General features: G+C 72.3%; 46 protein-coding genes and 1 pseudogene (2 of these 47 cut by a window edge). 29 read left to right on the forward strand and 18 right to left on the reverse strand.

All coding sequences use genetic code 11. The annotated features are described in order from the left end of the window. Positions 1–277 carry the 5' end (the start) of an MBL fold metallo-hydrolase gene (locus ABTZ58_RS27160; RefSeq protein WP_351361834.1) on the reverse strand. Its footprint begins 497 nt before the window's first position, so 277 of the gene's 774 nt are visible here — the first part of the coding sequence; its start codon is at positions 275–277; its stop codon lies off the left edge, out of view. A gap of 83 nt (positions 278–360) precedes the next feature. Here ABTZ58_RS27160 and ABTZ58_RS27165 point away from each other — a divergent pair, with 83 nt between their 5' ends. From ABTZ58_RS27165 to dnaK, 8 genes are all read left to right on the forward strand, one after another. Continuing rightward, the gene (locus ABTZ58_RS27165; protein WP_351361837.1) at positions 361–762 is read left to right on the forward strand and encodes a hypothetical protein; all 402 of its coding nucleotides are present in this window, start codon (positions 361–363) and stop codon (positions 760–762) included. Between the two features lie 109 nt (positions 763–871). Then, positions 872–2950, forward strand: a complete 2079-nt coding sequence (locus ABTZ58_RS27170; RefSeq protein ID WP_351362019.1) for a phage holin family protein — start codon at positions 872–874, stop codon at positions 2948–2950. Positions 2951–3047: 97 nt separating this feature from the next. After that, positions 3048–4109 (forward strand): ATP-binding protein, encoded by a 1062-nt coding sequence (locus ABTZ58_RS27175; protein ID WP_351361840.1) that lies wholly within the window; start codon positions 3048–3050, stop codon positions 4107–4109. A 68-nt stretch (positions 4110–4177) separates the two neighbouring features. Next, the gene (locus tag ABTZ58_RS27180) at positions 4178–5908 is read left to right on the forward strand and encodes a vWA domain-containing protein (protein ID WP_502996129.1); all 1731 of its coding nucleotides are present in this window, start codon (positions 4178–4180) and stop codon (positions 5906–5908) included. A 72-nt stretch (positions 5909–5980) separates the two neighbouring features. Next, positions 5981–6409, forward strand: a complete 429-nt coding sequence (locus tag ABTZ58_RS27185) for an OsmC family peroxiredoxin (RefSeq protein WP_309094191.1) — start codon at positions 5981–5983, stop codon at positions 6407–6409. 334 nt (positions 6410–6743) lie between these two features. Beyond that, positions 6744–7478, forward strand: coding sequence for a hypothetical protein (locus tag ABTZ58_RS27190; protein ID WP_351361846.1), 735 nt, complete (start codon positions 6744–6746; stop codon positions 7476–7478). After that, complete coding sequence (locus ABTZ58_RS27195; protein ID WP_351361849.1) at positions 7475–8215, forward strand: glycerophosphodiester phosphodiesterase family protein; 741 nt, start codon at positions 7475–7477, stop codon at positions 8213–8215. The genes ABTZ58_RS27190 and ABTZ58_RS27195 overlap by 4 nt, the downstream gene beginning before the upstream one ends. 63 nt (positions 8216–8278) lie before the next feature. Then, entirely contained in the window at positions 8279–10150 is a 1872-nt protein-coding gene (gene dnaK, locus ABTZ58_RS27200; RefSeq protein ID WP_351361852.1) for a molecular chaperone DnaK, read from the forward strand. A 37-nt stretch (positions 10151–10187) separates the two neighbouring features. Here dnaK and ABTZ58_RS27205 read toward each other — a convergent pair whose 3' ends face one another. Beyond that, positions 10188–10655, reverse strand: a complete 468-nt coding sequence (locus ABTZ58_RS27205) for a nitrate reductase molybdenum cofactor assembly chaperone (protein WP_351361855.1) — start codon at positions 10653–10655, stop codon at positions 10188–10190. 153 nt (positions 10656–10808) lie between these two features. Further along, a complete protein-coding gene (locus tag ABTZ58_RS27210) occupies positions 10809–11672 on the reverse strand; it encodes a Sco1979 family transcriptional regulator (protein ID WP_351361858.1) in 864 nt (287 codons plus the stop codon). A gap of 295 nt (positions 11673–11967) precedes the next feature. Here ABTZ58_RS27210 and ABTZ58_RS27215 point away from each other — a divergent pair, with 295 nt between their 5' ends. Continuing rightward, entirely contained in the window at positions 11968–12393 is a 426-nt protein-coding gene (locus tag ABTZ58_RS27215) for a hypothetical protein (protein WP_351361861.1), read from the forward strand. Here the strand turns inward: ABTZ58_RS27215 and ABTZ58_RS27220 are convergent. Then, positions 12375–13181 carry a helix-turn-helix domain-containing protein gene (locus ABTZ58_RS27220; protein WP_351361864.1) on the reverse strand — a complete coding sequence of 269 codons (807 nt, stop codon included), beginning with the start codon at positions 13179–13181 and terminating at the stop codon, positions 12375–12377. The two genes, ABTZ58_RS27215 and ABTZ58_RS27220, sit on opposite strands and share 19 nt — an antisense overlap. Before the next feature lie 128 nt (positions 13182–13309). Between ABTZ58_RS27220 and ABTZ58_RS27225 the strand changes: the two genes are divergently transcribed. Further along, positions 13310–13615 carry a 4a-hydroxytetrahydrobiopterin dehydratase gene (locus tag ABTZ58_RS27225; protein ID WP_351361867.1) on the forward strand — a complete coding sequence of 102 codons (306 nt, stop codon included), beginning with the start codon at positions 13310–13312 and terminating at the stop codon, positions 13613–13615. Between the two features lie 4 nt (positions 13616–13619). Then, positions 13620–14363, forward strand: coding sequence for a class I SAM-dependent methyltransferase (locus ABTZ58_RS27230; RefSeq protein WP_351361869.1), 744 nt, complete (start codon positions 13620–13622; stop codon positions 14361–14363). A gap of 18 nt (positions 14364–14381) precedes the next feature. On the opposite strand, the gene ABTZ58_RS27235 is transcribed toward ABTZ58_RS27230, so the two are convergent. Next, positions 14382–14876, reverse strand: coding sequence for a hypothetical protein (locus ABTZ58_RS27235; RefSeq protein WP_351361872.1), 495 nt, complete (start codon positions 14874–14876; stop codon positions 14382–14384). A gap of 39 nt (positions 14877–14915) precedes the next feature. On the opposite strand from ABTZ58_RS27235, the gene ABTZ58_RS27240 reads away from it, so the two are divergent. After that, positions 14916–15875, forward strand: a complete 960-nt coding sequence (locus ABTZ58_RS27240; protein WP_351361874.1) for a helix-turn-helix transcriptional regulator — start codon at positions 14916–14918, stop codon at positions 15873–15875. A 61-nt stretch (positions 15876–15936) separates the two neighbouring features. Here ABTZ58_RS27240 and ABTZ58_RS27245 read toward each other — a convergent pair whose 3' ends face one another. Together ABTZ58_RS27245 and ABTZ58_RS27250 are read right to left on the reverse strand one after the other, a co-directional pair. Beyond that, complete coding sequence (locus ABTZ58_RS27245) at positions 15937–18588, reverse strand: cellulose binding domain-containing protein (protein WP_351361877.1); 2652 nt, start codon at positions 18586–18588, stop codon at positions 15937–15939. 234 nt (positions 18589–18822) lie between these two features. Then, positions 18823–21741: a glycoside hydrolase family 48 protein gene (locus ABTZ58_RS27250; protein WP_351361880.1), complete on the reverse strand. Its 2919-nt coding sequence runs from the start codon at positions 21739–21741 to the stop codon at positions 18823–18825. 396 nt (positions 21742–22137) lie between these two features. Between ABTZ58_RS27250 and ABTZ58_RS27255 the strand changes: the two genes are divergently transcribed. The 3 genes from ABTZ58_RS27255 (at position 22138) to ABTZ58_RS27265 (ending at position 25376) form a co-directional block, all read left to right on the forward strand. Beyond that, on the forward strand, positions 22138–23859 hold the full coding sequence (locus ABTZ58_RS27255; RefSeq protein WP_351361883.1) for a glycoside hydrolase family 6 protein: 1722 nt from the start codon (positions 22138–22140) through the stop codon (positions 23857–23859). Between the two features lie 147 nt (positions 23860–24006). After that, positions 24007–24927: a class I SAM-dependent methyltransferase gene (locus ABTZ58_RS27260; protein ID WP_351361886.1), complete on the forward strand. Its 921-nt coding sequence runs from the start codon at positions 24007–24009 to the stop codon at positions 24925–24927. A gap of 77 nt (positions 24928–25004) precedes the next feature. After that, positions 25005–25376, forward strand: coding sequence for a hypothetical protein (locus ABTZ58_RS27265; RefSeq protein ID WP_351361889.1), 372 nt, complete (start codon positions 25005–25007; stop codon positions 25374–25376). Here ABTZ58_RS27265 and ABTZ58_RS27270 read toward each other — a convergent pair. From ABTZ58_RS27270 to ABTZ58_RS27280, 3 genes are all read right to left on the reverse strand, one after another. After that, positions 25363–26154 (reverse strand): aldo/keto reductase, encoded by a 792-nt coding sequence (locus ABTZ58_RS27270; RefSeq protein ID WP_351362022.1) that lies wholly within the window; start codon positions 26152–26154, stop codon positions 25363–25365. The two genes, ABTZ58_RS27265 and ABTZ58_RS27270, sit on opposite strands and share 14 nt — an antisense overlap. Positions 26155–26312: 158 nt before the next feature. After that, entirely contained in the window at positions 26313–28139 is a 1827-nt protein-coding gene (locus ABTZ58_RS27275) for an AMP-dependent synthetase/ligase (RefSeq protein WP_351361892.1), read from the reverse strand. 300 nt (positions 28140–28439) lie between these two features. Beyond that, positions 28440–29318 carry a LysR substrate-binding domain-containing protein gene (locus ABTZ58_RS27280; RefSeq protein WP_351361895.1) on the reverse strand — a complete coding sequence of 293 codons (879 nt, stop codon included), beginning with the start codon at positions 29316–29318 and terminating at the stop codon, positions 28440–28442. 172 nt (positions 29319–29490) lie between these two features. Here ABTZ58_RS27280 and ABTZ58_RS27285 point away from each other — a divergent pair, with 172 nt between their 5' ends. Next, a complete protein-coding gene (locus ABTZ58_RS27285) occupies positions 29491–30507 on the forward strand; it encodes a bile acid:sodium symporter family protein (protein ID WP_351362025.1) in 1017 nt (338 codons plus the stop codon). On the opposite strand, the gene ABTZ58_RS27290 is transcribed toward ABTZ58_RS27285, so the two are convergent. From ABTZ58_RS27290 to ABTZ58_RS27300, 3 genes are all read right to left on the reverse strand, one after another. After that, on the reverse strand, positions 30443–31684 hold the full coding sequence (locus ABTZ58_RS27290; RefSeq protein ID WP_351361898.1) for a DUF5005 domain-containing protein: 1242 nt from the start codon (positions 31682–31684) through the stop codon (positions 30443–30445). The genes ABTZ58_RS27285 and ABTZ58_RS27290 overlap by 65 nt on opposite strands. Positions 31685–31695: 11 nt before the next feature. Further along, on the reverse strand, positions 31696–33567 hold the full coding sequence (locus ABTZ58_RS27295; protein ID WP_351361901.1) for an exo-alpha-sialidase: 1872 nt from the start codon (positions 33565–33567) through the stop codon (positions 31696–31698). 140 nt (positions 33568–33707) lie between these two features. Next, the gene (locus tag ABTZ58_RS27300; protein WP_351361904.1) at positions 33708–34625 is read right to left on the reverse strand and encodes a quinone oxidoreductase family protein; all 918 of its coding nucleotides are present in this window, start codon (positions 34623–34625) and stop codon (positions 33708–33710) included. A 123-nt stretch (positions 34626–34748) separates the two neighbouring features. Between ABTZ58_RS27300 and ABTZ58_RS27305 the strand changes: the two genes are divergently transcribed. Then, on the forward strand, positions 34749–35186 hold the full coding sequence (locus ABTZ58_RS27305; RefSeq protein WP_351361907.1) for a MarR family winged helix-turn-helix transcriptional regulator: 438 nt from the start codon (positions 34749–34751) through the stop codon (positions 35184–35186). Positions 35187–35281: 95 nt separating this feature from the next. Here ABTZ58_RS27305 and fdhD read toward each other — a convergent pair whose 3' ends face one another. The 5 genes from fdhD to ABTZ58_RS27330 are packed head-to-tail and all read right to left on the reverse strand — an operon-like array spanning position 35282 to position 41780. Beyond that, positions 35282–36166 (reverse strand): formate dehydrogenase accessory sulfurtransferase FdhD, encoded by an 885-nt coding sequence (gene fdhD / locus ABTZ58_RS27310; protein ID WP_351361910.1) that lies wholly within the window; start codon positions 36164–36166, stop codon positions 35282–35284. Between the two features lie 7 nt (positions 36167–36173). Continuing rightward, positions 36174–37034, reverse strand: coding sequence for a 2Fe-2S iron-sulfur cluster-binding protein (locus ABTZ58_RS27315; protein WP_351361913.1), 861 nt, complete (start codon positions 37032–37034; stop codon positions 36174–36176). Then, a complete protein-coding gene (locus ABTZ58_RS27320; protein WP_351361916.1) occupies positions 37031–38863 on the reverse strand; it encodes an NADH-ubiquinone oxidoreductase-F iron-sulfur binding region domain-containing protein in 1833 nt (610 codons plus the stop codon). Before ABTZ58_RS27320 ends, ABTZ58_RS27315 begins: the two co-directional genes overlap by 4 nt. A gap of 6 nt (positions 38864–38869) precedes the next feature. Continuing rightward, positions 38870–40789 (reverse strand): molybdopterin oxidoreductase family protein, encoded by a 1920-nt coding sequence (locus ABTZ58_RS27325; RefSeq protein WP_351361919.1) that lies wholly within the window; start codon positions 40787–40789, stop codon positions 38870–38872. A 19-nt stretch (positions 40790–40808) separates the two neighbouring features. Then, positions 40809–41780: a 2-dehydropantoate 2-reductase gene (locus tag ABTZ58_RS27330; protein WP_351361921.1), complete on the reverse strand. Its 972-nt coding sequence runs from the start codon at positions 41778–41780 to the stop codon at positions 40809–40811. Positions 41781–41976: 196 nt separating this feature from the next. On the opposite strand from ABTZ58_RS27330, the gene ABTZ58_RS27335 reads away from it, so the two are divergent. From ABTZ58_RS27335 to ABTZ58_RS27390, 12 genes and pseudogenes are all read left to right on the forward strand, one after another. After that, the gene (locus tag ABTZ58_RS27335; protein WP_351361924.1) at positions 41977–43311 is read left to right on the forward strand and encodes an OFA family MFS transporter; all 1335 of its coding nucleotides are present in this window, start codon (positions 41977–41979) and stop codon (positions 43309–43311) included. Next, on the forward strand, positions 43280–43420 hold the full coding sequence (locus ABTZ58_RS27340) for an MFS transporter small subunit (protein ID WP_351361927.1): 141 nt from the start codon (positions 43280–43282) through the stop codon (positions 43418–43420). Before ABTZ58_RS27335 ends, ABTZ58_RS27340 begins: the two co-directional genes overlap by 32 nt. 149 nt (positions 43421–43569) lie before the next feature. Further along, entirely contained in the window at positions 43570–44508 is a 939-nt protein-coding gene (locus ABTZ58_RS27345) for a beta-ketoacyl-ACP synthase III (protein WP_351361930.1), read from the forward strand. Between the two features lie 183 nt (positions 44509–44691). Then, on the forward strand, positions 44692–45369 hold the full coding sequence (locus ABTZ58_RS27350) for a GntR family transcriptional regulator (protein WP_351361933.1): 678 nt from the start codon (positions 44692–44694) through the stop codon (positions 45367–45369). Between the two features lie 276 nt (positions 45370–45645). Further along, positions 45646–46827 (forward strand): ROK family transcriptional regulator, encoded by a 1182-nt coding sequence (locus tag ABTZ58_RS27355; protein WP_351361936.1) that lies wholly within the window; start codon positions 45646–45648, stop codon positions 46825–46827. An 86-nt stretch (positions 46828–46913) separates the two neighbouring features. Continuing rightward, on the forward strand, positions 46914–48431 hold the full coding sequence (locus ABTZ58_RS27360; protein WP_351361939.1) for a sugar ABC transporter ATP-binding protein: 1518 nt from the start codon (positions 46914–46916) through the stop codon (positions 48429–48431). Further along, positions 48428–49447 (forward strand): ABC transporter permease, encoded by a 1020-nt coding sequence (locus ABTZ58_RS27365; RefSeq protein WP_351361942.1) that lies wholly within the window; start codon positions 48428–48430, stop codon positions 49445–49447. The genes ABTZ58_RS27360 and ABTZ58_RS27365 overlap by 4 nt, the downstream gene beginning before the upstream one ends. A gap of 17 nt (positions 49448–49464) precedes the next feature. Further along, positions 49465–50511 carry a substrate-binding domain-containing protein gene (locus tag ABTZ58_RS27370; RefSeq protein ID WP_351361944.1) on the forward strand — a complete coding sequence of 349 codons (1047 nt, stop codon included), beginning with the start codon at positions 49465–49467 and terminating at the stop codon, positions 50509–50511. Between the two features lie 55 nt (positions 50512–50566). Next, positions 50567–51778: a Gfo/Idh/MocA family protein gene (locus tag ABTZ58_RS27375; protein ID WP_351361947.1), complete on the forward strand. Its 1212-nt coding sequence runs from the start codon at positions 50567–50569 to the stop codon at positions 51776–51778. 14 nt (positions 51779–51792) lie between these two features. Next, positions 51793–52791, forward strand: a complete 999-nt coding sequence (locus ABTZ58_RS27380; RefSeq protein ID WP_351361950.1) for a sugar phosphate isomerase/epimerase family protein — start codon at positions 51793–51795, stop codon at positions 52789–52791. Positions 52792–53052: 261 nt separating this feature from the next. Then, a complete protein-coding gene (locus ABTZ58_RS27385; RefSeq protein ID WP_351361953.1) occupies positions 53053–56769 on the forward strand; it encodes a ThuA domain-containing protein in 3717 nt (1238 codons plus the stop codon). 82 nt (positions 56770–56851) lie between these two features. Beyond that, a pseudogene (locus tag ABTZ58_RS27390) lies at positions 56852–57671 on the forward strand (inositol-3-phosphate synthase); its annotated part runs 296 nt beyond the window's last position; the annotation flags it as partial.

Below are 57671 nucleotides of genomic sequence, written 5' to 3' on the forward strand. Positions count from 1 at the left end.
GCCGGCGCAGCGCGGGCACCGCCCGGCGCGCGCCCCGGGGCGCGAGCAGGCGCGTGCCCGGCGCGAGCCGCATCAGCGACGGCACGTGCAGGTGGTCGGCGTGCAGATGCGACACCAGAGCGATGTCGGCGCGGTGGGCGTCGGAGGGCGGCAGGGCCCCGCGCCGGCGGCGCAGGTGCGCGAGCCGGCGCGCGAACAACGGGTCGGTGAGCACGCGCACGTTCGAGTCCTCGACGGTGCAAGTGGCGTGACCCCACCAGGTGATCTCCACCGGCACTTCTTTGCCTCCTTCGCGCGACTCCCCGAAGCCTACGTGCAGGAGTAGGGTCGGCGGCGAAACCGGAGGTGAGGGGGGACGCCATGGGGCCGGTGCGGGTCACGGCGATCGCGAGTCTGACGCCGCTGGAGGAGCTGGACCAGGACCCGTTCCTGGTCGACTCCCGCAGCCAGCACGCGATGTGCGCCCGCTGGGCCGCCGAGCGGGGCTACACCGTCAGCCGCGAGTTGCTGGTGCGCGGGCTGCGGCCCGACCACGACGCCCTGTGGGACGGCGTCCGGCCCGGCCTCGACCTGTTCGTGGCACCCAGCCGGCGGGTCCTGGAGAGCGCGCTCGCCTCCGTCGAGGAGTTCACCGCGGAGTGCGCGCGGCGCGGCGTGCGGGTCGAGACGGTGGGCCACGCGGAACCGGCGTACGACGCGGCGATGAAGGCGTGTGTGCACCGCCGGCTGTCGATGCCGACGGCCGGGTACGACGGCCGCTGAAGTCCCCGGCGAGGGGTGGGAACCGGGGACGAACGAGCCCTCCCGGGCGTTGTGACAGGGTGGGGGAAAGCCCGTGGACGCGGCGGGCCGGGACGTGAGGTGGCTGGGCGTGCGGGGCGTGTGGTGGCGGCGGGCCGCCAGTCAGGTGGGGCGCAGCGTCGCCGTGTGGGCGGTTTCCACCGTCACGATGCTGGTGCTCGCCGGCATCCTGCCCGACTTCCGGCTCCGCTCGGCGGACGGCGACAGCGCGACCGACATCGCCGTCACGGCCGCGTCCGGCGCCGGTGCCTTCGGCGTGCTGTCGGCCGTGGTGTGGCCGCTGCTGGTGCGGCTGCTGCTCCTCGTACCCGCGCTCGTGCTGGGCCTGCTGGTCTTCTTCCTGAACGGGGCGCTGCTGCTGCTCGCCCTGAACCTCAACCCCGCCGAGCGCGGCGCCGCCGCCCCGGAGACCGCCGTCGTGGTCGCCGCGGTGATGTCGGCCGTGGCGTCCGCGACCGGCGCCGCCCTGGCCGTCCGCGACGACGACGCCTACCGCCGCCGGCTCTACCGCCTCTCCGACCGCCGTCGCCGCCGGTCCGGGCCGCCCTGCCCGTCCAGTCCCGGTACGGTCTTCCTGCAACTGGACGGCGTCGGCCACGACACGCTGCTCGACGCGGTCGGCGAGGGCCTGATGCCCACCGTCGCCCGCTGGCTCAGCCCGGGCCCCGGCGGCCGCCCCAGCCACCGGCTCACCCCCTGGCGCACCGACTGGTCCAGCCAGACCGGCGCCAGCCAGCTCGGCATCCTGCACGGCAGCAATCACGACGTCCCGGCCTTCCGCTGGTACGAGAAGGACACCCGCGAGATCGTCGTCTGCAACCGCCCGACCAGCGCCGCCGAACTCCAGCGCCGCGCCGTCGGATACGCCGGGCACGGCGGCCTGCTCACCGTGGACGGCGCCAGCCGCGGCAACCTCTTCGGCGGCGGCGCCGACCAGCAGGCCCTGGTGCTGTCCATCGCCACCCGCCGCCGCAGCCGCGAGAACCGTTCCCGCGACGGCTACTTCGCCTACTTCTCCGACCCGGCCAACGCCGTGCGCACGGCACTGTCCTTCCTCGCCGAGGTCGGCCGGGAGATCGGCGAGTCCACCCGGGCCCGCCTCCGCAAGCAGCGGCCGCGCGTCTCCCGCGGCGGCCTCTACCCGCTCGTCCGCGCCTTCGCGACCGTCGTCGAGCGGGACGTCGTCGTCGCCGCCGTCACCGGCGACATGCTCGCCGGACGCACCGCCGTCTACGCCGACCTGGTCGCCTACGACGAGGTCGCCCACCACTCAGGACCGGCGAGCCGCGACGCGCGGAAGGTCCTGCAGCGCCTGGACCGCTGCCTCGCCCTGATCGAGAACGTCGCCGAGCACGCCCCGCGCCCGTACCGGATCGTCGTGCTGTCCGACCACGGCCAGAGCCCCGGCGAGACCTTCCGCTCCCGCTACGGCCTCACCCTCGGCGACCTGGTGCGGGCCGGCTGCGGACTGCCCGTGCCGCGCCGGGCCGAGCGCACCCGCAGCGGGGCGGAGGCCCGCGCCGCCGTCCGCGCCGCGCTGCGCATACCGGTCGAGGAGGGCCGCGAGCGGCACCGGCCCGTGCGCCGCGAGGAACCGATCGTGCTGGCCTCGGGCAACCTCGGTCTGGTCTCCTTCCCGGACATCACCCACCGGATGAGCAAGGAGGAGATCGACGCCCGCCACCCCGCGCTGCTGCCGACCCTCGCCAACCACCCCGGCATCGGCTTCCTGCTGGTGCGCAGCGAGCAGCACGGCGGGGTCGTGCTCGGCGCGTACGGGGCCGAGATCCCGCTGGCCGACCTCGACGACGACCCGGGCCCGCTCGCCGCGTTCGGCCGGGGCGCCGCCGACGCGGTCCGCCGCACGCACTCCTTCCCGCACGCCGCCGACATCATGGTCAACTCCTTCCACGACCCGGCCGACGGCGAAGTCCTCGCCTTCGAGGAGCAGATCGGCTCCCACGGCGGGCTCGGCGGCGCCCAGGGCAAGCCCTTCCTGCTGTCGCCGCTCACGCTGTCCGCGCCCGTCGGGGACGGGGCGGAACTCGTCGGCGCCGAGCGGGTGCACCGGGTGCTGCGGCGCTGGCTGCGCGAGTCGAACGGACCGCAGGTGCCGCTGGAGGCCGGCGAGCAGGAGCGCGCCGCCTGAAAATCGGCTGCGCCTTGCGGGCCGTACGCCCACACTGTTCGTACCGGACGCCGCACACCCGAGCGTCCTTCTCGAACACCCGCAAGGAGTAGCTGCTTTGCAGGCAGCCGTCACGGTCACGCCCGCCCGCATCCCGGACCTGCTGCTGGGCCTGGCCACGGTCCGGCCGGTCTTCATCTGGGGCGCCCCCGGCATCGGGAAGTCCTCCCTCGTGCGGAACTTCGCCGAGTCGCTGGGCCTTCAGTGCGTGAGCCTGCTGGGCACCCAGCTCGCCCCCGAGGACCTCATCGGCGTCCCGCAGATCCGCGACGGCCGCTCGGTGTTCTGCCCGCCGGAGGCCATCGCCCGGGACGAGCCGTACTGCCTGTTCCTGGACGAGCTCAACGCGGCCACGCCGGACGTGCAGAAGGCGTTCTACTCGCTGATCCTGGACCGCCGCATCGGCACCTACGAGCTGCCCGAGGGCTCGATCGTCATCGGCGCCGGCAACCGCGCCACCGACAACGCGCTCGCCCGGCCCATCGCCTCCGCGCTGGTCAACCGGCTCACCCACGTCCATCTGGAGGCCTCAGCCAAGGACTGGCTGGCCTGGGCCGGGGGCAACGGCATCCACCCGTGGATCGTGGACCACCTCACCGACCGGCCCGACCACCTGTGGTCCAAGCCGCCGAAGACGGAGGAGCCGTTCTCCACGCCCCGCTCCTGGCACATGCTCTCCGACGCCCTGCACTCCTTCGGCCGGGACCTCGACGAGGAGACGCTGCGGGTCCTCGCGCACGGCACGCTCACGCCCGCGCACGCGCAGGCCTTCTGCGGCTACGTCAAGATCGTGCGCAGCCGCTACGGCATCGAGGCGATCATCAAGGGCGACGCCCGCTGGCCCAACCGCCCGGAGGACCGTGACCTGCTCTACTACCTCGCCGACTCCTTCCGCGGCCGCCTCGTCAAGGAACTGCCCGCCAGCAAGGAGCACATGTCGGCGAACGGCCGGCAGACCGCCTACCGCGCCAAGTCGCTGCTGGTGCAGCTCGCCGAGATCTCCGTCGAGGTCGCCCAGACCGTCATCGCCTCCGACGCCGACGGCAACCCCGTGCTGCCCTCCTGGTTCCTCGTCGAGGCGGCCCGGGACATGCCCCGGCTGGTGGAGGCGCGGCGGTGAGCCGCGGCCACGGCAAGGACCAGCGCAAGAAGAAGCGGGACCTCGCGGGGGAGGCGTTCGCCGAGGGTATGCGGCTGATGCGGGCCAACCCCGCTCTCGCGGCCGTGGAGTTCGACGTCTGCCGCCAGGAGGAGTGCCGCTTCGCGCCCCGCGACGGGCTCGTCGCCGTCGACTCCGACGGCGACCTGCACGTCCACCCGGACCGGCTCGCCGAGCCCGCCGCCTGGGCCTGGGCGCTCGCCCACGCCGTGCTGCACCTGGGCTTCGGCCACGTCCCCGCGGTCAAGGGCGAGCGCGTCCAGCCCGACCGCTTCGACCTCGCCGCACGCTGCGTCGTGGTCAACCGCTTCCTGCTCGGCTTCACCGTCGGCGAGACCCCCGAGCACCTGCCCGCCGCCTACCCGGACGGCGACGAGGAGCGGCTCGCCGCCCGCTGGCGGCGCGACGGACTGCCGCCGGTCTACGAGCGCTGCGGCACGGCCGGCGGCGAGCCCGACCAGGTGCTGGTGCCGTGGACGGGCTGGTCCCGGCCGCCCGACTGGCAGCTGGCCTTCGCCACCGCCCTGACCCGGACCGTGTCCGCCGCGATGGACATGGCCGGCGGGCGCCGCGACAGCCTGGACGGCGAGACGCCAGCTCAGCGCCCCTGGCAGCGGGCGCTGAGCTGGTTCATCTCCTCCTACCCGCTGCTCGGCGGCATCGCGGCCGGCATCAAGCTGGTCGCCGACGCCGAAGTCGCCCGCGCCCACGGCATCGCGGTCGCCGCGGTCGACGCCGAGGCGGGCGAGATCTACATCAACCCCCTGCGCGGTTTCGAGGACGAGGAGTGGCGGTTCGTCCTCGCCCACGAGATGCTGCACGCCGCCCTGCGCCACGGCGACCGCTGCGGCACCCGCGATCCCTATCTGTTCAACGTCGCCTGCGACTACGTCGTCAACGGCTGGCTGACCGAGATGGAGGTCGGCACCATGCCCGAGGGGCTGCTGTACGACCCGCAGCTCGCCGGCCTGTCCGCCGAGGAGGTCTACGACCGCATCGCCGGCGACCTGCGCCGCCGGCGCCGGCCGGCCACCCTGCGCGGCAAGGGCGTGGGGGACATCCTCGGCGGTCCGCTCGGCTCGCCCCGTGACTACGTCGACCTCGACGCGTTCTACCGCCGCGGCCTCGCCCAGGGCCTGGACCTGCACCAGCGGCAGGAGCGCGGCTTCCTGCCCGGCGGGCTGGTCGAGGAGATCCGGGCGCTGAGCCACCCGCCGCTGCCCTGGGACGCGCGCCTGGCACGCTGGTTCGACGAGTTCGTGCCCCGCCCCGAACCCGTCCGTTCCTACGCCCGGCCCTCGCGGCGCCAGGCCTCCACGCCCGACATCCCGCGCGCCGGGCGGTACTTCCCGCCCGAGGAGATCGCCCGCTGCACCTTCGGCGTGGTCCTGGACACCTCCGGCTCCATGGACCGCGTCCTGCTCGGCAAGGCGCTGGGCGCGATCGCCTCCTACGCCGAGGCCCGTGACGTACCGGCCGCCCGGGTCGTGTTCTGCGACGCGGCCCCGCACGACGCCGGCTATCTGCCCGTGACGGAGATCGCCGGGCGGGTCCGGGTGCACGGCCGCGGCGGCACCGTCCTGCAGCCCGGCGTCGACCTGCTGCACCGCGCGGACGACTTCCCGCCCGGCGCGCCCGTCCTGGTCATCACCGACGGCTGGTGCGACACCCTGCGGGTGCGGCGCGAGCACGCCTACCTGATCCCGGCCGGAGCGCGGCTGCCGTTCAGCGCCAGAGGACCGGTCTTCCGCGTGAGTTGAGCCGGAGTGTGATCGGATGGGGTGAGGAACCCCGAACGACCGGGTTCCGGATACTCATCGAAAGGATGCGTCATGGCAGCCACGCGCTCCGCCCACACGGTGTGGGAAGGCAACCTCTTCAAGGGCAACGGTGTCGTCACCTTCGACTCCTCGGGCATTCTCACCGAGCAGCCGGTCTCCTGGGCGGCCCGTACCGAGGAGCCGGGCGGGAAGACCAGCCCGGAGGAGCTGATCGCCGCAGCCCACTCCAGCTGCTTCTCGATGGCCTTCTCCAACATCCTCGACAAGGCCGGCACCCCGCCGACCAAGCTGGTGACCTCGGCGGACGTCACGTTCCAGCCGGGTGAGGGCATCACCGGCATCCACCTGACCGTCGAGGGCACCGTCCCGGGCATGGACGAGGAGGCCTTCCTCGCCGCCGCGGAGGAGGCCAAGGTCGGCTGCCCGGTCAGCCAGGCCCTGAAGGCCACGCCCATCACCCTGACCGCCAAGCTCGCCTGACCTCACCCACCGGCGTCACGCGGGCCCGCCCTCGGGGGCACGGCCCGTGTGACACCGCGCGGGCGCGCACCGGGGCGGCCCGCCTGACGCCGTTGTCGCGGAAGCGGCCCGCCCCGGCCGCGTGAGGCCGTGTCGCCGGGGCGCGACCCTCGTGCAGCGATCCGCCGGGGACCGCGTGCGGCCGTGTGCCGCCCGTGGCCCGGTGCGGCGCGGGCCGGGCCGGGTTGACCTGGCGGCTTCGCCCGGCGAGCGCCGGGCGGGCGTCGCCGGTTCGCCGCGCGGGGCCGGGGTAGAAAACCAGTCGCTTCGCCACCGACGGGCCGGAAGGAACGCGATGCTGCCGGGAACGTCCACCAGCGCTTCGGTGCCCGACTCCGCCGCCCGGGAGCGGACCCGCGTCCTGCTGCTGTTCAGCCTGTCCGGCCGGCTGCACCCCCGGGACACCGCCCTCGGCGCCCTCGTCGACCGCTACGACCACGGCCGCTTCGCCTCCCACCTGATGACCAGCCAGGACGTGCTCCCCTTGCCGGTCCTCGACGAGCGGATGGCGCCCGGGCGGCTGCGGCTGCCGCACGGCGACCACGGCCTCGGCCTGGCGTCCCTGCGGATCCTGATGATCACCGAGGCCTTCCAGTCCTGGCGGGGCGACGCCCTGGGCATCCGCGGCAGCCTGGAGAACTCGGCCCCCACGGTCGAGCGCCTCACCTCGGTGATCAGCGCACGCTCCGCCGCCCTGGACGCCCAACTCGCCGAGCGAGACGACCGCCGCGACCGCACCGTCTCCGGCCCGGTCGCCGCCGCCACCCTGATCGCCCTGCCGCCGACGCTGCTGCCGGCCTTCTTCGGCGTGAACGGCACGAACGTGGACGAGCACCGCTCCATCCCCGGCCTGCGCGCCTACGGAACGGCCTACGCGCCGGCCTGGCCGCCCTTCGTCGTCCTCGCCCTGATCGGCTGGATCCTGCTCAGGCGGGTCCGTGCCGGCTCCGGCCCGCTGCCGCCCGCCCCCGACGACGACTTCGCCCCCGTCCCGCCCCCGCGCCCGCCCTTCCGGAGTCCCCGGCCATGACGCCACGCCCCGCCGTCTCCGCCCACCGGGGCGGCTCCGAGCGCGCCGGCGCCGCCACCTGGGAGGCGTACCGGGACGCCCTGGAGTCCGGCGCCGAGTACGTCGAGTTCGACGTCCGGCGCACGGGCGACGGTGTCCTCGTCGTCCACCACGATCCCCGGGCCGGCCCCGCCGGGCCGCCGCTGTCCGCGCTCACCCACGCCGAGCTGAGCGAGCGGGCCGGTCATGACGTGCCCGTGGTCGAGGAGGTCATGGCGCTGATCGCCGGGAAGCTGGTGGCACACCTGGACCTGAAGGAGGTGGGCTACGAGCGGGAGGTGCTCGACCGGGCGGTCGCCCTGCTGGGCGAGGACGGTCTCGTCGTGACGACCCTGGAGGACCGTTCCGTCGCCGCCGTCACCCGGTCCCACCCCCGGGTGCGCACCGCCCTGTCCTTGGGCCGTGACCGCAGCGAGCTGGCCCTGGCCCGGCTGCCCGGGACCCGGCTGAGCGAACTGTTCCCGGCCCGCCGCATCCGGGCCTGCGGAGCCCACGGCGTCGCCGTGCACCAGCGGCTGGCCAGGGCGAACGTACTGCGCGAGGCGGCCCGGCGCGGCCTGTTCACCATGGTGTGGACGGTCAACGACGACACCCTCATGCGCGCCTTCCTCGCCCACCCGCGCGTCGACGTGCTCGTCACCGACCGGCCCCGGCGCGCGGTGGCGCTGCGCGGCCCGGTCACCCCCACGTGGCATTGACAACGGCGCACTCAAGTTTTGTGCTGGAGAGTGTGCGGAGCGCCCTGGCGGAAGGGGACAGCGATGGGACGTGCGGTCGGGATCGACCTCGGAACCACGAACTCGGTGGTCGCCGTGCTGGAGGGCGGTGAGCCCACCGTCATCGCCAACGCGGAGGGGGCCAGGACCACGCCCTCGGTCGTGGCGTTCGCCAAGAACGGCGAGGTGCTGGTCGGCGAGGTCGCCAAGCGGCAGGCCGTGACGAACGTGGAGCGCACGGCCCGCTCGGTCAAGCGGTACATGGGCGACCCGCAGTGGCGCTTCCCCGGGCAGGGCGACATCGACGGCACCCGCTACCGCGCGCAGGAGCTGTCCGCGCGGGTGCTGCAGAAACTGAAGCGGGACGCCGAGTCCTACCTCGGCGAGGACGTCACCGACGCGGTGATCACCGTCCCCGCGTACTTCGACGACTCCCAGCGGCAGGCCACCAAGGAGGCCGGGGAGATCGCGGGCCTGAAGGTCCTGCGGATCATCAACGAGCCGACGGCCGCGGCCCTCGCCTACGGCCTGGACAAGGAGAACGACCAGACGGTCCTCGTCTTCGACCTGGGCGGCGGCACCTTCGACGTCTCGCTGCTGGATATGGGCGAGGGCGTCATCGAGGTGAAGGCCACCAACGGCGACACACACCTGGGCGGCGACGACTGGGACCAGCGCATCGTCGAGTACCTGATCAAGCGCTTCAAAGGGCAGTACGGCGTCGACCTGGCCAAGGACAAGATGGCCGTGCAGCGGCTGCGCGAGGGTGCCGAGAAGGCGAAGATCGAGCTGTCCAGCTCCACCGAGACGACGATCAACCTGCCGTACATCACGGCCTCCGCCGAGGGGCCGCTGCACCTGGACGAGAAGCTGACCCGGGCCCAGTTCCAGGAGCTCACCGAGGACCTCCTCGACCGCTGCAAGGCCCCGTTCCACCAGGCGGTCCGGGATGCCGGTGTGCAGCTCTCGGCGATCGACCACGTCATCCTCGTCGGTGGCTCGACCCGCATGCCCGCCGTGACGGACCTCGTGAAGGAGCTGACCGGCAAGGACCCGCACAAGGGCGTCAACCCCGACGAGGTCGTGGCCCTCGGGGCCGCGCTCCAGGCGGGCGTCCTGCGCGGCGACGTCAAGGACGTGCTGCTGCTCGACGTCACCCCGCTGTCCCTGGGCATCGAAACCAAGGGCGGCATCATGACGAAGCTGATCGAGCGCAACACCACGATCCCCACCCGGCGTTCGGAGATCTTCACCACCGCCGCCGACAACCAGCCCTCGGTCGGCATCCAGGTCTACCAGGGCGAACGCGAGATCGCCGCCTACAACAAGAAGCTCGGCGTCTTCGACCTCACCGGACTGCCGCCGGCCCCGCGCGGCGTCCCACAGATCGAGGTGGCCTTCGACATCGACGCCAACGGCATCATGCACGTGTCCGCCAAGGACATGGCCACCGGCCGCGAACAGAAGATGACCGTCACCGGCGGCTCGGCCCTGCCCAAGGACGACATCGACCGCATGATGCGCGAGGCCGAGCAGTACGCCGAGGAGGACCGCAAACGCCGCGAGGCCGCCGAGACCCGCAACCAGGCCGAGCAACTCGTCTACCAGACCGAGAAGTTCCTCCGCGACAACGCCGACGAGATCCCGGCCGACACCACGGCGGAGGTCGAGGCCGCCGTCGCCGACCTCAAGGCACGACTCGACCGGCAGGCGGACACCGCCGAACTGCGCACCGGCGTCGAGGAACTCGCCGCGGTCAGCCAGAAGATGGGCCAGGCGATGTACGCCCGGTCCCAGCCCCAGCAGGCCCCCGCGGAGGACACCCCCACCCCGCCACAGGACGAGGAGGGCGTGGTCGACGCGGAGATCGTGGACGACGAGCACGACCGCCGCGACGAGAAGGGCGGCGCCGCTTAGGGCGGGTCCGCACAGTCCCTCCCGCCCCGCGACGCCCCTAGCGGTCCGATGCGGTGGGCGGCAGGGTCGCGCACACCGCGTCCAGCACGGTCGCGTACGGCGTGCCGAAATCGGTGAGGCGGACGCGGAGCAGGTCCAGGCCGTCGTGGTGGTCCGCCAGGAGCTGGGTGTCGCCGGTGCGGGCCGCGCACTCCAGGACCGCCGGGAGGAAGTCCGGCGGTTCCTCGCCGGTGGTCTCCAGGCCGTGCGAGCGGTACAGCTCCTCGGAGGGCGTGGGGGCCGCCTCGCGCCACGCGCTGAGATACAGACTGTGGTCCGGCTCCGCCTCGAACACCTCGACGTAGTGCGCCGCCAGCTCGCGCGGCGGGGTCAGCGCCGCGTGGTCGGCGAACTCCCGCAGCTGCGGCGCGGCTTCGCGCAGCAGCGGCAGCCGGGTGCGGAAGTCGTCGTCGGGGAACATCAGGCACAGCGCGGCCGCCTGGTACAGCACCTCGAATCCGGGCATCGGATCTCCTTCGCGTGCGCTCCCTGGGCTGCCCCGTGATGCCGACGCTAGGGGCGGCCCGGGGGGCACACCTGCCGGCGGCGCCCGTACGGGTCAGTACCCGTGCCATGACGTCGGGCGGGGAGTGACCTGGGACGGGATCGGGCAGCCGCCTCAGAAGCTGTCGCGGTACCGCCGCAGCAGCGCCTGGGTGCGCTGCGTGGAGCCGGCGCGGGCGGTCATGTAATCCAGGACCTCCAGGTGCGCCGAGACCTCCTTGCGGGAGTCGAGGTACAGCGCGCCGGTCAGGTACTCGGTGAACACCATGTCCGGCAGCTCGGGCTCGGCGAAGCGGAACAGCGAGAACGGCGCGTACGTCCCCGGATGCGGACCGTCCGCGAACTCGGCGACCTGGAGCGTGACGCGGTCCCGCGCGGCGTACTCCAGCAGCCTGTCCAGCTGGTCGCGCATCACCCGGCCGTCGATGCTCACCGGGCGGCGCAGCACCGTCTCGTCCATGATCACCCACAGGTGCGGCGGATCGGGGCGCTCCAGCAGTCGCTGCCGCTCCATCCGCAGCGACACGTGCCGCTCCACCGCCTCGGGACCGGCGTTCGCGATGGTGCCGGACTCCAGCACGGCACGCGCGTACCCTTCGGTCTGCAGCAGCCCGGGCACGAAGTGCGGTTCGTAGGACCGGATGATCCGGGCGGCGCCCTCCAGGCTCACGTACAGGCTGAACCACTCGGGCAGCACGTCGTGGAACCGCTGCCACCAGCCGGGCCGGTTCGCCTCCTCGGCGAACTCGACGAACGCGCTCACCTCGTCCTCGGCGACTCCGTACGCGGTCAGCAGGATCTGCACGTACGGGATCTTCAGCGCGACGTCGGCGGTCTCCATCCGCCGGACCGTCGCCGGGGCGACGCGCAGCACCCGCGCGGCCTCCTCACGGCTGAGGCCCGCCACCTCGCGCAGTTCCTGCAGCCGCTTGCCCAGCACCACCTGGCCCACGGTGGGTGCGGCCCGCCGTTCACTCACGCCACGCCTCCCCAACGTGCCACGTCCGCGATCAGTGTGGCACGCCCGGCCGCTCGCACCACAGGCCCGACGGCATGGAGATCGCGGAGCAGGGGCGCGCGGCGGCATTACCCCACGGGTAATCGACCGGCCGCCGCCCGCGCGGGATCGTGAACACACCGGGTCCCGGGCCGGCGCACTCCGGCCCGGGACCCGGCCCCGGCCGCACCACCCGCCCGGCCGCACACCAGCCGACCGGACGAGCCCGCACGTGCCGGCCCGGTCAGGCACCGCAACCGACGGAGGATGATGTCCCATGTCCACGACCCAGCTCGCCGCGCTCGCCCGGACCACCGAGCCGCAGTCCGCGCTGCGCCGCTTCCTGGCCCTGGACGCCGTCGTGACCGGCGCCAACGCGCTCGCCTACCTCGCCCTGTCCGGCCCGCTGGGACGGTTCCTCGGGGCCGACGCGACGCTGCTGCTCGCGCTGGGCGCCTTCCTCGCCGTGTACGCGACCGGCGTGGGCCTGCTGGCCGCCCGCCGCCGGCCGCCCGCGCTCGGCGTGCGGGCGGTCGTCGAGGCCAACCTCGCCTGGACGGCGCTGAGCCTGGTGGCCCTGGCGCTGTGGCTCTCGCCGAGCACGGCGGGCGCCGTGTGGACAGTCCTCCAGGCGCTGACCGTGGCCGGCTTCGCCGTGCTCCAGCACGTCGCCCTGAAAGCCCGTCAGGAAATGGACTGCTGAAGGTACTTGGCGGTCGCCGGGTCGGCCGGGAGCAGCGTCTCCACGGCCAGCTCGGCGACGGTCACGTCCATCGGCGTGTTGAACGTGGAGATCGAGGAGATGAACGACAGGGTCCGCCCTCCGTGCTCGATCCGCAGCGGCAGCGCGAAGTACGGCACCGGCTCACCGGGCTCGTCGGCCGGGTCCTCGTCCGGCACCGGATACGCCGCGACCTCCTCGTACAGCGCCCGCAGCGGCTCGGAGCGGTGCAGCGCGATCTGCCGTTCCATCTGCTCCAGCAGATGCCCGCGCCAGGCGCGCAGGTTCCGGATCCGGGGTGCGAGGCCCTCCGGGTGCAGCGCCAGCCGCATCGCGTTCAGCGGCGGCTCCAGCAGGGCCGGCGAGACGCCGTCGACCAGCGCCATGATCCCGCGGTTGGCCGCCACCACGTCGTACCGCGCGTCCACCACCAGCGCCGGATACGGCTCGTACCCGCCGATCAGCCGCTCGATGCCCTCGCGCAGCGGGCCCAGCGCCGGGTCGTCCAGCGGGGTCTCCGGGTAGCGCGGGGCGTAACCGGCCGCCATCAGCAGCGCGTTGCGCTCCCGCACGGGGACGTCCAGGTGCTCGGCCAGCCGCAGCACCATCTCCTCGCTGGGCCGGGACCGGCCCGTCTCGACGAAGCTGATGTGGCGGGCCGAGGAGTCCGCGCGCAGGGCCAGCTCCAGCTGGCTGACCCGCCGCCGCTCCCGCCAGGCCCGCAGCAGGGGACCGACGCCCCGCTGCGCGGTGGACGGGTGAGTGGTCATGCCGGGACCGTAACCGAGAACCGGCCGCGGCGGACAGGGCGCGGCGCTCTGACCAGGGTCTGGGACGTCACGCTGTGGCAGGCTGAGAGGCGACGAGGACACCCGCAGTGAGGGAAGGAACACAGCCCATGCCCGTCGAACCGCTGTCGCGCCAGGAGATCGAGGACCGGCTGGCCGAACTGCCCGGCTGGTCCCTCGACGGGGACCGCCTCACCCGCTCCTACCGGCTCGGCTCGCACTTCGCCGCGACGGCGATGGTCGTGCACATCGCCCAGGTCCAGGAGGAACTGGACCACCACTCCGACCTCACGCTCGGCTACCACACCGTCGCCCTGTCCGTGCACACGCACAGCGCGGGCGGCGCCGTCACCGAGAAGGACTTCGAACTCGCCCGCAAGGTGGAGGACCTGGCCCCCGGACACGGGGCACACTGACCGCGTGCTCGACTACGACAAGGAAGCGGAGCGGTACGACGCCTCCCGCGGCGGCGAGCCCCGGGCGGCGGCCGCCGCCGACGCGGTGCTCGGGCTCGTACCGCGCCAGGCGCGCGGCCTGCTCGACGTCGCCTGCGGCACCGGCATCGTGACCCGGCGGCTCGCGGCCGCGCGCCCCGGCATGCGGGTGACCGGCGTCGACCTCGCCCCCGCGATGGTCCGCCAGGCCGCCGCCCGGCTGCCCGGTGCCGTCGTCCGCGCCGACAGCCGCGGACTGCCCTTCGGCGACGGGCAGTTCGACGCCGTCTGCACCGTGTGGCTGCTGCACCTGGCCGCCGGGCCCGCCGAGGTGCGGGCCATCGTCGGCGAGTGCGCCCGGGTGCTGCGCCCCGGCGGGGTGTACGTCACGACGGTCGACAAGGCCGCCTCCCACAACGTGGGCAGCGACATCGATGTCGTCCTGTCCCCCCGGCCGCCCAGCCCGGCCCGGGACGCGGCGGCGGACGTCGAGGCCCACGCCGCCGCCCACGGCCTGGTCCCGGCCGGGCGGGCCCGGTTCACCGGACACGGCCAGGGCCGCAGCCCGCGCCGCACCATCGCCGACCTGCGCCGGGGCTGGTTCGTCACCCTGCCGCCGGGCGAGCCCCTCGCGGAGGAGTTCGCCCGGCGGCTGGCGCGCCTGCCCGACCAGGACCGGCCACGCCCCGACCCGGTGTTCAGCCTGCGGGCGTTCCGCAAGCCCGGGTGAAGTCCCCGACCCGGTTGGTCAGCCAGTTGGCCCCGCCGTGCGGTCCCCTGTGGTGCCCTCGGGCAGTGAGTCGGCCAAGTAGGCGATGAGGTCGGGCACATCGGGGGCCAGCAGGTGCCGCACCCAGGCGTCCCGCTCGTGCAGGATCGGCGGCAGCTCCCAGACGCAGCCGATCCAGGGCAGTCCGGGAGTGATGAAGTGCGTCGGGTCGCGGTCCGGGCAGCCCAGCACCGGCTGGCCCGCCGCCGCGCCCCTGAAGTGCAGGACGTTGTCCCACACCCAGCTGTACACGTTCAGGTAGGCGCCGTCGTCACCGCCCCGGTGCAGCACGACGAACGTCGCCGGCGGCGTGCCGTCCGGCTCCGGCAGCAGCTCCGGCAGGATCGCGTAGGCCGCCTTCTCGACCTCGGGCTCGATGCCCGCGGGGTCCGCGGTGACGTGGTAGCGCTTGACGTGCCGCCCGGCGACTTCGAGGGGCGGGGGCACGGTCAGCAGTTTCTCGCTGAATGGCATGCCGGGACGGTAGGGCCGGTCCCCTGACATCCTGTGTCAGTGAAGTCCAGCCGTCTCGTCTCCATCCTCCTGCTGCTCCAGGCCCGCGGCCGGATGACCGCCGCCCAGCTCGCCGAGGAACTGGAGGTGTCGGTGCGCACGGTGTACCGGGACGTCGAGGCGCTGAGCGCGGCCGGTGTCCCGCTGTACGGGGACGCGGGCCATGCCGGCGGCTACCGTCTCCTCGACGGCTACCGCACCCGGCTCACCGGCCTCACCGCCGGTGAGGCCGAGGCCCTCTTCCTGGCCGGCGCCCCGGGCGCCGCCGCGCAGCTCGGACTCGGTTCCGTGCTGGCCGCCGCCCGGCTCAAGGTCCGTGCCGCCCTGCCGCCGGAGCTGCGTGTCCACGCGGACCGGATCAGCGGCCGCTTCCACCTCGACGCGCCCGGCTGGTACGCGGGTGCGGACGAGACGCCGTTCCTGCCGGCGGTGGCCGACGCGGTCTGGAACGGCCGGGTGCTGAACGTCCTGTACCGGCGCTGGCGCGAGCCCACCGATGTGGAGCGCCGCCTGGAGCCGTACGGGCTGGTCCTCAAGGCGGGGCGCTGGTACGTGGTCGCGGGCCCGGGCCCGCGCGCCTACCGCGTAGACCAGATCCTGCGGCTGTCCGCCACGGACGAGGAGTTCACCCGCCCGGAGGACTTCGATCTGGCCCGTTACTGGACCGCCTACCAGCGCGACTTCCACCGCCGGCTGCGCGCGGACCGGGCCGTGGTGCGGGTGGCCCCGGGGGTCACGCTCCCCGGGACGGCCCAGGACGAGGCCGCACCGGAAGCGGACGGCTGGCGCCGCGTCAGCGTCACCATCGAATCCGTCGACCACGCCCACGCCGAGTTCCTGCGCCTGGGCAGCGGCATCGAGGTTCTGGAACCACCGGAACTGCGCGCGAGGATCGCCCGGACGGCGGCGGAACTGGCGGCCAGGTACGGCGGCACAAAGGTGCCCCGCGACGGACTGTGATACTCCCCGGGCCGGGAGAACGCGTGCCGCTCTCGGCGCGCGCCCTCCCGGGGGAGGTCCGTCAGGTCACCGTGCAGCTCTGGTCACCCAGTCGGAACGCGGTCGGTTTCGTGTTCGTCCCCGACCAACTCGCCGTGAAGCCGAAGCTCACCGACGCGCCCTTCGCCACCGTGCCGTTCCAGCCGACGTTCCTCGCCGTCACCGCCGTGCCCGACTGCGCCGCCTGCGCGTTCCACGCCTGGGCCAGCTTCTGGCCGTCGGCGAAGGACCACGTGAGGGACCAGCCGGTCCAGGGACCGGTGCCGGTGTTGGTGAGCTGCACCTCGCCCTGGAAGCCGCCCGACCACTGGCTCGTCACCTTGTACGTCACCGCGCAGGCGCCGGTGGGCGTGGGGCCGGGGCCCGGGTCCGTCGTCCCGCCGCCGGAGGTGTCGCCGTAGATGACGCCGCGGCCGTTCGTGGAGACGTAGACACGGCCGTAGACCCTCGGGTCGCCGGTGATCGCCGCGCCCGTCCAGCCCCACTGGTGGGCGTCGTCGTTGACACGGGTCCAGCTCGCGCCCTTGTCCGTGGAGCGGAAGATGCCGCGCACCCCGCCGATCTTCGCGCTGGTGTAGAGCGTCTGGTAGGAGGCGCCGGGCGCGGCCTTGCCGAAGCCGACGGTGTCGGCCTGCTCGACGCCGGGCAGCTTGGTGAAGCTCGCCCCGCCGTCCGTGGAGTGCCACAGGCCGTACGCGCCGTCCGCCGCGCCGCCCGCCAGCCACACGTCGCCCTTCCCACCCGGCAGCGCCTTGAAGCGGACGCTGTCACCGCTGGGCAGCCCGGTGGCCGGGGACGCCTCGAACGTCGCCCCACCGTCCTCACTGACGTAGAACTTCCCCGACTTGAAGCCGTAGAAGGTGTTGGCGTCGACCCGGTCCGACTCGACGATCGCCCCGGCCGGGATGCCGCTCGACGCCTGCCACGACGTGCCGAAGCCGGTCGTGTGGTGCACGCCGGCGCCGTCGGGGCTCCACACGAACCGGCCGCCGTCCGCGGCCGACGCGACCGTGCCACCGCCGCTCACGCCCGACGGGTCGGTCCCCGCGAACCAGTTGGCCCCGTTGTCCGTCGAGAACGCGATGTGCGGGCCGGTGTCCAGGTTGCCCACGCGGACCACGGTGTCCGGGTTCGACTCGGCGAAGTCCAGGCTGGTGGTCGTGGTGAAGTTCGGCTGGGTGAACATCATCGGCGGGACCTTCGTCAGGTCCGTGTGCCGGAAGCCGCCGATGTCACCGAGCGCGCTCAGCAGCGGAGCTCCGGACGGGGGAGAGGCGAGGTCGTTGACCGCCGTCTCCTCCAGCCCCCGCACCATCGGCTTGACGGTGAACTTGCCGCCGCTGTCCCAGTTCCCGAGGTTCTCCGTGCCGTAGATCGTCGCGCCCGTGCCGTACATCATGCGGTTCGAGTCGAACGGGTCGATCTCCAGCGCCTCGGTCATCCAGCCCAGCTTCGGCGTCTGCTCGGGCGGCTGCGGGTTCGCGCCCCAGGTCAGCCACGGCGACGACGAGACGTCCATGGTGTAGCGGTTCTCGCGGTTCGGGTACGACGTGTAGTCCCACGCCCTGCTCCAGGTGGCGCCGCTGTCCGTGGAGCGGAAGATCTGTGTGTCCGGCCACCAGGCGCTGTACGCGGTCGCCATCACCGTGCCCGGTTTCTGCCGGTCCACGGTCAGCCCGCTGAAGCCGTGGAACGTGTCGGCCTCCGCCACCGGGCTGATGTCCGTCCAGGTGCCCGTCCCCGTCGCGTAGCGCCACACCTGGCCCTTGCCGCCGTCGTACGGGCCGCCCTTGTCGCTGTAGGCGAGGTAGAGGTGGCCGTTCTTCGCGTCGAGGACGCCCTTGTGGGCCAGGTACCCGGTCGGCTGGCCCGCGAGCCGCTGCCAGGTCGCGCCCGCGTCCGTCGACCGGTACACCGCGTTGTCCTTGTCGGCGACTCCGACGTAGAGGGTCTTCGTGGCGCTCCCGGCCGTGCCCGTGGACTCGTCGAAGGTGACCCACACGATGCCCTGGTTGTCGGACGCGTAGCCGGAAGTGTCACCCGGATCCTGGGCGTAGTCGCCCACGTTGGGGAAGTTCGTCACCTGCGACCAGGTCACCCCGGAGTCCGTCGACCGCCACAGCCCCTTGCCGCTGGGCGCGCCCAGGTACAGCACGCTGTTGCGGTGCGGGTCCACGGCCAGCCGCTCGCCCATGCCCCGACCCGGCATGTTGCCGCCCAGCTTGAACGGCAGGTCCGTCTTCTGCCAGCTCGCCCCGCGGTTCGCGGAGCGCATGATCGCGCCGTTCTTCGGATCCCAGCCGTTGGTGTACGTCCCGACCGCCGCGTACACCCGGTCCGGGTCGACGGAGTCGGAGGCGATGCTGACGACGCCCGTGTGCCCCCAGTCGTCCCAGCCGACCGAGTCCAGCAGCGGCGTCCAGGACTTCGAGGACTCCTGCCAGCGGTAGGCACCGCCGATGTCCGTGCGGGCGTAGGCCAGGTTCTTCTCCGTGCGGTTGAAGACGATCCCGGGGACGAAGCCGCCCCCGTCGATCCGGGCGTTCTTCCACGTGTAGGTGTCGGCGGCGAGCTTCGGCTTCGGCGGGTCGGCGGCCAGCGCGGTGGGGGCGCCGCCCGACAGCAGCCCGGCCGCCAGCGCCAGAACGGCCGTGAGGATGCGGGTTCTTCGCACGGCGGGTTCCTTCCGGTGAGGGGGAACGTGCGAGAGCCGGGCGGCTCCAGTGCGGGTGGAGCCGCCCGGCCGGGGTGGCCCCGCGTCAGGTGCGGGGCCGCGTACGCGGAGCTTCGGGCGCCGCTTCGGGGGCCGCGGGGGCTGCATCGGTGTGCGGCTCCGCCGCGCGGGCGCGACCAGCCACAACGGGCCCGCAGCCGACCACGGCCCCACCCGCGGAGCGCCCGGCGGGGGCTATTCGAGAAGCTCCGCGTACGAGCCCATGGCCAGGGCGATGTCGGCCTGGGCCCAGAACCGGTGGTACGTGAACGACGGCACGGCCCCACCCGCCAGATAGGCCTCGATCTTCGACCACGCGGGGTCGTCCTCGTAGAAGGACCGGATCGAGTCGAACGTCGACGACGAGTTGATCGCGTCACCGTTCGGCATCGTGCCCGTCCAGCCGCTCGGAATGGGCACCGGGTCGTCGAACCGGTTGTAGTCGGCCCGGCTCTCCGGGACGGCGATCCCCAGCGCGTCCTGGTGGTTGTCCCACATGCCGTCCAGCAGCTTCTTCGCGGCCGCCGCGGCCTCGGAGTCGCCCGAGCGGTCGGCGTAGTACGTCAGCGTCTTGGCGTACGCGGCCGCCACCCCGACGTCGTTGGTGTAGTCCACCACGCTGACGTGCAGCCCGCTGTTGGAGCCGGGGCTCGACGCGTTCCAGGTGTCGGGCTGACCCGACCACTGCAGCGTCGACGGGATGCGGAACGTGCCGTCCGGGTTGAACGTGGTCTTGGACAGCGCCCAGTCGACCCACTTGTCGAGGACCGTCTTGGCCTGCGCGTTGCCCGTCTGCTGGTACAGCTCGGCGACGCGCTCCATGGACCACGCCTGGAAGCCGAACCACTGGTTGGACGGCGGGTCGTGGTAGACCGGCTTCTCGTCGTAGTACATGCCGTAGAACGTCGACTTGCCCGCCGGCGGGGTCGCGTAGCGGCCCGCCCAGCTGTTGGTCGCGCCGCCCGCGATGGCGCCCTCGTCCGACTGCAGCCAGCGGTAGAACTCCAGCTGCCGGTCCAGGGACTTGGCCCAGTCCGCCGCGCCCGTCGCCGACTTGGGCTTCAGCGGGGCGTAGTTGGCGAGCGCGTACGCGGCCAGCGGGTTCTGGTAGCCGCCGTGGGCGTGGCTGGAGCCGATGCGCCAGGCCCAGCCGGCGCTGGTGTCGGTGGCTCCGCCCCAGGCGTAGTACCAGGACATCAGGTAGAAGGAGGCGTCCTTGCCGGTGCCCGCCGGGCAGGTGGAGGGACCGACGCAGTTGCCGACCTTCTTGAAGTACTTGTCGAACATGGAGTAGCGCAGGTAGTCGCCCATCTTGGCCGCCTTGGCGACCGTCGCGGAGACCTGCCCGCCCTTGCCCTGCTCCTTCGCCCACAGGTCCGCCCAGTAGGCGGCCTGCACGGCCCGGGCGTCGGCGTCCGGCGCGTTGGTGAACTTCCACTGCTTGGCGTAGGAGGCGTCACCGGTGAACAGGTCCAGGTAGCCGTTCTTGCCGCCGTACTTGAAGGCGTCGCAGGTCGGCTGCGGCACCGTCTCCCACACCGACTCCTGCGCCCCGCGCTGGAAGGTGTTGATGTACGACGGGCCGGTGTCCGACGGGCCCGCCTCGCACTTGCCGGGCGCGTTGCCGAAGCCGTAGACGTTGTCCACGTCCTGCAGCCAGTGCATGCCGTAGACGTCGTCCGTGCCGTACGCGCTCTTCAGCTCGGCCGCGATCGGGTCCGGGCCGACCGGGACGCCGGAGTCGAGCTTGGCCGGGTACTCGGCGGGAGTGTCCAGCTCGGGCGCGTAGGTCGCCGGCTTGGAGGCGTTGTAGAAGGAGTTGGTCGGCTGGTCGGCCTTGGTGGGGATCATGTACTTCTCCATGAGGTCCCACGCGCCGTTGAACTTCGACCAGTCGCCGGTCACCTTGCCGTACATGGCCTGCAGCCACAGCAGGTAGCTGTACGCCTCCGAGGTGGTCTCATGGCCGTGGTCCGGCGCCTCGACGATCAGCGTCTCGACCGAGTGGTACGGGATGCCCTCGGGGGAGAAGTAGCCGTTCGCCGGGTTGGTGATCTTCCCGTAGAGCTCCAGGAAGCGGGCCTCGTACGCCTTCGTCGCGCCCAGCTGCGTCACCGTGACGGCGGCCTTGGCGTGGCCCGGCGCCGTCGACTCGAACACGGCCGATCCGGAACCGGAGTTCGCGGCGGTGACCGTCACCTTCTGCGCGGTGTTCCAGTTCTGCGGCGTGAAGGTGAGGGAGGCACCGGACGAGACCGACAGGTTCGTGTTGCCGCTCGCGCGGGCCGAGGTCACGGTCACGTCGGCGGCGGGCTGCTTGGACAGCTTCACCTCGTACGTGCCCGACTTGCCGGACTGCACGCCCAGTTGGAGCGGCGAGGCGACCACGGCCGGGCCGGAGGCGACGGTGATGCCGACCGGGGTGGAACTGGCCGAGGCGCCCAGGCTGTCGTACGCCTTCGCCACCAGGGAATGACTGCCCACGGTCAAGCTGGAGACCGAGAGCGCGTAGGGCGCGCTGGTGTCCGTGCCGAGCAGCGTGGTGTCGTCGTAGAACTCCACCTTGCTGATCGTGGCGTTGTCCGCTGCGGCGGCCGTGGCGGCCAGCGGAACGGCCTCGCCCTGGGTGTAGACGGCGCCGGCGGCCGGGCTGGTCAGCACCGCGATCGGCGGCTGGTGCGCGCCGGTGCAGGGGGTGCCGTTGACCGAGAAGGACGTCGGCGCGGTGTTGGTGCCGCTGTAGCCGAACTGGGCGCCGGTGGAGACGGCTGCGCCCGCCGCGACCCGGGCGTTGTGCGCGGCGTTCTTCACGGTGATGTTCTGCCCGGACTGCGACCAGCTGCCGTTCCAGCCGTTGCCCAGCTTCTGGTTGCCGGAGTAGGCGTAGGTCAGCGTCCAGCCGTCGATGGCGTCCGTGCCGCGGTTGGTGAGGGTCAGGTCCACCGTGAAACCGGAACCCCAGTCGTTCGTCTTGTAGTCGACGCTGCACTGCAGCGGCGCCGCCTGAGCGGGCGTCGACCCCGAGGAGAGCATCGTCAGCGGAAGCGCGAGAGCGGCGAGGGCGGCGGTCCACAGGCGCCGCACGGCTCTGCGTCTGAGGGGCGGGGGATGCATGGTGCTGGTCCTCCTTGCGGCTCGGAGAAGTCAAGGCCTGAACCAGTGGGAGCGCTCCCATAGTGAGGACGGGCCAAGGGGTGGTCAAGGTCCGTGAAGAGTCGAAAAGATTCGACGACACCGGTTGCGGGAAAGTCGGCAACTCCCCTGTTCTTTGCCGACACTTGGCGCTACCTTCCTTGACACCAGTGGGAGCGATTCCATCAGTCGACGCGTCCGTCACGGCGGGCCCGACCTGCAAGGAGTCGCTCATGCGACACCTCTCGCGTTCAGTACTTGTAGCCGCCGCCCCCGCGGCCGCGCCCTGCTGCGCGTGTGCCGGTGCCGGGTTCCTCGTGTCCTTTCGGATCGCGCCCTGAACGGCCGACACCCCCAGCGAAAGGGACACCCGCACTCATGAGCCGTACCAGAACAGCGTTACTGGCCGCCATGGCCCTGGTCGCCGGCGCGACCGGCACCGCGTTCGCCGTCGACCCCGGCGGCCCCGGCACCGCCGCCGTCCCCTGCACCGTCGACTACAAGATCCAGAACCAGTGGAGCACCGGCTTCACCGCCGCCGTGACCCTCACCAACAACAGCGCCGCCAAGTCCTCCTGGTCGCTGAAGTGGTCCTACGCCGGCAACCAGAAGGTCGCCAGCGGCTGGAACGCCAAGATCAGCCAGAGCGGCGCCGAGGTGACCGCGGCCAACGAGAGCTACAACGCCCAGCTGGCGACCGGAGCCTCGGTGAGCTTCGGCTTCCAGGGCAGCTACAGCGGCAGCAACGCGATCCCGGCCACCTTCACCCTCGACGGCGTGACCTGCAACGTCGACGACGGCGGCTCCGGCGGTCCCACGGACCCGCCGGACCCGGGCGGCCCCGCCAACCGGGTGAACAACCCCTACGAGGGCGCCAAGGTGTACGTGAACCCGCAGTGGTCGGCCAACGCCGCCGCGGAGCCGGGCGGCAGCCGTGTCTCCAACCAGCCGACCGGCGTGTGGCTGGACCGGATCGCCGCCATCGACGGCGCGGGCGGCAAGATGGGCCTGCGCGCCCACCTCGACGAAGCCCTGCGTCAGAAGGGCTCCGGTGAGCTCGTCGTCCAGTTGGTCATCTACAACCTGCCCGGCCGCGACTGCTCCGCCCTGGCCTCCAACGGCGAACTGAAGCCCGACGAGATCGGCCGCTACAAGACGGAGTACATCGACCCCATCAAGGCGATCCTCGCCGACCCGAAGTACGCCTCGCTGCGGATCGTCACCACGGTGGAGATCGACTCCCTGCCCAACCTGGTCACCAACACCGGCAGCCGTCCCACGGCCGTCCCGCAGTGTGACGTGATGAAGGCCAACGGCAACTACGTAAAGGGGGTCGGCTACGCGCTGAACAAGCTCGGCGACGTGCCGAACGTGTACAACTACGTCGACGCCGGCCACCACGGCTGGATCGGCTGGGACGACAACTTCGGCCCCTCCGCGTCCCTGTTCAAGGAGGCGGCGAACGCCGAGGGCGCGACCGTCAACGACGTCCACGGCTTCATCACGAACACGGCGAACTACAGCGCCCTGAAGGAGGACAACTTCTCCATCGGCGACACCGTGGCCGGCAAGTCCGTCCGCGAGTCGAAGTGGGTCGACTGGAACCGCTACACCGACGAGCTGTCCTTCGCCCAGGCCTTCCGCAACCACCTGGTCTCGATCGGCTTCCCGTCCGGCATCGGCATGCTGATCGACACCTCCCGCAACGGCTGGGGCGGCACCGCCCGGCCCGCCGGCCCCGGTCCGCAGACCTCCGTGGACGCCTACGTGGACGGCGGCCGCTACGACCGCCGCATCCACCTCGGCAACTGGTGCAACCAGGCCGGAGCCGGCCTCGGCGAGCGCCCGCGGGCCAACCCGGCCCCCGGGATCGACGCGTACGTGTGGATGAAGCCGCCGGGCGAGTCCGACGGGTCGAGCAAGGCCATCGACAACAACGAGGGCAAGGGTTTCGACCGCATGTGCGACCCGACCTACACGGGCAACCCGCGCAACAACAACAACATGTCCGGGGCCCTGCCGGACGCGCCGATCTCCGGGCACTGGTTCTCCGCCCAGTTCCGGCAACTGATGCAGAACGCGTACCCGCCGCTGTCGTGAGCGGCTGACACCCCGTCCCCACGGGTCCGCCGGGGCCTTGCGCCCCGGCGGATCGGTGCGCGGGATTTTGCGGGAGCGGCAACAACGGTGGTCTTCTCGCGGTGCGTCATCGCACGCTGGCCGCATCCGAGCGAGAGGCTGACCACCATGGCGCACCACCACCACGACACCGCGCACGAGCACGACCAGGCGCACGGCCACGGGCAGGGTCACCATCACGGCCACACGGACATCGACTGGGCCGGGATGGGCCCGATGCTGGAGTCCTCGGCGGAACTGTTCGCTTCCCTGTACGAGCGGGCCCTGGGATGGCTGGCGCAGGAGGTGACCGAGCCGGGGCTGATCGTCGACGCGGGCAGCGGGCCGGGTGTGGTGGCGTGCCTGTTCGCGGAGACGTTCCCGGGCGCGCGGATCGTCGCGGTGGACGGCGCCGAGCCGCTGCTGGAACGGGCCCGCGCCCGGGCCGAGCGGCAGGGCGTCGCCGACCGGTTCGGCACGATCGCCGGAGAACTCCCGGACGCGCTCGGCGAACTGGACTACCCGGCCGATCTGCTCTGGGCCGGCCGCAGCCTGCACCACCTCGGTGACCAGCGGGCCGCGCTCGCCGTGTTCGCGCGGCGGCTCGCGCCCGGCGGCACGCTGGCCGTCATGGAGGGCGGGCTGCCCCCGCGCTACCTGCCGCGCGACATCGGCATCGGCCGGCCCGGCCTCCAGGCGCGGATCGACGCGGTCGAGGCGGAGTGGTTCACGCGGATGCGCCAGGAGCTGCCGGGCCATGTCGCGGAGACGGAGGACTGGCCCGCCCTGCTGGCCGCCGCCGGCCTGAAGCCCACCCGCTCGCACACGTTCCTGCTGGACCTGCCCGCACCCGCCCCGGACCGTGCGCGCGCCTATGTGATCGCGTCCCTGTCACACATGCGGGACCGGCTCACGCAGGCCCTGGACGCCGAGGACATCGCGACCCTCGACCGCCTCCTCGACCCCGGCGACGAGGCGAGCCTGCACCGCCGCCCGGACGTGTTCGTGCTGGAGGCGCACACGGTGCACACGGCGGTCCGGGCGGTCTGACGCGCGGGCCCTCGACTTCGAGAGCGCTCGATGGACTCCCCGGCATCGCTCATGCGACCGCATCGCACGGGGAAACCATGTCGGGGTCCCAAATCGCGCTCATCACCGGCGGCTGCTGGACGCCGGGTACCGGTCGCCGTCACCGGGCGGGGCGAGAACGGCTGCGCGCCTTCGCCGAGGAACGCGGACACCCCGCGCGGCTGCTGACCATCGCCGGGGACACCGCCGTGTACGACGTGCGGTCCGTTGTCGACGCCACCCGCGGCACGGTCGCCGAGGTGGTCCGGGCGATGCGCCGGCCCGCCGGAGTCGACGTCAGCACGGTGGTCGTACGGCCGGTGGGGCAGCCGGTCCGGCAGGCCGGCCGGGCCGGAAACGGCGGCGGCCCCGGTCCCGAGCCGACGGGGTTCGGGACCGGGGCGCCACCGGTGCGCGTCAGGCTCCGTTGAACTCCGCCGGGTGCGGGCCCAGACGGCGGTCCTCGTTCAGGGCGCTGATGGCCGCCAGGTCCTCGGCGTCCAGGCTGAAGTCGAAGACCTCGATGTTCTCCCTGATCCGGGAGGGTGTCACGGACTTCGGGATCACCACGTTGCCCAGCTGGAGGTGCCAGCGCAGTACGACCTGCGCGGGCGTGCGGCCGTGCTTGCGGGCGATGGCCACGATCGCCGGGACCTCCAGCAGGCCCTTGCCCTGGCCGAGCGGCGACCAGGCCTCCGTGGCGATGCCCTGCTCCGCGTGGTACGCACGGGCGTCCTGCTGCTGCAGGTGCGGGTGCAGCTCGATCTGGTTCACCGCGGGGACGACCGACGTCTCGCCGATCAGCTTCTCCAGGTGCTCCGGCAGGAAGTTGGAGACACCGACGGCCCGGATCCGGCCGTCTGCGTGCAGCTTCTCGAACGCCTTGTAGGTGTCGACGTACAGACCCCGCTCCGGCGTCGGCCAGTGGATCAGGTACAGGTCGACGTAGTCCAGGCCGAGTTTCCGAAGCGACGTGTCGAAGGCGCGCAGCGTGGAGTCGTACCCCTGGTCGGCGTTCCAGAGCTTCGTGGTGACGAAGAGCTCCTCGCGGGGGAGACCGGAGGCGGCGACGGCCTTGCCGGTGCCCTCCTCGTTGCCGTAGATCGCCGCTGTGTCGATGCTGCGGTACCCGGCCTCCAGCGCCGTCGTGACGGCCGCCTCGGCCTCGTCGTCCGGCACCTGCCAGACGCCGAAGCCCAGCTGGGGCATCTCGACGCCGTTGTTCAGGATGATCGGGGGGACCTTGCTCACGAGCTCTCGATCCTTCGGTTCGTGGTCAGTGGTGCTCCCATCGTCAACGATCACGAGCCGTGATGCATTCCTGACGGGAGAATTCACAACCGACGCATGCCCCGGCGGAGCGGACGTCACGCCCGGTACAGCGCCTCCACCTCGTTCTCGTACGCCTTCTCGATCGCCTTGCGCTTGAGCTTCAGCGACGGGGTCAGCAGCCCGTGCTCCTCCGTGAACGGCTGGGCCAGGATGCGGAAGGTGCGGATCGACTCGGCCTGCGAGACCAGCGTGTTGGCCGCGACCACCGCGCGCCGCACCTCCGTCTCCAGGTCCGCGTCGCGCACCAGTTCCGCCGGGGACATCCGCGGCTTGTTCCGCATGGCCAGCCAGTGCTCCACGGCCTCCTGGTCCAGGGTCACCAGGGCGGCGATGTACGGGCGGTCGTTGCCGACCACGACGCACTGGTTGACCAGCGGGTGGTCCCGGACGCGTTCCTCCAGCACACCGGGCGAGACGCTCTTGCCGCCGGAGGTGACCAGGATCTCCTTCTTGCGGCCGGTGATGGTGAGGTAGCCGTCCTCGTCGAGCGAGCCGAGGTCGCCGGTGGCGAGCCAGCCGTCGTGCAGGGCCTCGTCGGTGGCCTTGGGGTTGTTGAGGTACCCCTGGAAGACGTTGTGGCCGCGCAGCCAGATCTCGCCGTCGTCCGCGATGTGCACGGTCACGCCGGGGATGGGCTGCCCGACCGTGCCGAACCGGGTGCGCCCGGGCGGGTTGGCGGTGGCGGCGGCGGTGGACTCGGTCAGGCCGTAGCCCTCGTAGATGTGCACCCCGGCTCCGGCGAAGAACAGCCCGAGCCGGCGGTCCATCGCCGAGCCGCCGGACATGGCCTGCCTGACGCGGCCGCCCATCGCGGCGCGGATCTTGGAGTAGACGAGCTTGTCGAACAGCTGGTGCTGCATGCGCAGGCCCGCCGAGGGGCCGGGCCCGGTGCCCCAGGCCCTGGCCTCCACGGCGTCGGCGTACCTGACGGCCACGTCCACGGCCTTCTCGAACGGGCCGGAGCGCCCCTCCTTCTCGGCCTTGCGGCGGGCCGCGTTGAACACCTTCTCGAAGATGTACGGCACCGCGAGGAAGAAGGTCGGCCTGAACGCGGCCAGGTCCGGCAGCAGTGCCGCCGCGTTGAGCTGCGGCTGATGACCGAACTTCACCTTGCCCCGGATCCCCGCGACCTGGACCATCCGCCCGAAGACGTGGGCGAGGGGCAGGAACAGCAGGGTCGCCGCCTCGTCGCCCTTGCGGGAGTGGAAGACCGGCTCCCAGCGCTCGATGACCGTGTCCGCCTCGTACATGAAGTTGCCGTGCGAGATGACGCAGCCCTTGGGGCGGCCGGTGGTGCCCGAGGTGTAGATGATCGTGGCGACCGAGTCGGGCGTGACGGCCTGCCGGTGGCGGTGCACCACCTCGTCGTCGAGGTGCGCGCCCGCGTCGTACAGCTCGTCCACGGCGCCGGAGTCCAGCTGCCACAGGCGGCGCAGCTGCGGCAGCCGGTCGATCACGGTGGCGATCGTCATCGCGTGGTCCTCGTGCTCCACGACCGCGGCCGTCACCTCGGCGTCGTAGAGCATCCAGAAGCACTGCTCCGCCGAGGAGGTCGGGTAGACCGGCACCACCTGGGCGCCGATCGTCCACAACGCGTAGTCGAACAGCGTCCACTCGTAGCGCGTGCGGGACATGATCGCGACCCGGTCGCCGAACCGGATGCCGCTCGCCAGCAGCCCCTTGGCCAGGGCGAGGACCTCGTCGCGGAAGGCGGCACTGGTGACGTCCCGCCACTGCCCGGACTCGTCCTTGCGGCCGAGCGCGATGTGCAGCGGGTCCTCCTGGGCATGCTCGAACACCACGTCGGCCAGACCGCCCACCGGAGGTGCCAACGCCAACGGAGGGTTGGAAAACTCGCGCAAACCCCGCTCCCCGCTCCTCAGCGCTTGTGATGAGTGACGCTCCGCACAGCGCGGTGAAAGCTACCCCAAGCAACCAAGGTGCGGGAGGGGGGCCGAAGGTGAGCAACGCTCTCGTCCGCGCTGGTCAGCGAGGGATAATACGCTCACATGGGGAAGGGTCGGACAGTTTCCTGACGGTTGAGTAAGTTTCGGTCCCGTAATCTCCACCGAATCTGTACGACTCCGGAGGCAGGGTGCCGGGCACCGTCGCGGCGTCTGTTCTGTCAGCGCGGCGACGGCACATTCTGTCACTCCGGCTCGTCACAGGCCCTTGCGCGCGGTGCGGTGCAGCCGGTCCCCGCCGGACAGGAGCGCCGCCGCCAGGGCGTCGGCCGCACCCTGCGCGGATGGCCGGCGACGGCCGTGCACCACGACGAAGTCGACCTGCCCCAGCTCCGGCAGCCCCGCCCGGTCCGGGACCCGGACCAGCCCCGGCGGGATCAGGCCGCGGGAGTGGGCCATCACGCCGAGCCCCGCCCGGGCCGCCGCGACGAGGCCGTTGAGGCTGCCGCTCGTGCACACCACCCGCCAGGCGCGGCCCTGCCGCTCCAGCGCCTCCAGGGCGAGCGCGCGGGTGATGCCCGGCGGCGGGTAGACGATCAGTGGCACCGGGCGCTCCGGGTCCAGCCGCAGGCGCTCCGCGCCGATCCACACCAGCCGGTCGTGCCGCACCAGCTCACCGCGCGGGTCCTCGGGCCGCCGTTTGGCGAGGACGAGGTCGAGCTTCCCGGCGGCCAGCTGCTCGTGCAGCGTCCCCGACAGCTCCACCGTCAGCTCCAGGTCGACCTCCGGGTGCTCGTGCCGGAAGCCCTCCAGGATCTCCGGCAGCCGGGTCAGCACGAAGTCCTCCGAGGCGCCGAAGCGCAGCCGGCCGCGCAGCCGGGTGCCCGCGAAGAACGCCGCCGCCTGCTCGTGCACCTCCAGGATCCGGCGCGCGAAACCGAGCATGGCCTCGCCGTCCTCGGTCAGCTCCACCGAGTGGGTGTCCCGGGTGAACAGCGTCCGCCCGGCCGCGTCCTCCAGCCGCCGCACGTGCTGGCTCACCGTCGACTGCCGCAGCCCGAGCCGCCGCGCGGCCTGCGTGAAGCTCAGGGTCTGCGCCACCGACAGGAAGGTCCGCAGATGGGAGGGGTCGTACATGCGGCCGAGCGTATCGCGCACCATGATGACAGTCAGCGCGGTGTACGGGATTCCCGATCGCCGTGCGCGGGAGCAGGATGGAAGGGGGACGCTCCGGCCCTGCCGGGGTCCGCCCGTCCCGTCCGTACCGAGTGAGTGGAGCCTCGTGAAACGCCTGCGCCGGCCGCGCCGGATGCCGATCGATCCGTACGTCCTCCTCCTGCTGGCGACGGTGGGCCTCGCCGCGCTGCTCCCGGCGCGGGGGACGAGTGCCGAGGTGGCCTCCGGCGCCTCCACGGCGGCGATCGCCCTGTTGTTCTTCCTGTACGGGGCCCGGCTGTCCACCCGCGAGGCGCTGGACGGACTGCGCCACTGGCGGCTCCACGTCACCGTCCTGGCCTGCACCTTCGTCGTCTTCCCGCTGCTCGGCCTGGCGGCCCGCGGACTGGTGCCGGTGATCCTCACGCACCCCCTCTACCAGGGGCTGCTCTTCCTCACGCTCGTCCCGTCGACCGTGCAGTCCTCGATCGCCTTCACCTCGATGGCTCGCGGCAACGTGCCCGCCGCGATCTGCGCGGGCTCCTTCTCCTCCCTCGTCGGCATCCTGGCCACTCCGCTGCTCGCCGCCTCCCTGCTGGGCGGCAGCGGCGGCGGCTTCTCCGCCGACTCGCTGCTGCGGATCGTGCTGCAGCTGCTCGTGCCGTTCCTCGCCGGGCAACTGCTGCGCCGCTGGGTCGGCGGCTTCGTCACCCGCCACAAGAAGGTCCTCGGCCTGGTGGACCGCGGCTCGATCCTGCTCGTCGTCTACACGGCGTTCAGCCAGGGCATGGTCCAGGGCATCTGGCACCAGGTCAGCCCGCTCAGGCTGGGCGCCCTGCTGGCCGTCGAGGCCGTCATCCTCGCCGTGATGCTGTTGCTGACCTGGTACGGCGGGAAGGCACTGGGCTTCGGCCGGGAGGACCGCATCACCCTGCAGTTCGCCGGCTCGAAGAAGTCCCTGGCCGCCGGACTGCCCATGGCGAGCGTCCTGTTCGGCGCGCACGCCTCGCTGGCCGTGCTGCCGCTGATGCTCTTCCACCAGATGCAGCTGATGGTCGGCGCGGTGATCGCCAAGCGCCGCTCGCACGACTCCGGCGCGACCGAGGTCAGCGCGCCGGAGCCAGCCGCAGGGTCACGAACCGCGGTCGGTACAGGGACACGTTCCGGCTGAGCCGGTCGGCGGCGTCGGTGATCTCCAGCCAGTTGACGTCGTAGCTCAGCACGAGCCGTCCTTCGCCGCTCAGCACCGGGTGCGCCTGCGGGTTGTAGGCGGCGACCTGGCCCGGCGGCAGGGACGGGCTGAACTCCTTCACCGGCCCGTGCCACGGCCCCTGCGGGAAGCACGCCCAGTACGCGGCCACGGTGGTCAGGCCCCTGGCGCCGGTGGCCATGGTGAACAGCATGTAGGTGCCGTCGTCGCGGACCACCGAGAAGGCGCTGCCCACCCCTCGGCGCCGCCCGTCCCCGAGCACCGGCCGGGGGCGGGCGCCGGCCGTCCAGTCCGAGCCGTTCCAGTACTGCCAGGCGGCCGGGTCGGCGAGAGCGCCCTCCGGCACCCGGGCCGCGTAGGCGTGCGAGGCCGGGCGGGAGACGGCCCGGCCGTCGTCGCCGCCGAAGACGTACGTCCAGCCGTCCTCCTCCACCAGCGTGGTGCCGAACAGCACGCGCCGGGACGGGTCGGGGACCAGCTGCTGGTCGAGGACCTCGACGACCGACTCCAGACGCAGGTGGGGCAGGGAGAGGGTGGCGACCTCGGTCGCGGTGGGCACGCCGTAGATCCACGGGGAGGGGCCGGCCGTGCGGACCCACAGCAGCACCCGGACGACCTTCTCGGCGGAGCCGGGGGAGCGCGGCTCGACGCGGGCCGCGACCGGCCAGCGCCACTGGTTCGGCGCCGGGTCGGCGAAGAGCGGGGCGGGCAGCGTGGATTCGGGCCGGCCCTGGCGCATCAGCACGGCCGAGTTGCGCACCAGCGGCGCGGCGGCGTCCCGCCAGGCGTGGGACTCGCCGTGCGGGTTGGGCGGGCCGTGCACCCGCCCCAGGTAGGTGTCCGAGAACAGCCACAGCACGCGGCCGTCCGGCAGCCGCACCGAGTGGGTGCCGTCCCCGCCGGTCCAGTCGTCGGTGCGGGAGGCGTCGTCGCCGTAGCGGGCGAACTCGCCGGTGAGGCGCTCGTCGGCCTGCCAGGAGCGGACCGTGCGCGCCCGGCAGGGACCGCCGCCGGGCTCCGCGTCCTCCTCGTCCGGCCGGGCGATGAGCAGCGCGGCCCCGAGAACCAGGACCAGCAGCAGGCCGATCCCGGTTCCCGTGCGCTGTCGTGCTCGTGCTGCGTATGCGTCGTCGGGCACGCCCCGTGACGTTAGTTGCTGCCGCTCACCTGGTCCATGGGGAGCCACAGCACCGTGCCCCGCGCGGCCGCGCCCGAGGCGCCGGCGGCCAGCTCCCGGTCGGACAGGGCCCGGTTCCACACGCGGACGTCGTCGACCGCCCCGGTGAGGTGTGCCCTGCTGTCCATGCGCTGGCCGATGTGCACGCCGAAGGGGGAGTTGCGGCTGACCGAGCCCGCCACGTCCGCGGTGCTGAGGGCCTCGCCGTCCAGGAAGAGCGTCAGCCGCCCGCCGCCGCGGCGCAGCGCCAGATGGTGCCAGCGGCCGTCGTTGCGGGCGCCGGCGCTCCACACCGAGGCCGTGTGGACGGTCGCCGCGCCCGAGCGGGTGGTGATCAGCGCCCGGACCCGGTCGCTCGCCGGCTCGCCGCGCAGCCAGACCTGCGGCTGGGTGCCGCCGATGCCGCCCATCCACAGGAAGGGCTGCTCGCCGGCCGTGGCGGTGTAGCGGAAGAACAGGGACGCCGTGAAGTCCCCCTCGCCGAGCGGCAGTCCGGAGCGGTACGGCAGGCGCACGGCGTCGTCGGTGCCGTCGAAGGACATGGCGCTGCCCCGCACCCCGGCCGTCCGCCCGGCACCGCCCAGGACGGCCGCCGGTCTGGCGCCCGCCGCCGCGTCCCGGGTGGTCGGGTCGGCGCCCCGGCGGGGCTTCAGCCAGTCCTCGGTGAAGCGCGCGAAGCGGATCTCGTCCCGGGCGTCGGCCGCGCCGCCCTCGTAGAGCAGGCCGACGGCCGAGCCGTCGACCGCCGCCATGTCGGAGTAGCCGGACCAGTCCGTGGTGACGACCGTGCCCCGGTCCACGCTCTCCCAGGTGCGCCCGCCGTCGTAGGAGGAGCGGACCATCATCGTGCGGCGGCGGTCGGGGTCGGCCGGCGCCGACAGCAGCATCCGGTCGCCGAGGCGCAGCGTCGCGCCCTGCACCTGCGGGGTGTAGAGGTCCGGCAGGGCGCGGAAGGGCGTGGCGAAGCTGTCGCCGCCGTCCGTGCTGAAGGTCTGGGCGCGGTGGCCGAGGTCGGTGCCGTCCTGCTCCCGGCCGCTGACGAGGAGGGCGCCGTCGGCGCGCTCGGTGAGCGTCACCTCGGACGGCTTCTGCCGGAAGGTGCCGTCCTCCTCTATGGGCCAGGTGTCGGTGGCACCGATCCGCCAGTGGTCGCCGCCGTCGTCGCTGACGACGAGTGCGGCGTGGTTCGCCGAGACGCGACTGCCGTTCCACGTCTCGGTGTTGACGCCGAACACCAGCCGCCCGGCGTGCTCGCCGCGGGTCAGTTGGATGCCGTGCACGGGGCCCGTGGCGTACCAGGAGTTCCAGTCGCCGGGGAGGATCTCGCCGCTCAGGTCACGCGGCCGTGACCACGTCCGGCCGTCGTCGTCGCTGTACTGCAGGTGCGGGGTGCGGTCGCAGGGGATCCGGCAGTTCCCGGCGTCCGTACGGCCGGTGTTGTACGTCTCGGCCAGCAGGACGCGGCCGGTGCGGCGGTCCACCAGGGGCGCCGGGTTGCCGTGCGTGTCGCCGGCGCCCTCGTTGACCACCTGGAGCGGGCCCCAGGTGCGGCCGCCGTCGGTGGAGCGCTTGAGGACGATGTCGATGTCGGCGGCGTCCCCGCAGTTGAGGACGCGGCCCTCGGCGAAGGCGAGCAGCGTGCCGCTGGTGGTGCGCACGATGGCCGGGATCCGGAAGCAGGCGTAACCGGGGTCCTGGGAGGCCTTGAAGAGGACCTGCTGCTCGAACTCCCGTAAAGCCGCGGCGGGTTCGGCCTCGGCCGGTGCGGTGGGCGCGAGCAGCGCCGCGGCGGCCACAGCGGCGGTCAGGGTGGATCTCAGACGGGTGCGAAGACTTGACGGCATGGTGCGACCTGCCCTTCATGCGTCTGGCGGCTGGAACCACCGGGGACGGGAACAGACATCCGGTCATCCGGACATCCCATGTCCTGAGTGGGGGTCACAGACGGTACTTGGCTTCTCGGACCCCCCACAAGAACCGTGCGTCAGGGGATCAGGACGACCTTGCCGAGGTTGGACCGCGCCTCGATCTCCCCGTGCGCCTTCGCCGCGTCCTCCAGGGCGAACTCCCCGTGCACGGCCGGCCGTAGCTCACCGGCCGCGAACAGCCGCCACAGCTCCTCGCGCCACTGCTCGTACACCTCCGGCCTCCCGCGGGCGACCCGGGCCATCTGGAAGCCGATGACCGACTTGGCGCCCACGAGCAGGTCGTACGCCCGGATGGTGCCGCCGCCCGAGCTGTACGCCACCAGCCGTCCCTCCGGGGCGAGCGCGGCGAGGGCCGGGGTGAGCACCTCGCCGCCGACGGCGTCCAGGACGTAGTCGACGGGCGTGCCCCAGCTGTCGTCGCCGTAGGTGATGACGTGGTCCGCGCCGAGGCCCCGTACGAAGCCGGCCTTGGCGGGGTCGGAGACGGCGCCCACGATCCGCCCCGCGCCGCGTGTCCCGGCCAGTTGCACGGCCAGGTGGCCGACACCGCCGGCCGCCGCCGTGACCAGGGCCGCCTCGCCCGGCTCGGGGCGCGCCGCCTCCAGGGCGCCGAGCGCCACGAGGCCGCTGCGGACCAGGGCGACCGCGGTGACGGCCCCGGCGTCGCGCGGGACGGGGGAGGCCATCGCCTCGTGCAGGAGCGCGAAGTCGGCGTAGCCGTGCCCGAAGCACAGCCCGGTCACCCGGTCGCCGGTGGAGAAGCGGCTGACGCCCTCGCCGACGGCCGTGACCTCTCCGGCGACCTCGCCGCCGAGCGGGACCGGTTCGGCCGCCTCGGTGACCTTCCGGACGACCGGGAGCGTCACGCCGATCGCCTCCGCGCGCACGAGCAGCTCTCCGGGGCCCGGCTCGGGGACCGGAGCCTCCTCGACGAACAGGGGGCCGCCTCGGGATTCGTAGCGGACGCGGCGCATCGCACCTCCGGGGTCACGGGTCGTTCCCGCGGATCGTTGGGCATCCCAACGACTTCGTTGGGATGCCCAACGATATAGGAGGATCATAGGAAGAACCAACGATTTCTTGGCTAGGCTGCGCTTATGTCGGAAGCTCCCCTCCCCGCGATCCGCTCATCGCCCAGCTGGCTGCTCGGCCGCGCCGCCGCCCGGGGCCGGGCCCTGGTGGCCGCGGCCCTGGCCGAACAGGACATGCGGATGTGGCACCACGTGGTGCTGTCGGCCGTCCGGGACCTCGCCCCCGTCGCCCAGGCCGACCTCGGCCGCGCGGTCCGTCTCGACCCCAAGGACCTGGTCGGTGTCCTCGACGACCTCCAGGCGGCCGGCCTCACGGTGCGCGAACCCGATCCGCGGGACCGCCGCAAGAACGCGGTGTCCCTCACCGCGCGGGGAGCCCGGCTGCTCGAGCGCTGCGAGAAGGCGGCCCGGGCCGCCAACGACGAGCTGCTCGCCCCGCTGTCGGCGGCGGAGCGGGAGCAGTTCACCGGGATGCTGCGACGGATATCCGGCACGGGCGACTGATCGCCGGCGCGGACGGAGACCGAGACGGGGCCCCTGCGGCGCAGGGGGCGCTCCCCGCCGGTCGGGGCCCCGCCCGTGCAGCGGGGCGAACCTGCTCAGCCCTGGGCGGCCGCGGCCCGCACAGCGATCCGGTCCTCACCCGCGTACACGTTCATGGAGGCGCCCCGCAGGAAGCCCACCAACGTCAGGCCCGTCTCGGCGGCCAGGTCCACCGCCAGCGAGGACGGTGCCGACACCGCCGCCAGCACCGGAATACCGGCCATCACGGCCTTCTGCGCCAGCTCGAAGGAGGCCCGGCCCGACACGAGCAGGATCGCCCGGGACAGCGGCAGCTCCCCGTTCTGCAGGGCGCGGCCGACCAGCTTGTCGACCGCGTTGTGCCGGCCCACGTCCTCCCGGACGTCCAGCAGCTCGCCCTCCTCGGAGAACAGGGCAGCCGCGTGCAGGCCTCCGGTGCGGTCGAAGACCCGCTGGGCCGCGCGCAGCCGGTCGGGCAGGCTCGCCAGCAGCTCGGGGGTGACCCGGACCTGCGGGGTGTCGGCGATGGGCCAGCGGGCCGTGGTGCGCACCGCGTCCAGCGACGCCTTGCCGCACAGCCCGCACGAGGACGTCGTGTAGACGTTGCGCTCCAGGGTGATGTCGGGGAGCACCACGCCCGGGGCGGTCTTCACGTCGACCACGTTGTACGTGTTCGAGCCTCCCCCACTCTCGGCTCCGCTCGAGCGGGAGGTGCCCCCAGCCGTCGCGCCGGCGCAGTAGACGATGTTCCGCAGATCCGACTGCCCGGCCAGCACGCCCTCGCTGACGAGGAAGCCCGCCGCCAGCGCGAAGTCGTCGCCCGGGGTGCGCATGGTGATCGCCAGGGGCTTGCCGTTCAGCCGGATCTCCAGCGGTTCCTCGGCGACGAGCGTGTCCGGACGGCTGGAGACCGCCCCGTCCCGGATGCGGAGCACCTTGCGTCGTTCCGTGACTCGTCCCATGTCCTGATCAGTCCCGGTTCTGTACGTGCTGGTAGCCGAAGCGGCCCTTGATGCAGAGATTGCCGTGGGTCACCGGGTTGTCGTGCGGCGAGGTGACCTTGACGATCTCATTGTCCTGCACGTGCAGCGTCAGGTTGCAGCCCACTCCGCAGTACGCGCACACCGTGGTCGTCTCCGTCTGTCTCGACTCGTCCCAGGTACCCGCAGCGCGCATGTCGAACTCGGACTTGAAGGACAGCGCGCCCGTGGGGCACACCTCGATGCAGTTCCCGCAGTACACACACGCCGAGTCGGTCAGCGGGGCGTCGTGCTCCACGGCGATCCGGGCGTCGAAACCCCGCCCGGCGACCGAGATCGCGAAGGTGTTCTGCCACTGGTCGCCGCAGGCGTCGACGCACTTGTAGCAGAGGATGCACTTGTCGTAGTCGCGCACGTAGAGGTCGTTGTCGATCCGCGGCTCCTCGTTCAGCCGGGCCGCGTCCGGGCCGAAGCGGTCCGGCTTCGCCTCGTACTCCTTGAGCCACTCGGCGACCCGGGGCGTGGTCGACAGGTCGACGGAGGACGCCAGCAGCTCCAGGACGATCTTCCGGCTGTGCCGGGCCCGCTCGGTGTCGGTGCGCACCTCCATACCCGGCTCGGCCCTGCGGGAGCAGGCCGGGGCCAGGGTGCGCGCCCCCTCGACCTCCACGACACAGACCCGGCAGGCGTTCTTCGGCCGCAGCGTGTCGCCCTCGCACAGGGTGGGGACGTCCTTGCCCGCGGCCCGGCAGGCGTCGAGGATCGTCGTGCCCTCGGGGACCCGGACGGGTTCGCCGTCGAGGGTGAACTCCAGCAGCCGGCGCGGGATCCCCAGCGGTGTGACGGTCATTCGTACGCCCCCAGACGGTCGATGGCGGATTCCACGGCGTTCCACGCGGTCTGTCCCAGACCGCAGATGGAGGCGTCCCGCATGGCGCGGCCGACCTCCCTGAGCAGGGCGATGTCACCCGCGGCGGCGGCGCCCGTGCGCTCCGCGATCCGGTGCAGCGCCTCCCCCTGCCGCACGGTCCCGACCCGGCAGGGCACGCACTGCCCGCACGACTCGTCGCGGAAGAACTCGGCGATGCGCAGCAGCAGCCGGGGCAGGGGCACGCTGCCGTCGAAGGCCATCACGACCCCCGAGCCCAGGGTCGTGCCGGCCTCGCGCGTGCCCTCGAAGGTGAGCGGGATGTCCAGCTCGTCGGCCCGGACGAAGCCGCCCGCCGCCCCGCCGAGCAGCACCGCCCGCAAACCCTCCCGCACCCCGGCCAGCGTGAGCAGCTCGCCCAGGGTGGCGCCGAACGGCAGCTCGTAGACACCGGGCCGCTCCACGGTCCCGGACACGCAGAACAGCTTGGGCCCGGTGGACCGCCCGGTGCCGATCGCCGCGTACGCCGGGGCGCCTATCGTCAGGATCGGCAGGACGTTGACCAGCGTCTCGACGTTGTTCTCGACCGTCGGCTTGCCGAACAGGCCCTTCTCCACCGGGAACGGGGGCTTCGAGCGGGGCTCGCCCCGGTAGCCCTCGATGGAGTTGAACAGGGCCGTCTCCTCACCGCAGATGTAGGCGCCCGCGCCACGCCGGATCTCGATGTCGAAGGCGTACCCCTGGCCGAGGACGTCGTCGCCGAGGAGTCCCCGTGCACGGGCCTGCGCGATAGCGTGCTCCAGCCGGCGCAGGGCGCGCGGGTACTCGCCGCGCAGGTACAGGTAGCCCCGGTGGGCGCCGGTGGCGTACCCGGCGATCGTCATCGCCTCGACCAGCGCGTACGGGTCGCCCTCCATCAGCACCCGGTCCTTGAAGGTGCCCGGCTCCGACTCGTCGGCGTTGCAGACGAGGTAGTGCGGGTGGTCCGGCTGGGACGCGGTGGCCTGCCACTTGCGTCCGGTGGGGAAGGCGGCGCCGCCGCGCCCGACCAGGCCCGAGTCGGTCACCTCGCGGACGACCCCCGCCGGACCGAGCTCGAAGGCCCGGCGCAGGGCGGTGTAGCCGCCGTGGGCGCGGTAGTCGTCGAGCGACGCCGGGTCGACCACGCCGACCCGGTGCAGCAGCATCAGACCCTCCTGCCCGGCCTGCGGCACCGCCGACGCGGCCGGGGGCTCCTCCGGCGCCGAGTCGGGGGCGCTCGCGGCGAGCACGGCCCCCCCGACGGTCGCCGGCGCCGACACCGCCGTACGGACCGGGTCACCGGCCTTGATCGCGAGTGCCGCCGGGGCGCGTTCGCACAGCCCCAGGCACGGGCTGCGCTGCACGCTCACCCCGCTGCTCGGGCCCAGCCGCTCCTCGATCCCCGCACACAGCCCAGGCGCCCCGGCCGCCGCGCACGCCAGGTCCGTGCACACGTGCAGCACGGTCACCGGGCGCGGCTTGACGGAGAACAGGGCGTAGAAGGTGGCGACCCCGTACGCCTCCGCCGGTGGCACCGTCAGCCGCCGGCACAGGTAGTCCAGGGCGCCGTCGCTGATCCACCCGACCCGGTCGTTGATGGCGTGCAGCCCCGGCAACAGCAGGTCGCGGCGGTCCCGGGCCTCGCGTCCGCCCCGGGCCCACCTCAGATCGGCGGCCCGCATCTCATCGCGGGCGGCGCCCTCCCAGGAAGACTCCGGAAGCCCGAGCAGGGCGTCCACGGCGGCCCGTTCCTCGTCCGTCGGTTTGCTGTCGCCGAAGTGCAGGTCCACGGTGCGTCACCCCACGATGGTCGCGATGGGCAGCTTCTCGATCCGGATCGCCGACGCCTTGAACTCCGCCGTCCCGGCGATCGGGCAGTTCGCCTCGATCGTCAGCGCGTTGGTGTCCACCTCGTCCGGGAAGTGCATGGTCATGAAGGCGAGCCCGGGCCGCAGTGCGGGGTCCACCCACACGGGCGCGGTCACCGACCCGCGCCGCGAGGTCACCCGCACCTGCTCACCGACCACGACCCCGTAGCGCTCCGCGTCCTCCGGGGACAGCTCGATGTACTCGCCGCGGCGCAGCGGCGAGGCGTAACCGCCGCTCTGCACGCCGGTGTTGTACGAGTCCAGCCGCCGCCCGGTGGTGAGCCGGATCGGGTAGCGCTCGTCGGTGAGGTCCACGGGCGGGTCGTGCTGCACGATCCCGAACGGCGCGAGCCGTCCGCGCCGGGCGGGGTCGGGGTCCCACAACCGGCCGTGCAGATACGTCGGTTCGAGTCCGTCGGTGCTGGGGCAGGGCCACTGGATGCCCTGGTGCTCCGCCAGCCGCTCGTACGTCATGCCGTAGTGGTCGGGCGAGACCGACCGCAGCTCGTTCCACACGGTCTCGGCGTCGGCGTACTTCCAGGCGTGGCCGAGGCGGGCGGCGAGGTCGCAGAGGATGTCGATGTCCTCGCGTGCCTCGCCGGGCGGGGTGACGGCCCTGCGGACGCGCTGGACCCGTCGCTCGCTGTTGGTGGTGGTGCCCTCGGTCTCCGCCCAGCCGGCCGTGGCGGGCAGGACGACGTCCGCCAGCTCGGCCGTCCTGGTCAGGAAGATGTCCTGCACGACCAGGAAGTCGAGCGCCCTCAGCCGCCGCACGGCCTGTTCGCTGTCGGCCTCCGACTGGGCCGGGTTCTCGCCGATGCAGTAGACGGCCTTGAGGCTGCCGTCCTCCATCGCCTCGAACATCTCCGTGAGGTTCAGGCCGTAGTGGGGCTGGATGACGGTGTCCCAGGCCGACTCGAACTTCAGCCGCGTGCCGGGGTCGAGGATGTCCTGGAAGCCGGGCAGGCGGTTGGGGATCGCGCCCATGTCGCCGCCGCCCTGCACGTTGTTCTGCCCGCGCAGCGGCTGCAGGCCCGAGCCGTAGCGGCCGACGTGCCCGGTGAGCAGCGACAGGTTGATCAGGGCACGGACGTTGTCGGTGCCGTTGTGGTGCTCGGTGATGCCGAGCGTCCAGCACAACTGGGCGCGCTCGGCCCGGGCGTAGGCGTGCGCCAGCTCCCTGATGGCGGCCGCCGGGACGCCGGTCACCTTCTCGGCGAGCGACAGCGTCCACGGCTCGACCAGGGCCTTGTACTCCTCGAAGCCGGTGGTGGCCCGCTCGACGAACGCCTCGTTGGCGAGCCCGGCGTGGATGATCTCGCGGCCGATCGCGTGCGCCATCGGGATGTCCGTGCCCACGTTGAGGCCCAGCCAGCTCTCGGCCCACTCGGCGGTGGAGGTGCGGCGCGGATCGACCGCGTACATCCGGGCCCCGCCCCGGATCCCCTTCAGCACGTGCTGGAAGAAGATCGGGTGCGCGAAGCGGGCGTTGGAGCCCCACATCACGATGACGTCGGTGTGCTCGATCTCCTCGTACGACGACGTCCCGCCGCCCGAGCCGAACGCCGCCGACAGGCCCGCCACGCTCGGGGCGTGGCAGGTGCGGTTGCAGGAGTCGACGTTGTTGGTGCCCATGACGACCCGGGCGAACTTCTGCGCCACGTAGTTCATTTCGTTGGTGGCGCGGGCGCAGGAGAACATGCCGAACGCGCCGCGGTTGCGTTCGAGGCCCCTCGCCGCCCGGTCCAGCGCCTCCTCCCAGGTGGCCCGCCGGAACGGCTCGTCACGGGAGTCGCGTACCAGCGGGTGCGTCAGCCGGGTGTAGGTCTTCGGTTGCCGCTTCCTCATATGAAGCTCCTGACGCTCCTCATGCGGCGCTCCTCAGCGCGAGCAGGTCCGAGATGGCGTGCACGGTGCGCAGGGTGGGCACGTCCACGCCGGTGATCTCCGCCAGTTCGACGACGGCCGCGAGCAGCACGTCGAGTTCGAGCGGCTTGCCGCGCTCCAGGTCCTGGAGCGTGGAGGTGCGGTGGTCGCCGACGCGCTCGGCGCCCGCCAGCCGGCGCTCGATGGAGACCCCGACGTCGCAGCCCAGGGCCTCGGCGACGGCGAGGGTCTCGGTCATCATGATCTCGATGACCCTGCGGGTGCCGCCGTGCAGGCACATCTGCCGCATGGTCGCGCGGGCGAGCGCGCTGATCGGGTTGAAGGAGATGTTGCCGAGCAGCTTGAGCCAGATGTCGTTGCGCAGGTCCGGCTCGACCGGGCACTTCAGGCCACCCGCCTGCATGGCCTCACCCAAGCGCAGACAGCGCGCCGAGCGGCTGCGGTCGGGCTCGCCGATGGAGAAGCGAGTGCCTTCCAAGTGCCGTACGACGCCCGGACCTTCGAGTTCGGTCGCCGCGTAGACCACGCAACCGACGGCCCGTTCGGGCGCGAGCACCGCACTGACCGCGCCGTCCGGGTCCACGCTCTCGATCCGGTGGCCGTCGAAGGGGCCGCCGTGCCGGTGGAAGTACCACCAGGGGATGCCGTTCTGGGCCGCCACGACGGCCGTGGTGCCGTGCAGCAGGGGCGCGATCAGCGGCCCGCACGCCGCGTACGCGTTGGCCTTCAGGCCCAGGAACACGTAGTCGGCCGGGCCCACTTCGGCCGGGTCGTCGGTCGCGTGCGGGTGCGCGGTGAAGTCGCCGCGCGGGCTGCGCACCCGGACTCCGTGCTGCCTCATGGCCGCCAGATGCGGTCCACGGGCGATGAGATGCACGTCGGCACCCGCGCGGTGGAGCGCGGCGCCGACGTAGGCGCCGATGGCACCGGCGCCGAGAACTGCGACTTTCATAACGAGGGAGCTCCGTCCGGTCGAGGGTACCGAGGAACTGCCGAGACTCTGTCGACGAAATATTGTCTACAGTATGGAAGTTAGGGCGGCAAGGGTCCGCGCACCGACCGTTCGGCGCAGACCGCATACCGCTCACCGCTCACGGTCGACGCGCCGCCTTCTCAACCGCCCCACGGATCCCTACCGTCCGGGGTTCATGAGTCCCCCCGTCGCGCCCGTGGGCTGGAGCCGCTGGCTCGTCCCGCCCGCCGCTCTGTCCGTACACCTCTCCATCGGCCAGGCCTACGCCTGGAGCGTGTTCAAGCCGCCCCTGGAGTCCGCGCTCGGGCTCAGCGGCACGCAGAGCGCGCTGCCCTTCCAGCTGGGCATCGTCATGCTGGGCCTGTCCGCGGCCTTCGGCGGCACGCTCGTGGAGCGCAACGGCCCGCGCTGGGCGATGACCGTCGCCCTGGTCTGCTTCTCCTCCGGTTTCCTGCTCTCCGCGCTCGGCGCCTCCCTGGAGCAGTACTGGCTGATCGTCCTCGGCTACGGCTTCGTCGGCGGCATCGGCCTCGGCATCGGCTACATCTCCCCGGTCTCCACCCTCATCAAGTGGTTCCCGGACCGGCCCGGCATGGCCACCGGCATCGCCATCATGGGCTTCGGCGGCGGCGCGCTCATCGCCTCGCCGTGGAGCGCCCGGATGCTGGAGTCGTTCGGCTCCGACAGCTCCGGCATCGCGCTGGCCTTCCTCGTCCACGGGCTGTCGTACGCCGTCTTCATGCTGCTGGGCGTGCTGCTGGTCAGGGTCCCGCGCGATGCCCCGCAGGCACCGGGAACCGCGCGGCAAGCCCTCACCGGCCCGCAGGTGTCGGCGAACCAGGCCATCCGCACCCCCCAGTTCTGGTTCCTGTGGATCGTGCTCTGCACGAACGTCACCGCCGGCATCGGCATCCTGGAGAAGGCCGCGCCGATGATCACGGACTTCTTCGCGGACACCTCCACGCCGGTGTCGGTGACGGCCGCCGCCGGCTTCGTCGCGCTGCTCTCGGCGGCGAACATGGCCGGGCGCATCGGCTGGTCGTCGACCTCCGACCTCATCGGCCGCAAGAACATCTACCGCGTCTACCTCGGCGCCGGCGCGCTCATGTACACCCTGATCGCCCTGTTCGGCGACTCCTCCAAGCCCCTGTTCGTCCTGTGCGCGCTCGTCATCCTCTCCTTCTACGGCGGCGGCTTCGCGACGATCCCGGCGTACCTGAAGGACCTCTTCGGCACCTACCAGGTCGGGGCCATCCACGGGCGGCTGCTCACCGCCTGGTCCACGGCCGGGGTGCTCGGGCCGCTCATCGTCAACTGGATCGCCGACCGGCAGGAGGCGGCGGGCCGGCACGGCGCGTCCCTGTACGGCCTGTCGTTCGTCATCATGATCGGCCTGCTCGTCGTCGGCTTCGTCGCCAACGAACTCGTCCGCCCCGTCGCCCCCCGCCACCACGTCCCCGCCCCGAGGGAGGCCGCTCATGCCGAGCGACAGCAGTCAGAGCCCGCCTAGCCCCGGCCGGCGGTGGCTGATCGCCCTGGCCTGGGTGTGGGTCGGGGGCCCGCTCGTCTACGGGCTGTACGAGCTGGTCCGCAAGGCGACGCAGCTGTTCACCGGGTAGCCGTTCGACAGGTGCCCGGGCGTCCGGGCTCCTGACGGAAGCCGACAACCAGGGCGCCCGTTTCCTGTCGCCTCGGCTGCCGTCGTACCCGCGAGTCACTGATCACACTGGTGGATCCGCTGCCCAAGGAAACGAGGGGGACCCACCCAATGAACGGCTCGCGCATCGCCGCCGTCGGCCACTACCAGCCCGCCAAGGTGCTCACCAACGAGGACCTGGCGGGCCTGGTGGACACCACTGACGAGTGGATCAGGAGCCGGGTGGGCATCCGCACCCGCCACATCGCGGGCCCCGACGAGCCGGTCGACGAACTGGGCGCGCACGCCGCCGCCAAGGCCCTCGCGGGCGCCGGGCTGACCCCGGCCGACATCGACCTGGTGCTGGTCGCCACCTCCACCGCCGTCGACCGCTCGCCCAACACCGCCGCCCGCGTCGCCGCCCGGCTCGGCATCCCGCAGGCCGCCACCATGGACCTCAACGTGGTGTGCGCCGGCTTCACCCACGCCCTGGCCACCGCCGACCACGCCGTGCGCGCGGGGGGTTCCAGCCGGGCGCTGGTCATCGGAGCCGACAAGATGTCCGAGGTGACCGACTGGAACGACCGCACCACGTGCGTGCTGGTCGGGGACGGGGCCGGGGCCGCGGTGGTGGAGGCCGCGGACGAGCCGGCGATCGGTCCCGTGCTGTGGGGCTCGGTGCCCGAGATGGGCAACGCCGTACGGATCGAGGGCACCCCGCCGCGCTTCGCGCAGGAAGGGCAGAGCGTCTACCGCTGGGCGACCACACAGCTGCCGCCCATCGCGCGCCGGGCGTGCGAGCGGGCCGGACTTCAGCCCGCGGACCTCGCCGGGGTCGTGCTGCACCAGGCGAACCTGCGCATCATCGAACCCCTCGCCGAGAAGATCGGCGCCGTCAACGCCGTCGTCGCCCGCGATGTCACCGAGTCCGGCAACACCTCGGCCGCGAGCATCCCGCTGGCCTTCTCCAAGCTGGTCCAACGGGGCGAGATCACCACGGGCGACCCGGTCCTGCTGTTCGGCTTCGGCGGAAACCTGTCGTACGCGGGTCAGGTCGTGCGCTGCCCCTGACTCCCGCCGACTCCGCGGGGCGGGACGGGGCCGATGTGACGCGGCCGATGTGACGCGGCCAACTCCCCGGAACCCTGGCGCCCGTGCGCCGTAGACTGTAGACGAAAGACAATCGATACTGACTCTGCGGCGACACCGGCGTCGGCCGCGCTGTGCACGGCCCTGCCGAGGAGGGGGACCGCGATGCTGTCGACAGGCCTGCCCCAAGGGGCGGTACCCAAGCTGGAACGCCCGGGTCCGCTGCGCGACCGCGTCTACGAGGCACTCCTCGAACTCATCACCACCCGCGCCCTGCAGCCCGGCCAGCATCTGGTCGAGAGCGAGCTGGCCGGGCACCTGGGCGTGTCCCGGCAGCCGGTGCGCGAGGCGCTGCAGCGCCTCAACACCGAGGGCTGGGTCGATCTGCGGCCCGCCCAGGGCGCGTTCGTGCACGAGCCGACGGAGGAGGAGGCCGACCAGCTCCTCACGGTCCGCACACTCCTGGAGGCCGAGGCGGCCCGCCTCGCCGCGGCCAACGCAGACAGCGCCGGCATCGCCACCCTGGAAGCGCTGTGCGCGGAGGGCGAGAAGGCCGTGGAGGGCGACGACGTGGACGGGGCTGTCGCCATGAACGCGCGCTTCCACGCCAAGATCATGGAGCTGGCCGGCAACACGGTCCTCGCCGAACTCGCCGCCCAGGTCGACCGGCGCGTGCGCTGGTACTACACCCCGGTGGCCCGTCAGCGCGGCCAGCAGTCCTGGATCGAGCACCGCGAACTCATCGCCGCGGTCGCCGCCCGCGACGAGCAGCGGGCGACCCGGCTGATGCGCGAACACACCGAGCACACGCGGCGGTCGTACCACGCGCGAACGCGTTCGTAGGCTCCGGCCGACCGGCGGCACATCCCCCTGGCCCGCACCACCCGGGCCCCCGTCGGCCTGCCCTTTTCGCTGCCCCGGGCGCTCCCGGCACGCCCGGGAGGGGCGACTTCCGCCCCCACCTTTGTCCTCTGAGTGGAAAAAGTAGGGGCCAATTCCTGCGCGACTTCTTCCCACTCCCGGCAGCCGCTGCTACGTTCCCTCCGAAAGCACGCCACCGAGGTGGCGGAAAACCGGCGCGCACAGGCCGATCGAGGCGGGGAGGGGCTCGTGAGACGTATGACCGCACGACCCGCAAACGCCCACCAGGCCCGACTGCTCAAGCTCCTGCGCGACGGTGGCCCCAACTCCCGCGCCCAGCTGGGCGACCAGGTCGACCTCTCACGGTCCAAGCTCGCCGTGGAGGTGGACCGGCTGCTGGAGACGGGGCTGGTGGTGGCCGACGGACTCGCCGCCTCGCGCGGTGGCCGCCGCTCCCACAACATCCGGCTCAACCCCGAACTGCGGTTCCTCGGCGTCGACATCGGCGCGACCTCGGTCGACGTCGCCGTCACCAACGCCGAGCTGGAGACACTCGGGCACATCAACCACCCCATGGACGTGCGCGAGGGCCCGGTCGCGGTCTTCGAGCAGGTCCTGGCCATGGCCGCGAAGCTGAGGGCCTCCGGGCTCGCGGAGGGGTTCGACGGCGCCGGCATCGGCGTCCCGGGCCCGGTCCGCTTCCCCGAGGGCGTCCCGGTCGCACCGCCGATCATGCCCGGCTGGGACGGCTTCCCCGTGCGGGAGGCGCTCAGCCAGGAACTCGGCTGCCCGGTCATGGTCGACAACGACGTGAACCTGATGGCGATGGGAGAGCAGCACGCGGGCGTCGCCCGCACCGTCGCCGACTTCCTCTGCGTCAAGATCGGCACCGGCATCGGCTGCGGCATCGTCGTCGGCGGTGAGGTCTACCGCGGCACGACAGGCAGCGCCGGTGACATCGGGCACATCCAGGCCGTCCCCGACGGCCGCCCCTGCGCCTGCGGCAACCGGGGCTGCCTGGAGGCCCACTTCAGCGGGGCGGCCCTGGCCCGCGACGCCCTGGAGGCCGCCCAGCAGGGGCTCTCGGCCGAACTGGCGTCACGGCTGGAGACGAGCGGCGAACTGACCGCCGTCGACGTCGCCGCCGCGGCCGCCGCCGGGGACGCCACCGCCCTGGAACTGATCCGCGAGGGCGGCAACCGCACCGGCCAGGTCATCGCCGGCCTGGTCAGCTTTTTTAACCCGGGCCTGGTGGTGATCGGCGGCGGGGTGACCGGACTCGGCCACACCCTGCTCGCCGCGATCCGCACCCAGGTCTACCGCCAGTCGCTGCCGCTCGCGACCGGCAACCTGCCCATCGTCCTGGGGGAACTGGGACCCGCCGCCGGCGTCATCGGCGCGGCCCGGCTCATCAGCGACCACCTGTTCTCTCCCGCCTAAGCGCACTTCAGCACGTCGGCACCACGCTCCCGGTACCGAGCTTTGCCCTGCCCTGAACCGGCCCGCACGCCCGCCAAGGGGACCTCATGGCACCAGAACCACCGCTGCTCAGCATGTCCGGCATCACCAAGTCGTTCCCCGGAGTCCGGGCCCTCGACGGCGTCGACCTCGACGTCGTGGCCGGCGAGGTGCACTGCCTGCTCGGCCAGAACGGCGCCGGCAAGTCGACCCTCATCAAGGTCCTGGCCGGCGCCCACCAGCCCGACACCGGCACCATCCGCTGGCGCGGCGAGGACGTCACCCTCCGCTCGCCGATCGCCGCCATGCGGCTCGGCATCGCGACCATCTACCAGGAACTCGACCTGGTGGAGCACCTGTCGGTGGCCGAGAACGTCCACCTCGGACACGAGCCGACCACCGCCGGCTTCGTCGTGCGGGGCAAGGCGGCCAAGGCGTCGACCGCCGCCCTGCTCAAGCGGCTCGGCCACGCGGAGATCGACCCGGGCCGCCTGGTCGGGGAGCTCTCGGCCGCGCAGCAGCAGATCGTGTCCATGGCCCGGGCGCTCTCCCACGACGTGCGGCTCATCGTGATGGACGAGCCGTCCGCCGCCCTCGACCCGGACGAGGTCGACAACCTCTTCCGCATCGTCGGCGACCTGACCGCCGCCGGGGTCGCCGTCGTCTACATCTCCCACCGCCTGGAGGAGATCCGCCGCATCGGCGACCGGGTCACCGTCCTGAAGGACGGCCGGGCCGTGGCGAACGGGCTCCCCGCGAAGTCCACCCCGACCCGCGACGTCGTCGCCCTGATGACCGGCCGCAACGTCGAGTACGTCTTCCCGGACCGGCCCGTCGCCCCGCCGTCCGCGGAGCCCGTGCTGAAGGTGCGGAACCTGTCCCGCCAGGGCGAGTTCGAGACGCTCGACCTGGAGGTGCGGCCGGGTGAGATCGTCGGCCTCGCCGGACTCGTCGGCTCGGGCCGCTCCGAGATCCTGGAGACCGTCTACGGCGCCCGGAAACCGACGACCGGGCAGGTGCTGGTCGACGGCAGGCCCTTGAAGCCGGGCAGCGTCCGGGCCGCCGTCCGGGCCGGGCTCGGGCTCGCGCCCGAGGAACGCAAGGCACAGGCCCTGCTGATGCTGGAGTCCGTCACCCGCAACGTCTCGGTCTCCTCCATGTCCCGCTTCGCGCGCGGTGGCTGGATCGACCGGGGCGCCGAACTCGGTGCCGCCCGGGCCGCCACCCGCGAGCTGTCGCTCAGGCCCGACAACCCGTCGGTGCCCGTGCGCACCCTGTCCGGCGGCAACCAGCAGAAGGCCGTCCTGGCGCGCTGGCTGCTGCGGGGCTGCAAGGTGCTGCTGCTCGACGAACCCACCCGCGGCGTCGACGTCGGCGCCCGCGCCGAGCTCTACGCGGTCATCCGCCGCCTCGCCGACGAGGGCCTCGCGGTGCTGCTGGTCTCCAGCGAGGTGCCCGAGGTGCTCGGCCTCGCCGACCGCGTCCTGGTGCTGCGCGAGGGCCGGGTCGTCCACACGGCACCCGCGCGCGAGCTCGACGAACACCGCGTACTCGACCTGGTCATGGAAGGAAGCCCGGCGTCATGACGCAGCCCGTCTCCCCGCCCCGGGACAGCACCGCCGACAAGGTGCCCCAGGCCCAGCCCCCCGCCTGGCGCGGCCTGATGGCCCGTGCCGACGTCCGCACCCTCTCCCTGCTCGGCGTGCTCGCCGTGCTGGTCCTCATCGGCGGCATCACCAAACCCGACGAGTTCCTCGACACCCGCAACCTGCAACTCGTCCTCACCCAGGCGTCCGTCATCGGCGTCGTCACCGTCGGCATGACGTTCGTCATCGTCTCCGGCGGCATCGACCTGTCGGTCGGCGCGATCGTCGCCCTCGCCTCGGTGTGGGCCACCACCGTCGCCACCCAGGAGTACGGCTTCGCCGGCATCCTCTTCACGGCGGTCGTCGTCGGAGTCGGCTGCGGGCTGGTCAACGGGGTGCTCATCGCCTACGGCGCGATGGTGCCGTTCATCGCCACCCTCGCCATGCTGGCCTCCGCCCGCGGCCTCTCCCTGCAGATCACCGACGGCAAGACGCAGATCGTCACGGTGCCCTCGGTCCTGGACCTCGGAGAGCGCGACGCCTACGTCCTCGGCATCCCGCCGCTGGTCATGGTGTTCGCCGTCGTCACGGTCATCGGCTGGCTGGTGCTCAACCGCACCACCTTCGGCCGCCGCACGGTCGCCGTCGGCGGCAACCCGGAGGCCGCCCGGCTGGCCGGCATCGACGTCCGCCGCCAGCGGCTCTACCTCTACCTGCTGTCCGGACTGTGCTGCGGCATCGCCGCCTTCCTGCTCATCGTCCTGTCCGGCTCCGGCCAGAACACCAACGGCAACCTCTACGAACTCGACGCCATCGCCGCCGCCATCATCGGCGGCACCCTCCTCACCGGCGGCCGCGGCACCATCACCGGCTCCGTCCTCGGCGTCCTGATCTTCACCACGATCACCAACATCTTCGCCCTGAACAACCTGCAGAGCGACGTCCAGCAGATCGCCAAGGGCGCGATCATCGTCGCCGCCGTGCTGGTCCAGCGCCGTACCGCGAGCACGACCTGAGGAAAGGGTTCACCGCCATGCCAGAGATCACGAGCCGCAGAGGGCTGCTCTTCGGGGCCGCCGCCGTCTCCGCCGGCGCCCTCATCACGGGGTGCACCAGCAACGAGCCGTCCGACTCCAAGGACGAGCCGGCGGGCAACAACCAGCCGGCCGCCGACGACAAGCCGGGCAAGCAGGTCACCATCGGCTTCGCCGGACCGCAGGCCGACCACGGCTGGCTCAACGCCATCAACGACAACGCCAAGAACCGCGCCGAGAAGTACTCCGACGTCACCCTGGAGATCACCGAGGGCTCCAACGACACCGCCCAGCAGATCGGCCAGATCGAGACCCTCATCAACAAGAAGGTCGACGTCCTGGTCGTGCTTCCCGCCGACGGCAAGGCCCTCACCCAGGTCGGACTGAAGGCGATGCGGGCGGGTATCCCGGTCGTCAACCTCGACCGGATCTTCAACACCCCGCAGGCGTACCGCTGCTGGATCGGCGGCGACAACTACGGCATGGGCCTCAACGCCGGCCACTACATCGGCGAGAAGCTCAAGGACAAGCCCGACGCCCGCGTCATCGAACTCGCCGGCCTCGACAACCTGGAGCTCACCAAGCAGCGCACCAAGGGCTTCGACGACGCCCTGAAGAACTACCCCAACATCAAGAAGGTCGCCCGTCAGGCCGCCGAGTTCACCGTCGAGTCCGGGCAGGCCAAGATGGCCCAGCTGCTTCAGGCCCAGTCGAAGTTCGACGCGCTGTGGAACCACGACGACGACCAGGGGGTCGGCGCGCTGCGCGCCATCGAGCAGGCCGGGCGCGACGACTTCCTGATGGTCGGCGGCGCGGGCGCCCTGTCCGCCTTCCAGGCCATCAAGCAGGACGACGGCGTGCTCAAGGCGACGGTGCTCTACCCGCCGACCATGGCCGCCTCCGCGATCGACCTCGCCCGCGCCCTCGGCCAGGGCAAGGGCATCGGCGGCATGGCCGAGTTCGAGATCCCGGCGTCCCTCACGCTCTACTCGGCCGTCGTCGACAAGACCAACGTCGACCAGTACATGCCCACCGGCTTCCAGTGATCCCGCCCGCACCCCCCACGTGCGCCACCCCGACCAGGACGAGGAGGACACCCGTATGGGACAGCCGCAAGCGCCGTCAGATGGGACCGAGGCAGGCAAACCACCCCTGCGCGTGGGGATGGTGGGCTACGCCTTCATGGGCGCCGCCCACTCCCAGGGCTGGCGCACCGCGGGCCGCGTCTTCGACCTGCCCCTGGAGCCGGTGCAGGCCGTGATCTGCGGCCGGGACCGCTCCGCCGCGCAGGCGGCGGCCGACCGGCACGGCTGGGCGTCCGTCGAGACCGACTGGCGGGCCCTCGTCGCACGCGACGACGTCGACCTCGTCGACATCTGCACCCCCGGCGACAGCCACGCCGAGATCGCGCTCGCCGCCCTGGCCGCCGGGAAGCACGTGCTGTGCGAGAAGCCGCTCGCCAACACCGTCGAGGAGGCCACCTCGATGGCCCGGGCGGCCGAGGAGGCCTACGGGCGGGGGCAGGTGGCGATGGTCGGCTTCAACTACCGCCGCGTGCCGGCCACCGCCCAGGCCCGCCGGATGGTCGCCGAGGGCCGGCTCGGCCGGCTGCGGCACGTGCGCGTGACGTACCTGCAGGACTGGCTGGTGGACCCCGAGTTCCCGCTGACCTGGCGGCTGCGCAAGGAGCAGGCAGGTTCGGGATCGCTCGGCGACCTGGGCGCGCACATCATCGACCTCGCGCAGTACCTCGTGGGGGAGCCGCTGGCCGGGGTGTCCGCGCTGACGGAGACCTTCGTCCGGGAGCGGCCGCTGCCCACCGGCGCCAGCAGTGGCCTGTCCACCGTCTCGGCCGCCGGCAAGGGCGAGGTCACCGTGGACGACGCGGCCCTGTTCACCGCCCGCTTCCCGTCCGGCGCCATCGCTTCCTTCGAGGCCACCCGCTACGCCACCGGCCGCAAGAACGCCCTGCGCATCGAGCTCAACGGTGAGCGCGGCTCGCTCGCCTTCGACCTGGAGCGGCTCAACGAGCTGTCCTTCCACGACGGCACCCAGCCGGGCGCGGAAGCCGGCTTCCGCCGCATCCTCGTCACCGAGCCCGACCACCCCTACCTGGAGGCCTGGTGGCCGCCGGGTCACGGCCTCGGCTACGAGCACACCTTCGTCCACCAGGCCCGCGACCTCGTCCACGCCATCGCCGAGGGCCGCCGCCCCGACCCCTCCTTCACCGACGGGCTCCAGGTGCAGCGGGTGCTCGCCGCGGTGGGGGAGAGCGCCGAGAAGAACTCCGTCTACACCCCGATCGCGGTCTGAGGAGGCCCCTTTCCATGCCGCGCACCTTCACGCTCTTCACCGGCCAGTGGGCGGACCTGCCGCTGGAGGAGGTCTGCCGCCTGGCCCGCGACTTCGGCTACGACGGCCTCGAACTCGCCTGCTGGGGAGACCACTTCGAGGTCGACAAGGCGCTGTCCGATCCCGGGTACCTCGACGGCCGCCGGGCCCTGCTCGACAAGTACGGCCTGAAGTGCTGGGCGATCTCCAACCACCTGGTCGGCCAGGCCGTCTGCGACGCCATCATCGACGAACGCCACCAGGCGATCCTGCCGGACGCGATCTGGCGTGACGGGGACCCGGAAGGGGTCCGGCAGCGAGCCGCCGAGCGCATGAAGGACACCGCGCGCGCCGCGGCCGCCTTCGGCGTCGACACCGTCATCGGCTTCACCGGCTCCGCCATCTGGCACCTGGTCGCCATGTTCCCGCCCGCCCCCGTCGCCATGATCGAGCGCGGCTACCAGGACTTCGCCGACCGCTGGAACCCGATCCTCGACGTCTTCGACGCCGAGGGCGTGCGGTTCGCGCACGAGGTCCACCCCAGCGAGATCGCCTACGACTACTGGACGACCCAGCGGGCCCTCGAAGCCGTCGACCGGCGCCCCGCCTTCGGCCTGAACTTCGACCCCTCACACTTCGTGTGGCAGGACCTGGACCCGGTCGGCTTCCTGTGGGACTTCCGTGACCGCATCTACCACGTCGACTGCAAGGAGGCCCGCAAACGCCTCGACGGACGCAACGGCCGGCTCGGCTCCCACCTGCCCTGGGGCGACCCGCGGCGCGGCTGGGACTTCGTCTCCGCCGGGCACGGTGACGTGCCCTGGGAGGACGTCTTCCGGATGCTGCGCTCCATCGCCTACCAGGGTCCGGTCTCCGTCGAGTGGGAGGACGCCGGCATGGACCGGCTCCAAGGGGCGCCCGAGGCGCTGACCCGCCTGAAGGCCTTCGACTTCGAGCCGCCCAGCGCGTCGTTCGACGCCGCGTTCAACAGCTGAACCGCACACCCGGCCAGGTCCGGGACGGGGACCGGCACCTGCGCCGGTCCCCCCTCCGGCCTGCCCGGATGCCGCTTTGTCCTGCGCTGGGAGAAAGCTGAACCGATCCTGGCGCAAGGGGTGTTCGCCCCGGACGGAGACGGTTACCGTCCTTGAAGTGTTCAGGACACACGCACCTCCGGGGTGACGGCGCACCCCGGCGCCCGCACCGCACGTCTTCGTACCCACCCCGTACGGCCCACCCGTTCCCGGAGGGACTTCGTGCAGAGAACCAGCCCCACCCGCACCCGCAGACGCCCCGGACTGCGCACCACCGTCGCCCTGTTCACCGGCCTGCTCCTGGCCGTGGGCACCCCGGCCACCGTCGCCGGCGCCCACCCCGGCCACCCGGAACACGACGAACCGGCAGCCGCCGAGGGCCAGTTCCAGCAGGTCCCGCTCGCCAAGGGCGAACCCGAGATGGGCGAGCCGATGTCGCTCGCCGTGCTCCCGGACCGCAGCGTCCTGCACACCTCGCGCGACGGCACACTGCGCCTCACCGACCAGGGCGGCGTCACCAAGGTCGCCGGCAAGATCCCCGTCTATACCCACGACGAGGAAGGCCTCCAAGGCGTCGGCGTCGACCCGGACTTCGAGAACAACCGGGCAATCTACCTCTACTACGCCCCACCGCTGGACACCCCCGCCGGCGACGCCCCGGAGACGGGCACCGCCGAGGACTTCAAGAAGTTCGACGGCGTCAACCGCCTCTCCCGCTTCACGCTGAACGCCAACGGCACGCTGAACCCGGCCAGCGAGAAGAAGGTCATCGACGTCGCGGCCTCCCGCGGCACCTGCTGCCACGTCGGCGGCGACATCGACTTCGACGCCGACGGCAACCTCTACCTGTCCACCGGCGACGACACCAACCCCTTCGCCTCCGACGGCTACACGCCCATCGACGACCGGCCGAACCGCAACCCGGCCTTCGACGCCCGGCGCAGTTCCGCCAACACCAACGACCTGCGCGGCAAGATCCTGCGCATCAAGGTCGCCGAGGACGGCTCGTACACGATCCCGGAGGGCAACCTCTTCGCCCCGGGCACGGACAGGACCCGCCCCGAGATCTACGCCATGGGCTTCCGCAACCCGTTCCGGATGAGCGTCGACGACAAGACCGGCATCGTCTACGTCGGCGACTACGGCCCCGACGCGGGCGCCCCCGACCCCAAGCGCGGCCCGGCGGGACAGGTCGAGTTCGCCAAGGTGACCAAGGCGGCCAACTTCGGCTGGCCCTTCTGCACCGGCGACAACGACCCGTACGTCGACTACGACTTCGCCACCAAGGAGTCCGGCGAGACGTTCGACTGCGCCGCCCCGAAGAACACCTCCCCGCACAACACGGGCCTGGTCGACCTGCCGCCCGCGCAGGCCGCCTGGATCCCGTACGACGGCGGCTCCGTGCCCGAGTTCGGCACCGGCTCCGAGTCCCCGATGGCCGGCCCGGTCTACCGCTACGACCCCGAACTCGACTCCAGCGTGAAGTTCCCCGAGGCCTACGACGGCGACTTCTTCGCCGGTGAGTTCGGCCGCCGCTGGATCAAGCGGATCGAGCAGACCGAGGACGGGTCGGTCGCGAGGATCAACGACTTCCCCTGGACCGGCACCCAGATCATGGACATGGAGTTCGGCCCCGACGGCGCGCTCTACGTCCTCGACTACGGCGTCTCCTGGTTCCAGGGTGACGAGCACTCCGCCCTGTACCGCATCGAGAACGCCGAGGACGGCTTCTCCCCGATCGCCGAGGTGAGCGCCGACAAGACCTCCGGAGCGGCCGGCCTGAAGGTCACGTTCACCGGCTCCGCCAAGGACGCCGACTCCACCGACCTGACCTACAGCTGGGACTTCGGCGACGGCGCCAAGGGGGAGGGCCTCAACCCCACCCACCGGTACCGGAAGGCCGGCACCTACAGCGCCACCTTCACCGCCAGGGACCCCGAGGGCAACACCGGCAACGCCAGCGTCCGCATCGTGGTCGGCAACACCGAGCCCAAGGTGACGATCGAGACCCCGGCCAACGGCACCCTGGCCGCCTTCGGCCAGCCCGTCCCGTTCAAGGTGAAGGTCACCGATCCCGAGGAGACGGTCGACTGCTCCAAGGTCAAGGTCACCTACAGCCTGGGCCACGACTCCCACGCCCACGAACTGACCAGCGAGATGGGCTGCGAGGGCACCCTGAAGCCGCCGCCCGGTGACGGCGGCCACGACCCCAACGCCAACATCTACGGCGTGGTCGGCGCCAGTTACACCGACGGCGGCGCGAACGGCCAGGAGGAGCTGACCGGCACCGCCCGCACCGTCCTGCAGCCGCTGAGCCGCCAGGGCGAGCACTTCACCACCCAGTCGGGCGTGTCCGTCATCGACAAGACGGGCGCCCACGGTGGCAAGACCGTCGGCGACATCGACGACGGCGACTGGATCTCCTTCACCCCCTACCGGTTCGACGGGCAGAAGAAGCTGACCGTACGGGCCTCCTCCGGCGGCGCGGGCGGCTTCGTCGAGCTGCGCACCGGCTCGCCCGAGGGACCGCTGCACGGCTCGGCGTACATCCCGCCGACCGGCGGCTGGGAGACCTTCCAGAACGTCGACGTGCCGCTGCGGTCGCTGCCGAAGAAGACCACCGACATCTACCTGGTCTTCAAGGGCGGCGAGGGCGCGCTCTACGACGTGGACGACTTCGAGTTCTCCAAGGAGCCGTTCAAGGGCGGCAGGAAGGTCCTGGTCTTCTCCAGGACCGCCGGCTTCCGCCACGACTCCATCCCGGCCGGCATCGCCGCGCTGAAGGAACTCGGCGGCCCCGCCGGCATCACGGTCGACGCGACCGAGGAGGCCCGGCAGTTCACCACCACCAACCTCGCCAAGTACGACGCGGTGGCCTTCCTGTCCACCACCGGCGACGTGCTCGACGCCGAGCAGCAGAAGGCGTTCGAGGACTACGTGGCGGGAGGGGGTGGCTACATGGGCATCCACGCGGCGGCCGACACCGAGTACGACTGGGAGTTCTACGGCGGCCTGGTCGGCGCCTACTTCCACTCCCACCCGGCCATCCAGAAGGCCACCGTCCGCGTCGAGGACCACGACCACCCGTCCACCGCGCACCTGGGCGACGCCTGGGAGCGCACCGACGAGTGGTACAACTACCGCACCAACCCGCGCGAGCAGGCCAAAATCCTCGCCACCCTGGACGAGACCACCTACCAGGGCGGCACCATGAAGGGCGACCACCCGATCGCCTGGTGCCAGAGCTACGGCGGCGGCCGCTCCTTCTACACCGGCGGCGGCCACACCAAGGAGTCCTACGCCGACGAGGCCTTCCGCGCCCACCTGCTCGGCGGCCTGCAGTACGCCACCGGCCAGGTCAAGGCGGACTGCAAGCCGAGCAAGGACTACCGGAAGATCTTCAACGGCCAGAGCCTGGACGGCTGGAAGCAGGCCGGCCCCGGCAGGTTCGTCGTCAAGGACGGCGTGATGGAGTCCGAGGGCGGCATGGGCCTGCTCTGGTACCAGGCCAAGGAACTCAAGTCGTACTCCCTCAAGCTCGACTGGAAGATGCGGGGCGACGACAACTCCGGGATCTTCGTGGGCTTCCCCGCCTCCGACGACCCCTGGTCCGCCGTGAACAAGGGCTACGAGATCCAGATCGACGCCACGGACGCGGCCGACCGCACCACGGGCTCCGTCTACTCCTTCAAGTCGGCCAACATCAAGGCCCGTGACCAGGTTCTGCGGCCGCCCGGCCAGTGGAACTCCTACGAGATCAAGGTCCAGGGCGAACGCCTCCAGGTGTTCCTCAACGGAGTCAAGATCAACGACTTCACCAACAAGGACCCCGAGCGGAGCCTGACCGACGGCTACATCGGCCTGCAGAACCACGGCGCCGACGACCAGGTCTCCTTCCGCAACATCCAGCTCAAGGAACTGCCCGTCCAGGGCCAGTGAACGGCGGCGGGCGGGGGACGCCGGACCCCCGCCCGCCGTCTCCCCCCTCCCCCCGGGTTCGCGCACGACCAGGAGGCTGCCCATGTCCGCGTCCCTTCCCCGACCGCGTGTGGGGGTGTGGCTGATCGGAGCCCGCGGCTCCGTCGCCACCACCGTCGTCACGGGGTGCGCCGCCGTCGCCGCGGGACTGCACCCGCCCACCGGCATGGTCACCGAGACAACCGCGTTCGCCGGCAGCGGCCTGCCCGCCCTGTCCGACCTAGTCTTCGGCGGCCACGACACCCTCGACTGCCCCCTCCCCAAACGCGCCGAGACCCTGACCGCCGGCGGCGTCCTGCCCCCCGGCGTCGCCACCGCCGTCAGCGCCGAACTCGCCGCGGCCGAGCGGGAGATCCGCCCCGGCGGCCCCACACCGGGTGACACCCGGAGCGAGGCCGACCTGATCGCGGCCTTCGCCCACGACATCCGCGACTTCACCCACCGCCACGCACTGGAGCGGACCGTGGTGGTCAACGTCGCCTCCACCGAACCGGCCTCCCAGGGCCCCGGCGCCCCGCTCCCCGCCAGCACCCTGTACGCCCTGGCCGCCCTGCGCGCGGGCTGCCCCTACGTCAACTTCACCCCCTCCGAGGGCATGCACCACCCCGTCGCCGCCCGCGAGGCCGAGCACAGCGGCCTGCCCTACGCCGGCCGGGACGGCAAGACCGGGCAGACCCTGCTGCGCGCCGTGCTGGGCCCGATGTTCGCGCAGCGGGCCCTGAACGTCCGGGCCTGGTCCGGCACGAACCTGCTCGGCGGCGGAGACGGCGCCGCCCTCGCCGACCCGGCCGCCGCGGCGGCGAAGAACGCCGGCAAGGAACGCGTCCTCGCCGACACCCTCGGCAGCGTCCCCGAGGGCGAGG

Source organism: Streptomyces sp. NPDC094143, from assembly GCF_040303825.1.
Classification (GTDB): Bacteria; Actinomycetota; Actinomycetes; order Streptomycetales; family Streptomycetaceae; genus Streptomyces.

Excerpts from the sequence above, each read along its gene's own strand:
- ABTZ58_RS27165 (WP_351361837.1), top strand. The coding sequence starts at position 361 with ATGGGGCCGGTGCGGGTCACGGCGATCGCGAGTCTGACGCCGCTGGAG.
- ABTZ58_RS27180 (WP_502996129.1), top strand. The coding sequence starts at position 4,178 with ATGCGGCTGATGCGGGCCAACCCCGCTCTCGCGGCCGTGGAGTTCGAC.
- ABTZ58_RS27185 (WP_309094191.1), top strand. The coding sequence starts at position 5,981 with ATGGCAGCCACGCGCTCCGCCCACACGGTGTGGGAAGGCAACCTCTTC.
- ABTZ58_RS27190 (WP_351361846.1), top strand. The coding sequence starts at position 6,744 with ATGCTGCCGGGAACGTCCACCAGCGCTTCGGTGCCCGACTCCGCCGCC.
- ABTZ58_RS27195 (WP_351361849.1), top strand. The coding sequence starts at position 7,475 with ATGACGCCACGCCCCGCCGTCTCCGCCCACCGGGGCGGCTCCGAGCGC.
- dnaK (WP_351361852.1), top strand. The coding sequence starts at position 8,279 with ATGGGACGTGCGGTCGGGATCGACCTCGGAACCACGAACTCGGTGGTC.
- ABTZ58_RS27205 (WP_351361855.1), bottom strand. The coding sequence starts at position 10,655 with ATGCCCGGATTCGAGGTGCTGTACCAGGCGGCCGCGCTGTGCCTGATG.
- ABTZ58_RS27215 (WP_351361861.1), top strand. The coding sequence starts at position 11,968 with ATGTCCACGACCCAGCTCGCCGCGCTCGCCCGGACCACCGAGCCGCAG.
- ABTZ58_RS27220 (WP_351361864.1), bottom strand. The coding sequence starts at position 13,181 with ATGACCACTCACCCGTCCACCGCGCAGCGGGGCGTCGGTCCCCTGCTG.
- ABTZ58_RS27225 (WP_351361867.1), top strand. The coding sequence starts at position 13,310 with ATGCCCGTCGAACCGCTGTCGCGCCAGGAGATCGAGGACCGGCTGGCC.
- ABTZ58_RS27235 (WP_351361872.1), bottom strand. The coding sequence starts at position 14,876 with ATGCCATTCAGCGAGAAACTGCTGACCGTGCCCCCGCCCCTCGAAGTC.
- ABTZ58_RS27250 (WP_351361880.1), bottom strand. The coding sequence starts at position 21,741 with ATGCATCCCCCGCCCCTCAGACGCAGAGCCGTGCGGCGCCTGTGGACC.
- ABTZ58_RS27255 (WP_351361883.1), top strand. The coding sequence starts at position 22,138 with ATGAGCCGTACCAGAACAGCGTTACTGGCCGCCATGGCCCTGGTCGCC.
- ABTZ58_RS27260 (WP_351361886.1), top strand. The coding sequence starts at position 24,007 with ATGGCGCACCACCACCACGACACCGCGCACGAGCACGACCAGGCGCAC.
- ABTZ58_RS27265 (WP_351361889.1), top strand. The coding sequence starts at position 25,005 with ATGTCGGGGTCCCAAATCGCGCTCATCACCGGCGGCTGCTGGACGCCG.
- ABTZ58_RS27270 (WP_351362022.1), bottom strand. The coding sequence starts at position 26,154 with ATGCCCCAGCTGGGCTTCGGCGTCTGGCAGGTGCCGGACGACGAGGCC.
- ABTZ58_RS27280 (WP_351361895.1), bottom strand. The coding sequence starts at position 29,318 with ATGTACGACCCCTCCCATCTGCGGACCTTCCTGTCGGTGGCGCAGACC.
- ABTZ58_RS27285 (WP_351362025.1), top strand. The coding sequence starts at position 29,491 with ATGCCGATCGATCCGTACGTCCTCCTCCTGCTGGCGACGGTGGGCCTC.
- ABTZ58_RS27295 (WP_351361901.1), bottom strand. The coding sequence starts at position 33,567 with ATGCCGTCAAGTCTTCGCACCCGTCTGAGATCCACCCTGACCGCCGCT.
- ABTZ58_RS27300 (WP_351361904.1), bottom strand. The coding sequence starts at position 34,625 with ATGCGCCGCGTCCGCTACGAATCCCGAGGCGGCCCCCTGTTCGTCGAG.
- ABTZ58_RS27305 (WP_351361907.1), top strand. The coding sequence starts at position 34,749 with ATGTCGGAAGCTCCCCTCCCCGCGATCCGCTCATCGCCCAGCTGGCTG.
- fdhD (WP_351361910.1), bottom strand. The coding sequence starts at position 36,166 with ATGGGACGAGTCACGGAACGACGCAAGGTGCTCCGCATCCGGGACGGG.
- ABTZ58_RS27315 (WP_351361913.1), bottom strand. The coding sequence starts at position 37,034 with ATGACCGTCACACCGCTGGGGATCCCGCGCCGGCTGCTGGAGTTCACC.
- ABTZ58_RS27325 (WP_351361919.1), bottom strand. The coding sequence starts at position 40,789 with ATGAGGAAGCGGCAACCGAAGACCTACACCCGGCTGACGCACCCGCTG.
- ABTZ58_RS27330 (WP_351361921.1), bottom strand. The coding sequence starts at position 41,780 with ATGAAAGTCGCAGTTCTCGGCGCCGGTGCCATCGGCGCCTACGTCGGC.
- ABTZ58_RS27335 (WP_351361924.1), top strand. The coding sequence starts at position 41,977 with ATGAGTCCCCCCGTCGCGCCCGTGGGCTGGAGCCGCTGGCTCGTCCCG.
- ABTZ58_RS27340 (WP_351361927.1), top strand. The coding sequence starts at position 43,280 with ATGCCGAGCGACAGCAGTCAGAGCCCGCCTAGCCCCGGCCGGCGGTGG.
- ABTZ58_RS27345 (WP_351361930.1), top strand. The coding sequence starts at position 43,570 with ATGAACGGCTCGCGCATCGCCGCCGTCGGCCACTACCAGCCCGCCAAG.
- ABTZ58_RS27350 (WP_351361933.1), top strand. The coding sequence starts at position 44,692 with ATGCTGTCGACAGGCCTGCCCCAAGGGGCGGTACCCAAGCTGGAACGC.
- ABTZ58_RS27355 (WP_351361936.1), top strand. The coding sequence starts at position 45,646 with ATGACCGCACGACCCGCAAACGCCCACCAGGCCCGACTGCTCAAGCTC.
- ABTZ58_RS27360 (WP_351361939.1), top strand. The coding sequence starts at position 46,914 with ATGGCACCAGAACCACCGCTGCTCAGCATGTCCGGCATCACCAAGTCG.
- ABTZ58_RS27365 (WP_351361942.1), top strand. The coding sequence starts at position 48,428 with ATGACGCAGCCCGTCTCCCCGCCCCGGGACAGCACCGCCGACAAGGTG.
- ABTZ58_RS27370 (WP_351361944.1), top strand. The coding sequence starts at position 49,465 with ATGCCAGAGATCACGAGCCGCAGAGGGCTGCTCTTCGGGGCCGCCGCC.
- ABTZ58_RS27375 (WP_351361947.1), top strand. The coding sequence starts at position 50,567 with ATGGGACAGCCGCAAGCGCCGTCAGATGGGACCGAGGCAGGCAAACCA.
- ABTZ58_RS27380 (WP_351361950.1), top strand. The coding sequence starts at position 51,793 with ATGCCGCGCACCTTCACGCTCTTCACCGGCCAGTGGGCGGACCTGCCG.